A 57,671-nucleotide genomic window follows, 5' to 3' on the forward strand; every position below is an offset into this window, starting at 1 on the left:
GTATTTCGAATTTTGCTGGTGTGGATGCGTTTTGTGTTCATGTCAGTGTTGTTCATTTACGGAGAGTTTGATCCTGGCTCAGGACGAACGCTGGCGGCGTGCTTAACACATGCAAGTCGAACGATGAAGCCTTAGCTTGCTTTGGTGGATTAGTGGCGAACGGGTGAGTAACACGTGAGCAACGTGCCCAGAACTCTGGAATAACTTCAGGAAACCGGAGCTAATACTGGATAGGTGCCGAGGCCGCATGGTCTTTGGTTGGAAAGATTTATCGGTTCTGGATCGGCTCACGGCCTATCAGCTTGTTGGTGGGGTAATGGCCTACCAAGGCGACGACGGGTAGCCGGCCTGAGAGGGTGACCGGCCACACTGGGACTGAGATACGGCCCAGACTCCTACGGGAGGCAGCAGTGGGGAATATTGCACAATGGGCGCAAGCCTGATGCAGCAACGCCGCGTGAGGGATGACGGCCTTCGGGTTGTAAACCTCTTTTAGTAGGGAAGAAGCGCAAGTGACGGTACCTGCAGAAAAAGCACCGGCTAACTACGTGCCAGCAGCCGCGGTAATACGTAGGGTGCAAGCGTTGTCCGGAATTATTGGGCGTAAAGAGCTCGTAGGCGGTTTGTCGCGTCTGCTGTGAAAGCCCGGGGCTCAACCCCGGGTCTGCAGTGGGTACGGGCAGACTTGAGTGCGGTAGGGGAGATTGGAATTCCTGGTGTAGCGGTGGAATGCGCAGATATCAGGAGGAACACCGATGGCGAAGGCAGATCTCTGGGCCGTTACTGACGCTGAGGAGCGAAAGCATGGGGAGCGAACAGGATTAGATACCCTGGTAGTCCATGCCGTAAACGTTGGGCGCTAGATGTGGGGACCATTCCACGGTTTCTGTGTCGTAGCTAACGCATTAAGCGCCCCGCCTGGGGAGTACGGCCGCAAGGCTAAAACTCAAAGGAATTGACGGGGGCCCGCACAAGCGGCGGAGCATGCGGATTAATTCGATGCAACGCGAAGAACCTTACCAAGGCTTGACATATACCGGAAACACTGAGAGATCAGTGCCCTCCTTTGGAGTCGGTATACAGGTGGTGCATGGTTGTCGTCAGCTCGTGTCGTGAGATGTTCGGTTAAGTCCGGCAACGAGCGCAACCCTCGTCCTATGTTGCCAGCGGGTTATGCCGGGGACTCATGGGATACTGCCGTGGTCAACACGGAGGAAGGTGGGGATGACGTCAAATCATCATGCCCCTTATGTCTTGGGCTTCACGCATGCTACAATGGCCGGTACAGTGGGTTGCGATACCGTGAGGTGGAGCGAATCCCAAAAAGCCGGTCTCAGTTCGGATTGGGGTCTGCAACTCGACCCCATGAAGTCGGAGTCGCTAGTAATCGCAGATCAGCAACGCTGCGGTGAATACGTTCCCGGGCCTTGTACACACCGCCCGTCAAGTCATGAAAGTCGGTAACACCCGAAGCCGGTGGCCTAACCACTTTTTGTGGGGGGAGCTGTCGAAGGTGGGATCGGTGATTAGGACTAAGTCGTAACAAGGTAGCCGTACCGGAAGGTGCGGCTGGATCACCTCCTTTCTAAGGAGTATTTTTGAACATCCAGTACAGCGCGAATGTCGTTGTTGGGTGTGGGTGGAACATTAGACATTGTGTGTACGCTGTTGGGTCCTGGAGGACCGGACACGCGAAGGAACGGAGCGCGTAAGCGTGGTTCTTTTGGGTGACGGTTTTCTTTCGGGCCAGTTCCAAACCATGGACATTGTTTTGTGGGGCGGGTTGGGTTCGACTGTATGTTGAGAACTACATAGTGGACGCGAGCATCTTAGAAATGCCCGTCATTACAGCCAGCGTGTCTGGTTGTGGTGGTTGGTGTTTCTTGTAGTTTCTGAAAAGTTCAATTTCTTGATTGGGTTTTTCTTGATTTCTATTCATGTAAGCAAATTTCTAAGAGCAAATGGTGGATGCCTTGGCATCTGGAGCCGATGAAGGACGTAGTAATCTGCGATAAGCCTCGGGGAGTCGATAAACGGGCGTTGATTCGAGGATTTCCGAATGGGGGAACCCGGCCGCATTGTGTGTGGTCACTCCCACCTGAATATATAGGGTGGTGAGGGGGAACGTGGGGAAGTGAAACATCTCAGTACCCACAGGAAGAGAAAACAATAGTGATTCCGTGAGTAGTGGCGAGCGAAAGTGGATGAGGCTAAACCGAGTGTGTGTGATACCGGGTAGGGGTTGCATGTTCGGGGTTGTGGGACTTCTAGGGTCGTTCTATCCGACGGCCGGCGTGAGCGTGTTGTGTAGGTGAACAGGTTTGAATGCCTGACCGTAGGGGGTGCGAGTCCCGTAGCTGAAACATGGCATGCGCGTTGTGGAGTATCCCAAGTAGCGCGGAGCCCGTGAAACTCTGTGTGAATCTGTCGGGACCACCCGATAAGCCTAAATACTTCTGGATGACCGATAGCGGACAAGTACCGTGAGGGAAAGGTGAAAAGTACCCCGGGAGGGGAGTGAAATAGTACCTGAAACCATTTGCTTACAATCCGTCGGAGCCTTTTGGGGTGACGGCGTGCCTTTTGAAGAATGAGCCTGCGAGTTAGTGATGTGTGGCGAGGTTAACCCGTGTGGGGTAGCCGTAGCGAAAGCGAGTCTGAAGAGGGCGTTGAGTCGTATGTTCTAGACCCGAAGCGAAGTGATCTATCCATGGCCAGGTTGAAGCGAGGGTAAAGCCTTGTGGAGGACCGAACCCACCTAGGTTGAAAACTGGGGGGATGAGCTGTGGTTAGGGGTGAAAGGCCAATCAAACTTCGTGATAGCTGGTTCTCTCCGAAATGCATTTAGGTGCAGCGTTGCGTGTTTCTTGCTGGAGGTAGAGCTACTGGATGGCCGATGGGCCCGACAAGGTTACTGACGTCAGCCAAACTCCGAATGCCGGTAAGTGAGAGCGTAGCAGTGAGACGGTGGGGGATAAGCTTCATCGTCGAGAGGGAAACAACCCAGACCACCAATTAAGGTCCCTAAGCGTGTGCTAAGTGGAAAAGGATGTGGAGTTGCATAGACAACCAGGAGGTTGGCTTAGAAGCAGCCATCCTTGAAAGAGTGCGTAATAGCTCACTGGTCAAGTGATTCCGCGCCGACAATGTAGCGGGGCTCAAGCACACCACCGAAATTGTGGAACTCCAATTTAGTTTGGGGTTGGTAGGAGAGCGTCGTGTACTGGGTGAAGCGGTGGCGGGAGCCGATCGTGGACGGTGCACGAGTGAGAATGCAGGCATGAGTAGCGAAAGACGGGTGAGAAACCCGTCCTCCGAATGACTAAGGGTTCCAGGGTCAAGCTAATCTTCCCTGGGTTAGTCGGGTCCTAAGGCGAGGCCGACAGGCGTAGTCGATGGATAACGGGTTGATATTCCCGTACCGATGTTGTGACCGCCCAATGCGAGCCGATAATGCTAAGCACGTGAAGCGTTGTTGCTGCCTTCGGGTGGCTTCAGTGTGGAGGGTGTGAACCGAGTTGGTGAGTGTAGCGTATTAACAGGTGTGACGCAGGAAGGTAGCCGAGCCGGGTGAATGGTTGTATCCGGGCAAGGATGTAGGGCAAGTGATAGGCAAATCCGTCACTTATTAAGCCTGAGATCTGATGCGGAAGTCCTTTTGGACGTAGTTGGTGATCCTATGCTGCCGAGAAAAGCATCGACGTGAGGTTGCAGTGTTGCCCGTACCCATAACCGACACAGGTGGTCAGGTAGAGAATACTAAGGAGATCGAGAGAATCGTGGTGAAGGAACTCGGCAAAATGCCCCCGTAACTTCGGGAGAAGGGGGGCCATCCGCTTATAGCGCTTTACGCGTGAAGGGGTGTGGTGGCCGCAGAGACCAGTGGGACTCGACTGTTTATCAAAAACACAGGTCCGTGCGAAGTCGCAAGACGATGTATACGGACTGACGCCTGCCCGGTGCTGGAAGGTTAAGAGGAAGGGTTAGCTTTGGCGAAGCCTTGAATTTAAGCCCCAGTAAACGGCGGTGGTAACTATAACCATCCTAAGGTAGCGAAATTCCTTGTCGGGTAAGTTCCGACCTGCACGAATGGCGTAACGAATTCCCAGCTGTCTCCACCGCGAACTCGGCGAAATTGCAGTACGAGTAAAGATGCTCGTTACGCGCAGCAGGACGAAAAGACCCCGTGACCTTTACTATAGCTTGGTATTGGTGACTGGTGTGGCTTGTGTAGGATAGGTGGGAGACTGTGAAGCATGGACGCTAGTTCGTGTGGAGTCGTTGTTGAAATACCACTCTGGTCATTCTAGTTATCTAACTTCGGACCGTGATCCGGTTCAGGGACAGTGCCTGGTGGGTAGTTTAACTGGGGCGGTTGCCTCCTAAAGAGTAACGGAGGCGCCCAAAGGTTCCCTCAGCCTGGTTGGTAATCAGGTTTTGAGTGTAAGTGCACAAGGGAGCTTGACTGTGACACTGACAGGTGGAGCAGGGACGAAAGTCGGGACTAGTGATCCGGCAGTGGCTTGTGGAAGCGCTGTCGCTCAACGGATAAAAGGTACCTCGGGGATAACAGGCTGATCTTGCCCAAGAGTCCATATCGACGGCATGGTTTGGCACCTCGATGTCGGCTCGTCGCATCCTGGGGCTGGAGTAGGTCCCAAGGGTTGGGCTGTTCGCCCATTAAAGCGGTACGCGAGCTGGGTTCAGAACGTCGTGAGACAGTTCGGTCTCTATCCGCTGCGCGCGTTGGAAGTTTGAGGAGATCTTTCTTTAGTACGAGAGGACCGAGAAGGACGAACCTCTGGTGTGTCAGTTGTTCTGCCAAGGGCATGGCTGATTTGCTACGTTCGGGATGGATAACCGCTGAAAGCATCTAAGCGGGAAGCCGGCTTCGAGATGAGACTTCCTACCCTTTTGTGGGGGTGAGGTTCCCAGTAGATGACTGGGTTGATAGGCCGGATGTGGAAGCGCGGTAACGTGTGGAGCTGACCGGTACTAATAGACCGAAGATTTGATTACATGTATTCCAGACTGTTGTGGTCTGGGGGTGTTCGCGTCCGTTGTGTGGTTCTCGATATATAGTCGAGCACCATTCCTAGCACTGTGAAGTGTGTCCACTATTTGGTGGGTTCGTTTCACGGGGTGTTGGGTGTGGTGGTTGATAATTCGATAGTGTTTCGGTGGTTATAGCGAGATGGAAACGCCCGGTTACATTCCGAACCCGGAAGCTAAGCGTCTTTGCGCCGATGGTACTGCATGGGGGACTGTGTGGGAGAGTAGGTCACTGCCGGACTTCTTTTATAGAGGGGATATCCTGTTTGGGGTATCCCCTCTTTTCCAAACACAAAACTGCCCTCTTGTCTTGTGAACACGTAGACTAGGGGCCAATAACTCCACAGCGCACCGACGAAGGGAAGAGAAAATGGCTGAAGAACGCGGTGAAGGACGCGGAGACCGAAACCGAGCAGGTGACGGCCAACCAAATCACCAGAACCGAGGACGGTCTGGCAGCCACGATTCCCGCGACGGTGCGCGCGGCGGTAGCTCGCCACGCGATGGCGGCTACCGCAAACGCAACGATTCTTACCGCAGTAGCGACGACCGACGCACATCGTCTGATCGCGGTGGCGAGCGCAAGCAATACGGTCGTGATGGTGAACGCAAGTCCTACGGTCGTGACAATGATCGACGTAGTTCTTACGGCCGCGACGGTGAACGCAAGTCCTACGGTCGTGACAATGATCGACGTAGTTCCTATGGCCGTGATGGCGAACGTAAGTCGTCGTACGGCCGCGACGGTGAACGCAAGTCCTACGGTCGTGACGGTGAACGTAAGTCGTACGGCCGCGATGGCGAGCGCAAGTCCTACGGTCGTGACAATGATCGACGTAGCTCTTATGGTCGTGATGGCGAACGTAAGTCGTATGGTCGTGACGGTGAACGTAAGTCATACGGTCGTGATGACGATCGCCGGAAGTCATATGGCCGAGACGGCGAGCGTCGACCTTATGCCAAGGGCGGCGATCGCAAGGACTTCAAGCGAGATGGGGAACGTCGCCCATACCGCAGCAACGATGATCGTCGTGGATCCTACGGCCGTGATGATGATCGCCGGAGGTCCTACGGTCGAGATGACGAACGTCGCAACTCCTACGGCAGGGACGGCGGCCGACGCGAATTCCGCGGCGGTAACGACCGTCGGGATTCCCGCGGTGGTCGTGAACAGCGGGAAGAAAATAGCGCCCGCCTCGTTCCAGCCCGTCCGCAGGAGCTGCGGGCAGTCCGCGCAGAGCATGAGGACCCGATCATTCCCGAGGGGATCACAGAGCGGGATCTTGATGGCAAAGCGCGGATGGAACTCAAGACGCTTTCCAAGGAGAACGCAGAGTTCGTTGCCAAGCACTTGGCCATGGCATCCATCCTTATCGATAATGACCCGGAGCTTGCGCACCAGCATGCGCTGAGCGCATCCCGTCGGGGCGGGCGTATTGCTATGGTTCGCGAAGCTCTCGCCATCACGGCATATTCCGTCGGTGACTTCGCATTGGCGCTTCGCGAACTTCGTACCTACCGCCGAATCTCTGGCAACGACGATCAGGTACCACTCATGGTGGACTGCGAACGCGGCCTGGGCCGTCCCGACCGGGCACTCGAACTTGGTCGATCAATCGACAAGAAGACGCTCCCGGTGGAGCAGCAAGTGCAACTGGCCATCGCGATGTCCGGCGCACGTCTGGACCAGGGCCAGCCGGAACTTGCGCTTGCAGAGCTAGAGATCCCGCAGCTGGACCGCACTCGTGCCTTCGACTACAGCCCGGGACTCTTCAGTGCATATGCCACGGTCCTTGAAGACCTCGACCAGGGCGAAGAAGCGAAGCTATGGCACAAGGCAGCGAAGCGAGCAGTAGCTGCGCTCGAGGCCGTCTCGCACAATGAATTCGAGACCATCGAGATCTATTCCGAAGACGTCGAACTGGCAGAAGAGTCGGGGGAGGAACCGCAGTCAGAACTCGAGGATGCAGTTTCGACTGACGCCGACGCGGAAGAAGCTGTAGCGGCGACCCTTGAAACGGAGTCGACAGAAGCTTTCCGCGAAGAAGAAGCTCACCGCACGGATGAAGCGCCACTCGCAGAATCTGACGAATCCACGGAAGAAGCTCCGAGCTTCGAGCTCGAGAACTCCGAAATCGACTTGCCTGCTGTCACCGAGTCAATCGAGAAGCAGATTCAGACTGAGTACGAAGAGATTCTCGCGGAAGTTGAAGCTGCTGCCGACGCGGCTGCGGCGGACCAGTCGGAAAATGTAGCCCAAGCGGAGCCCGAAGAACCATTCGAGCTTCGAGTTCTTGCCGAAGACACCCTTGAGCCCATCGACGAGGTCGCTCCTGCAGGCTCCTCGGACGACGCTGCCAGCCCCGCGGCGGAACCTGGCGCGCCAGAGACAGCAGTGTCGGAGGCGAAGGGTACCGTCGAAGATAAGTCAGACAGCGAAGACGAAAAAGACTCTGATTCTGACTCGGATGAGGACTCGCATCCTTCGCTCTTCGAATTCTAAGGAGAACCTGTGGCACTGTTTCGTTCGGGAACGGGGAATGCGCCTGCGCCGCTCGACGGCGCGGATGTAATTCTTGCCGACCTTGATGGCGTCGTCTACAAGGGTAAGGACGCGGTTCCCTATGCCGTTGAGTCGCTCAACGGATATGCAAGCCGGGGAATTCGTGTCGCCTACATTACGAACAATGCATCGAGGACAGATGCCTCTGTGGCCGAGCAATTGCGTGGCTTCGGGCTCGGAACGCAGCCAGAGGATGTGGTGACGAGCCCGCAAGCTGCCGTCCAGATGCTGCGCGACCTCGTCGCTCCCGGGGCACTCGTGCTGGTTGTCGGTGGGGATGGACTGGTCGATGAGCTGCAGAAGGCCGGTTTCCGGATTACTCGATCGGCGGATGACCGTCCGGATGCAGTAGTGCAGGGCTTCGCCCCGAATGTGGGGTGGCAGCACCTGGCGGAGGCATCCTTCGCGCTTGCGCGCGATATTCCTTGGGTTGCCACGAACCAGGACTGGACTATCCCGTTGGAGCGGGGCATTGCACCGGGCAACGGCACGCTCGTCTCGGCGGTTCACACGGCGGTTGCCAAACTGCCGTTGGTCGCCGGGAAGCCAGAAACCCCACTATTTGAAGCGGCTCAGGCCCGGTTCGGCGCGAAGGCCGCGATCATGGTCGGTGATCGTTTGGACACCGACATTAAGGGTGCTCGCGCCGCGGGAATCCGTTCTGCCCTCGTACTCACCGGCATCGACGGACCAAAGCAGCTCATTGCCGCGAGTCCGCTCGAACGACCGGACTACATTCTCGCGGATATGCGCGGCCTCGCCGAACCGTATCCCAATGTGGTTATTGAACATCCTGCGGCAGAAGTGGTGGACGCCCGCGTCGGCGCTGAGCGCTGTGTGCTGAACGGCATTGATCTGCAGATCAAGTCCAAGGGGAAAGACAAACTCAATCTCCTGCGCGCGGCGTGCGCCGCGATCTGGAACTCCGACAAGCTGATTTATGCGTTGCAGATTCCCGAGCAGCTCTATCAGCAGTGGGACGCGCAATCGTGAACGACGAGGAACATGCGGTAGCACCGGAGCGGATGGAGCCGGTACCGCATCCGATCGAGGAACTGCCACTGCAAGAGCGCGCGGCGGCCTATGAGCATGAACTTGAGCAGCTCCGTGGCGTGCTCGACGGTACAGATTCCGAGCTGGACTTCGGGGCCTGACTATGGCGGAGCGACTTGATCGTGAACTGACCAAGCGTGGCCTCGCCCGCAGTCGCACGGCCGCAGCGCGTTTGATCGAATCTGGAACTGTAACGCTGAACGGCGTATCCGTCACGAAACCCTCACAGTCAGTCCAGGCCGACGACCGGCTCGAAGTCGTCGAGCCGGAGCCCTATGTATCTCGTGCGGCGTACAAGCTCATTCGAGCGCTCGGGGAATTCGACATTGACCCGAGCGGGGCAGTGGCGCTCGATTTAGGCGCATCCACCGGTGGGTTCACCCAGGTACTACTCGAACGCGGTGCCAGCGAGGTGATCGCCCTCGATGTCGGTCACGATCAGCTTGATCCGATGCTGCGAAGCGACCCGCGAGTGACCGTCATTGAGGGTGAAAACGCGCGCTATCTGACCGAAAGTCGACTAGACGCTTCGATTCGTGCCAGCCGCATCAACCGGGCCCCGATACCCACCGCGGCGATCTCACTCGTGGTGGGAGACCTCTCGTTCATTTCCTTGCGGTACATCCTTCCGGTCCTCCTCGAAGCAGCACCGAATCTGCGGCATGCAGCCCTGCTTGTTAAGCCGCAGTTTGAGGTTGGTAGAAAGTACGTGCGGGGCGGAATCGTGACCGACTCGGCCGTCGCGACCGAGGCGGTGATTGATATCGTTCGAGAAGCGATTGATCTCGGCTGGCAGGCCAGAGGGTTCGCGTCATCCCCGATTACCGGCACCCACGGCAACCACGAATATCTCTTGTGGCTGTCTCGTTCAGGGACAACTGCGTCACAATGGGAAGATCGCGTTCGAGGGATCATGATGAAAGGGGCGGAATGAAATCTTTGGAGAAAGCACCACCCCGTCGCATCCTGGTGGTCAGCCACTTTGCCCGGCAAGAGGCAATCGACACCAGTGTGAACGTCATTCGGCGTCTCGATAATGCCGGAATTGTCGCTGTCCTGGAAGCGCAAACTGCCTCCGACCTTGACGCGCGATCCGGGGTCAACCTCCCCTCGTCCGTCGAGCGACTCGGGCGAGATTGTGACGTCAGCGACTGTGAACTTGTGGTTGTGCTCGGTGGCGACGGCACCATCCTGCGTGGCGTTGAAGTTGCCCGCCCGGCGGATGTGCCCGTGCTCGGTGTGAACCTAGGCCACGTTGGTTTTCTCGCCGAAAGCGAGAAAGAAGCCCTGCCCGATGTCGTGCGAGGCATCATCTCGCGAAAATATGACGTTGAAGAACGCCTGGCCCTCCACATTGAAGTCGAGGATCCGGCCGGCAATGTGCAGCGCGACTGGGCACTCAACGATGCCGCAATCGAAAAAGGTAATCGTGAGCGGATGCTGGACATCATGATCTGGATCGACGGTGAGCCGCTCTCAAGTTTTGGCTGCGACGGTGTGCTGTTTTCGACCCCCACGGGGTCCACCGCCTACTCGTTCTCTGCCGGTGGGCCGGTCGTGTGGCCACAGGTGGAAGCCATCGTGCTTGTGCCCGTTTCGGCACACGCGCTCTTTGCGAAACCGCTCGTCGTCGGGCCAGATTCTGAGCTTTCCGTGGAAGTGCAGCCGCGGGACGGAGGTTCTGCGGTGCTCTGGCTGGATGGCCGTCGCTCCATCGAACTGACGGCAGGGGCACTCGTGAAAGCGAAGCGCTCCCCACAATCCGTGAAGCTGGCTCGACTGCACCAGTCGCCCTTCACGACTCGACTCGTCAACAAATTCCAACTTCCCGTCGTTGGCTGGCGGGGTAAGGCGCACTAATGCTCGAAGACATCGAGATCCGCGGGCTCGGAGTAATTGACCAGGCTCGACTCCCACTTGGACGAGGATTTACCGCGATCACCGGTGAAACCGGTGCCGGTAAGACCATGGTGGTCACGGCGCTAGGCCTCCTACTTGGAGGACGGTCCTCGGCAAATGCGGTCCGAAAGGATGCCGAACGAGCAAAAGTTGATGGTCACTTGCTCGTCGAAGCGGACGGGGAATATGCCCAGTTCGTGGATGCGGCTGGCGGAGAAGTCGAAACGTTCACGGATGATGATGGCCGCGAGCGAGGGGCCGTGGTGATCTCGCGACAGATCGCCAAGAACGGTCGTTCGCGAGCGTGGCTCGGTGGTCAGTCGGTGCCGGCCAGCACGCTCGTGGAGGGTGGGGAGCTCCTTGTCGCGATCCACGGTCAATCTGAACAACTTCGCTTGACCCAAGAAGGCGCCCAGCGTTCTGCGCTTGACCAGTACGGCGGTGAAGAAACTGCAACTGCGCTGGCGGAGTTCAGCTCACGCTTCGAAGCACTCGCAACGCTGCGTGCGGAACTTTCGGAACTCGGCGCATCCGCTGCCGACCGCGAAGCCGAGCGGGAGCGCCTCCGGGCCCTGATTGATGTGGTTGAAGCGGTCAAGCCGGAACTCGGTGAGGACGAGTTGCTGCTGCGTCGGATTGAACGGCTTAGCAACCGCGAGCAGCTGCGCGCCGACATTGGCGGCGCACACACCCTGCTGGCTGGGGAAGTGCCCGGCGGGTCACTCGGTGAGCGTGTGCGGGATGTGCGCGCGAGTATTGACCGGGGCTTCCGGTCGGATGCATCCCTCGACCTCGCCGCAGAAAACGCCGCGGACTTGGAATACGCGATCGATGAACTCGCTGAAAACCTCGCGAGCTACCTCGCTGACCTCGACACTGACGGTGTGGGCGAACTCGACTCGCTCAATGATCGACTGGCGGCGATTGAGCAGCTCAAACGGGATTACGGCAAAGACCTCGAAGAGATTCTCAAGGACTACGAGCAGGCCGGTATCCGGCTTCTCGAACTCGCCGGAGACGATACCCGCCTACCGCAGCTACGCGAAGAAGTGACTGAGGCAGAGCAAGCTCTGGAAGACGCCGCTTCGAAGCTTACGAGTGTCCGTCAGGCCGCAGCCGAGCGCTTGCAACAGGAAGCCACCGAAGAGCTTCGCGCACTGGCTATGCCGAACGCAACCCTAGTGGTGAGCGTCACCTCGGAAGAGAAAATCCGCAGGCACGGGCGTGACCGGATTGAATTCCTCTTGACCCCGCATCCGGGGAGCGACCCGACACCGCTGCGGACGGGGGCATCCGGTGGTGAACTCAGCCGTGTCATGCTTGCGCTCGAGGTGGTGCTGGCCGGTGCCAACCCGGTGCCCACACTCGTGTTCGACGAAGTGGATGCGGGTGTTGGCGGGGCGGCAGCCCTCGAAATCGGTGCCCGGCTGCAACGACTTGCCCGATCGAGCCAGGTCATTGTGGTTACCCACCTCGCTCAAGTGGCGGCGTTTGCCGACCACCATGTGCGGATTGAAAAGCTCACCGAGGCCGGGGTGACGAGTTCCTCGATCCGCGAACTGGGCGAATCCGAGCGGGTGGAAGAAATGACGCGGCTACTTAGCGGCCTCACCGACTCAGAATCCGGACAGGCACACGCACAGGAATTACTGCGGCGAGCCGCGCAATCGAACGCAACCGTCGCTAGGTGATATAGGATCGAAATCCGTGAATGACGCAACTGCACCAGCCCCATCCGCGCCAACCGAAACTCCGGTCAAGCAAATCTTCGTGACGGGCGGTGTGGTCTCCTCGCTCGGCAAGGGTCTGACTGCGGCCAGCCTCGGCAACCTGCTTACCGCACGCGGTCTGCGTGTTGTTATGCAGAAGCTCGACCCCTACCTCAACGTGGATCCCGGCACGATGAACCCGTTCCAGCACGGTGAAGTATTCGTGACTGAAGACGGCGCTGAAACCGACCTTGACATCGGGCACTACGAGCGGTTCCTTGATGTGAACCTCACCGAAGCGGCCAACGTAACCACCGGGCAGATCTACTCGCGCGTCATCGAAAAGGAACGTGCGGGAGAATACCTCGGTGAAACGGTACAGGTCATCCCGCACATCACCGATGAGATCAAGCGCCGGATGCGCCTCCAGGCCACCGAAGAACCGCGCCCCGATGTGATCATCACCGAGGTCGGTGGCACGATCGGTGACATCGAATCGCAGCCGTTCATTGAATCCGCACGGCAGATTCGTCACGAGCTTGGCCGCAATAACGTGTTCTTCGTGCACGTCTCGCTTGTGCCATTCATGGGAGCTTCGGGGGAGCAGAAGACAAAGCCCACGCAGCATTCCGTTGCTGCGCTTCGCTCCGCGGGTATCCAGCCGGATGCGCTGGTGCTGCGAAGTGATCGTCCCGTCACGGACTCGAACAAAGCGAAGATTGCGCTCATGTGTGACGTTGAGGCAGAAGCCGTCGTCAACACCCCGGACCTTTCTTCGATCTACGAAATCCCGCGCACACTGCACGAACAGGGCCTCGATGAGTACATCATCGAGCAGTTGCGGCTGAATGTTGGCGAATTCGACTTCGCCGACTGGGAACGCCTACTGAACGTGGTCCATGACCCGAAAGAGACTGTCACCATCGCGCTCGTTGGCAAGTACGTGGACCTGCCCGACGCGTATCTTTCGGTGACCGAAGCGATCCGCGCAGGAGCATTCGCGCACGGTTCGCGCGCGCAGATCTGCTGGATTCCTTCGGACGAATGCGAAACCCCGGAGGGTGCCGCCGCCAAGCTGTCGGATGTTGATGGCATCGTCGTACCCGGTGGCTTCGGGATCCGCGGAATCGAGGGCAAACTCGGCGCGTTGCGCTTTGCTCGTGAGAACCGCATTCCAACCCTCGGTATCTGCCTCGGGATGCAGTGCATGGTGATTGAAGCCGCGCGGAACCTCGCCGGTATTGAGGGCGCCTCGTCTTCAGAGTTTGACGAGAACATCGAGCACCCGGTGATCGCAACCATGGCCGAACAGGTCGATATCGTGCAAAGTGGGCAACTCGGTGGCACCATGCGCCTCGGTTCCTACCCCGCGAAACTCGCGGCTGGCTCGGTTGTCGCAACCTCCTATGGCGAGGAGGACGTCACCGAGCGACACCGTCACCGCTACGAAGTGAATAACGCCTACCGCGAGCAGATTGCGGATGCCGGCCTCAGCTTCTCGGGCACCTCACCGGATGGCTCCCTCGTGGAGTTCGTTGAACTGCCCGCCGACGCGCATCCCTTCTACGTTGGCACCCAGGCGCATCCCGAACTCAAGTCACGTCCGAACCGAGCTCATCCGCTGTTCAGTGGCCTGCTCGGTGCGGCACTTGAGCGCCAGGCTGCGAGCCGCCTGGTCGAAGTCGACGAAGAAAATAACGAAGGCTAAGCGATGAGCGTCTCCGAGTCTTCCAGCGCGCCAGAATTCCGGGATGTTCCGGAAACGCATGAAATTCTGGAAAGCACCACGCCGTATCGCGGCTGGGTGTGGAACCTGCGCTCGGAGACGCTCCGCTATGGCGACAACGATATCCAACGCGAATTCGTAGACCACACCGGTGCCGTGCAGATCATCGCGCTCGACGAAAACGACCGGGTGCTGTTCATCCGTCAATACCGCCACCCGGTTCGCGCACGCACTTGGGAAATTCCCGGGGGACTCTTGGATGCACCGGGAGAATCGGCGCTCGCGGCCGCGAAGCGGGAGCTCGCGGAAGAAGCCGATTATGCCGCCGCCAACTGGTCGGTGCTGGTCGATTTCTGGACCACCCCCGGCGGCTCAAGTGAATCCATCCGGGTGTATCTTGCGACCGGGCTCACACCGACCAGCGAAGCCTTTGTCCGAGAGCACGAAGAGGCCGATATTGAGATCGCCTGGGTGACTCTCGACGACGCCGTAGCGGCGATCCTCCGCGGTGACCTGCACAACCCCGCGGTGTGCGTCGGTATTCTCGCGGCCAACGAATCACGTCGGCAGAACTGGCAGACCCTGCGGGATGCTGAAGCAGAGTGGTCGACCCGCCCGGATTTCCCAGCCGTAACTCCAAGGGCACTTGACGGTGGCAAACGCGCCTGATGACGCATCCGTGAGTCGCGAGAAGACGAGCGGGCGCACAGCACTTCAACGGGTCGTTGAACGCTACCTCCGGTATCTCACCATCGAACGCGGCCTGTCGGCGAACTCTTTACAGGCCTATCGGCGCGACCTCGATCGGTACACCGAGTTCCTTACCCAGCAGGGGATAACCGAGCCCGGCGGTATTACGCCTGAGCATTCAAGAGCGTTCATTGCTTGGTTGCGCGCACCGAAACTCGAAGGCGGCCTGGAACTGGCCGCTTCCTCCACCGGACGCGCGGCATCCAGCATCCGAAGCCTGCATCGCTTCATGGAGGATGAGGGAGAGGTTTCGGAAGATGCCACCCGGGACCTTCGCTCTCCAAAGCTGCCGAGCCGACTGCCGAAGGCGCTGACGGTTGACGAAGTTCAGCGTTTGTTAGATGCCGCCAGTGGTGACGATCCGCAACAGCTACGCAATCGGGCGCTACTTGAATTGCTGTACGCCACCGGTGCCCGCATCAGCGAGGCGGTGTCCCTCAACGTGGACGACGTGATTGATCGTGATTTCGTCCGAGTGCTGGGTAAAGGTGGCAAGCAGCGGATTGTGCCGCTCGGTTCCTATGCCCAGGAAGCCTTGGACGCCTATCTCGTGCGCGTACGGCCACGTTTCGCGGCACAGGGGACCGGGAGTCCCAGACTCTTCCTCGGCGTGCGTGGAGGGCCGTTATCTCGCCAATCGGCGGGACTCATACTGCAAGAGATTGCGGATCGTGCGGAGCTCGGGAAATCGGTGTCCCCACACACGCTGCGCCATTCCTTTGCCACGCACCTCATGCAAGGTGGCGCCGACGTGCGGGTGGTGCAGGAACTGCTGGGCCACGCCTCGGTTTCGACCACCCAGATCTATACCAAGGTGACCCAAGATGCACTGCGAGAAATGTACGCCACCGCGCATCCCCGTGCCCGCTGAGACGGTCGATCCACTACCGTTCAGATCCACTACCGCTCAAAGAGGAGCGGCTCCTGGTCATCGATCTGAATTTTCACCGTATAGGCGAAGAGCCCATTCTCGAGGAGAATGAGCTCTGAGCGGGTGCTGAGCGTGGTCGAGATTGTCTCTATTCGCGCGCTTGGATCCGCGGGGTTGATCCCTTGAGGCGTTTCCTTCGGCCGGACCGACAGCGGTGGGACTGAATTCTGATCGGGTTCGACATCCGGAACCGTGCTGTTCGGACCGTCCGGCAGCGGCTCCTCAGTGGGCTCCGGCGAGGGTTCACTGCCCGAGGTGGGGTTCGGTTCCTTAGTGGAAGGGTCCTTGGTGGAAGGGGAATCAGTATTACTCGAGCCACCCGGTGCCTTATCCGGCGTGGTGGTGCCACCGTTGCCATCGTTCTGCGGCGTCGTAGCTTCCGGGGCTTGTTCGGTGGATGAATCCGGTTGCTGCTGGAGTTCTTCGGGTGCCTGCCCCGGACCGTTGGCGGCGTCGCCGCCGTCAGGAGCGGGAGTCTCCGAGGCGTGGTTGAGCGGTTCGGTGATGATCCGCATTTCAAATTCGGCGGATTCGGCGCCGAGTTCCACGTGCATTTTCAGTTCGTAGTGCTCGCCCTCTTTGACCGTGGCGGCAAGCTCACGGTTCAAGGAACGGAAGGTGTTCAGCTCATCCGGCGTGATGTCGCGACCGGCACTAATCAGCAGTGCCGGCCAGGAATCTGGGGAGGTGGTGAGCTGGAGATTCCCGTAGGTCAGCCAGGCTGGCCGGTGAATCTCCTGGATGCGCTCGTATTCGGCGGCGGGGTCAGTTGCGTAGGTGGTCAGATCGAGCCAGTAGGTGGCGGCACCGGTGGGGCCGACCTGGCTGAACGTGGCGGTTACCGCACCTGCGCTTTCAACGTGCCCGACGAGATCCGTCCACTGCTGTGTTGACCGTTCGAGTTTGCTGGTGCTGAGCGACTGCGTCTCGGTGAAACTCAGGTTCACTCGCGACACAGCCTCGATATCTCCGTAGAGCGTATGCAGCAACTCACCGGTTGCGGCTGGTGGTGCATCCTGCTTCAGCGAAATACTGAGCGTGTAGCCGCTGTCGCCATCCGAGACCTTGAGGATGTTGTAATCCGTGGCCACACCCGAGTCGCTGACGGTCTGGCGAATCAGTTCTTCCTGCGCGCTTGCTTTGTTGTTCGCGGTCGAAAAATGCACGATAAGCAGCGCGACCACCAGTACCACTACGACTGCGATCGCGATCGCTCCGCCGAGGCGCAGGCGGCGCCCCAATGAGAGTTCCGCGAAAGACATATCGCCCAGACTACTTGGGGGAGAAGGAATTGGACACTCAATCCCGCAATTCGTCGTATTTTTGGACTCCGATTAAACCCTCAAGTAAGGGTTGAAGTGCCTTCTCGACACCCGCGCGAACGCTCCAAGAATGGCTGGTCCACGGGGATACGATCAGGGCACGCGCGTATAGCTAGGAAAGAGAGAGGCGGTTACCAATGGCCATTACGGAAGCCGACCTGCCCGAACTGCCGGGCCTCGAAGTCCCAAGAGATCTGCTCAAACCCACCAAGAAACCAATGCCGGTACAGGACCCAAACTTTGTGCCTGAGCCGGCGAAGGGGGCTGAACCGGGGGCGCAACGCTCTGCTGAGGCAGTGTCCACCCGGCTCTATAATAAGTTCCCCGTGCCGCAGTCGCTTCCCGGGCACGGCCCCGCACGAGTCATCGCCATGTGCAATCAAAAAGGTGGTGTGGGGAAAACCACGACTTCGATTAACCTTGCCGCGTCACTCGCTGCTTATGGGCGTCGCGTGCTGTGCGTTGACTTTGACCCGCAGGGTGCTCTCTCGGCAGGCCTTGGCGTCTCTACGCACAATGTAGCGACGATCTATGACCTGTTGATCGGGCAGCTCAACGATCCGCGCGAGGCAATTCAAGAAACGGATTTCGAGGGGCTGGATCTCATCCCGGCCAATATCGACCTGTCCGCGGCGGAAGTGCATCTCGTTACCGAAGTTGCCCGGGAGCAGATTCTCGCATCGATCCTGCGCAAGGTCAGCGATGACTATGACGTGATCATCATCGACTGCCAGCCCTCGCTGGGCCTGTTGACGGTGAACGCGCTCACCGCCAGCCACGGAGTGATGATTCCGCTGGAGTGCGAATACTTCGCGCTGCGTGGCGTTGCTCTGCTGATTGAGACGATTGAAAAGGTTCGGTCGCGGCTCAACCCGGCGCTCGAACTCGACGGTATTTTGCCGACCATGTTCGACGGCCGCACCCTGCACGCTCGCGAGGTGCTGGATCGGGTCTTTGAAGTCTTTGGCGACAAGGTCTTCGACACGGTCATCGGTCGCACCGTGAAGTTCCCGGATGCTTCGGTCGCCGGGGTGCCCATTGTCGAGTTCGCCCCGGGTCACCCCGCAGCACAGGCCTATAAGCAACTGGCGCGTGAGCTGGTGGCCCGCGGTGCAGCCGCCTAGGGAAGCGGAACCCGCCGAGGAAGCAGACCAGCGAGTCTCCGGCGACCTTGATCCCGAGGATGGCGATGACTTTCGCGTCGACCTCGACATCTTCCAGGGACCATTCGACTTACTGCTGCAACTCATCACCCGGCGCGAACTCGACATCACCGAGGTCGCGCTTTCGGAGATCACGGACGAATTCATCTCCTACGTCGCGCAAATCGACTCGGGGGAGGACCTGAACCGCGCCACCGAATTCATCGTGGTGGCCGCGACCCTGCTCGATATGAAACTCGTGAGCCTCCTGCCGCAGGGTGACTATGTGGATGCCGAAGACGTGGCCATTCTCGAAGCTCGCGACCTGCTCTTCGCGCGGCTGCTGCAATACCGGGCCTATAAAGAGGCAGGGCTTTGGTTAACTGAACGGTTCGCTCTTGAGGACACCCGCCATCCTCGCGCCGTGCCGCTGGAGCCGAAGTATCGCGAACGCATCCCGGAACTGGTCTGGACAACCTCCCTTGAAGATTTCGCCGCGCTGGCCACCCTGGCGCTCACCCCAAAGGCGATCCCTGCGGTTGGACTGGACCACCTGCATGCACCGCTGGTGTCGATTCGCGAGCAGGCGAGCATCCTGGTAGCAAGGCTCCGTGCGGGTGGGCCGATGACGTTTCGCGAGCTCGTTGCGGATGCCGAGGGGAAGGGTGTCCTCGTCGCGCGCTTCCTTGCGATTCTCGAGTTGTACCGACGCGCGGCCGTGGAGCTGGCGCAAGAATCCCCGCTGGGTGAGCTCACCGTCACCTGGGATGCCGAGGATTGGAATGATGAAGAACTCACCACGCTGGGAGCCGACTATGACCGCTGAATCTGTCGATCTGAAGCGTGCGCTCGAGGCGATCTTGTTCGTGAGTGACGAGCCCGTCCCGCTTGTCTCACTCGCGACGGCAGTATCCGCACCGGTGCGTCAGGTTCGGGATGCTGTGGCCAGTCTGGTAGAGGACTATGATGGAAAGCTTGACGGACCGGTTCGGGGCTTTGAGCTTCGCGAGGTCGGCGGTGGCTGGCGCATGTATGTGCGCGAGAGCTTCGACGAGATCGTGGGGGACTATGTCTCGGTCCGGCAGCCTTCAAGACTTTCGCAGGCGGCACTCGAGACCCTCACGGTGATCGCGTACCGTCAACCGGTCTCGCGATCACAGGTCGCGCAGGTGCGAGCCGTGAACGTGGACTCCGTGGTAAGAACGCTCCTCGCTCGCGGGCTGATCACCGAAGCCGGGCAAGAAGAATTAACGGGCGCCACACTCTATGTGACGACTGAGCTGCTGTTGCAGCATTTAGGGATTAACTCTCTCGAAGAACTGCCGAAGATTTCGCCACTTCTCGAGGACGGACGGGATGGATTTGATGAGTAACGAGCAGCCGAAATCGCGGCGCGGAGGTCCTTCGCGACGCAATTCGCAGGGTGCGTCGCGCTCGCGAAACACTCGCTGGGATGACCAGCGTGACCGTTCGGAATCTCGAGACGACCGCGGCGGCCGTGGGGCTCGCAGCGGTGTGAACGGTGGCAGCCGAGGCGCGGCGGGTCGTGGTGACTCTCAGCGTCGCGATCGGGATGACCGTGGTGGGTACGAACGACGCGGCCAGGGCGAGCGTGGTGGTTACCAACGTCGCGACCGGGATGAGCACAGTGGCTTTGAACGGCGCGATCGGAACGAGCGTCGTGGGTTCGAACGTCGTGAGCGGGATGATCGTGGTGGTTACGAGCGCCGCGACCGGAACGAGCGTGGTGGCTTTGAACGTCGCGATCGGAACGAGCGCGGTGGGTTCGAACGTCGTGACCGAAATGAGCGCGGTGGCGCAGAACGCCAGACAACCGGTCGATCCGGCTACGTTCGTCGCCGTGTGGAGCCGGTCGGGGACAGCTGGAAGGACACCCGGAGTTACGAAGAGCGCCAGCAGGCACGCCAAGAGGCGCTCCAAGCTCGCGAAGAAGCACAGCAGGGTCGGGAGGCACTCAAAAAAGCTGCCCAACAGCGGCCCGAAGGCGGTTACTCGCTCGCTGACTTTGACGACATCCCTTTCAACCCGGACCACCGCCCCGAAGGTGCCGCCCCTGCACCTGAGCGCAGCACCGAGGGCGTCCGCCTACAGAAGGCGCTCGCGAATGCCGGCGTTGCCTCGCGCCGCGTGTGTGAGCAGCTGATCACCCAGGGCCGGGTCGAGGTCAACGGTGCGGTGATTACGGAACTCGGCAGCCGCATCCAGCCCGAAACCGACCGGGTGACCGTCGATGGCACACCGGTGCAATTCGACCAGACCAAGCGATACGTGCTGCTGAATAAGCCCGTGGGCGTGGTGTCGTCCATGCACGACGAACAGGGTCGCCCCGACCTGCGACAGTTCACCCAAGAATTCGATGAGCGCATCTACAACGTCGGTCGACTCGACAACGACAGCTCGGGGCTGCTCATCATGACCAACGATGGCGAACTGGCACATATCCTTTCGCACCCCTCCTACGAGATTTCGAAGACCTACGTGGTGAAGGTCAAAGGCAAGCTCGCCGAGCGCGACCTCAACATGCTGCTCGAAGGTGTGAAGCTCGAAGACGGCTTTATTCAGGCCGATGCCGGCCACGTGATTGCGAAGGGCTCCACGAGCCGGGCCACGCTGGCCGAAGTCACGCTGCACTCCGGGAAAAACCGCATTGTGCGACGGATGTTTGACCACATCGGTTTTCCCGTGGAAGAACTCGTGCGGCGCAGCTTCGGTCCGCTTCGACTCGGGACGCTTCGCGCTGGGGAAATGCGTGAACTCGATGCGACCGAACTCGGCAAACTCCTGCGTCTCGCCCGTAAGGCTGAGGCCGCGCACGAATACAAGACCGGGAAGCGCAAAGAGCGGCCCAAAGCCGAGCCGAAGGCAGAAGCAATGCGCGAAGAAAAGCGCACCGGCCGCAAGCCTTCACCGAAGTCGCCAGCTAAATCACACCGACAAGGAAAGCCCCGTCGATGACCCCAACTCGGACCAATTCGCCAGTACTCGTGGTCGGCACGGGCCTGCTCGGTAGCTCGGTGGGCCTGGGGCTGCGCCGCCTCGGTGTGGATGTGCTGCTCGCCGATGCCTCGCCGGTAGCGTTGGGGCTTGCCGCCGACTACGGTGCTGGCCGTATCGCGCCGGCAGCTTCGCACAAGACTGCGGCGCCAGAAGACACGCCGCGGATTGTCGTGGTCTGTGTTCCGCCGGATGTTGCCGGCGAAGTGGTCGTTGCGCAGCTCGAAAACTGGCCGGATGCGATCGTCACCGATGTGACGAGTGTGAAATCAGCGCCCCTCGAGCACGTTCGTGAAACCGGGGCGGATCTCAGTCGCTATGTCGGCTCGCACCCGATGGCTGGACGTGAGACCGGTGGTCCTCTCGCGGGTCGCGCTGACCTCTTCACCGGGCGCCCCTGGGTGGTGGCCTCGCACGAGGAAACCACGGTGTTTGGGCTGCAGGAAGTTGAAGGGCTCGCCCTCGACCTGGGCTCGAATGTGGTGAGCATGACCGCGGAGGATCACGATGACGCTGTGGCGCTGATCTCACACGTGCCGCAGCTGCTGTCCACCGCAATGGCCGAACGCCTCCTCGACGATGTGAAGGATGCTTCGGCGCTCGCGGGTGGTGGCCTGCGCGATGTCACGCGCATCGCCGCATCCGATCCGACGCTGTGGAGCCAGATTCTGGCCGCGAACGGTCCGCGGGTTGCGCGCATCCTGCGACGGTTAGCCGAAGACGTCGTCGACCTGGCTGGTGCCCTGGAAGACATGGAAAAGCCGGGGGCTCGACGCAAGGTCGCCGAGCACATGCTCGCCGGTAACGAAGGCGTCGCGCGGATTCCCGGCAAGCACGGTTCGCGACGCACCTTCACCAACGTGACTGTCATGATCGATGACCGTCCCGGCCAGCTCGCGCGGCTCTTTGTTGAGATCGGCGAGGCAGGCATCAACGTTGAAGAGCTCGACCTTGAGCACTCGCCGGGGGCCAATATTGGCCTGGCGACCATTGCGGTACTGCCGGAGGTCCGACAGAAGCTGCTCGACGAGCTCGACGCGCGCGGCTGGAAGGTGGCACAGTGAACGCATTTGTGGTCGCAATTGATGGGCCCTCGGGGTCCGGAAAGTCCTCGGTCTCGAAGGCGCTCGCGCAGCGGCTGGACTGGCAGCTGCTTGACACCGGTTCGGTCTACCGTGCCCTCACCTGGTACGCGCTCCAAGAGGGCGTCGACCTCGATGATGCGGATGCGGTGATCGCTGCGGTGCCAGGGTTCCTCAACGTGTGGACCCTCTCGCTCACCCCTGGGGAACGCTGGGTGCGAGTGGCAGAGACTGACGTCACAGAACGCATCCGCGAGACGGCGATTTCCGAGGTGGTCTCGAAAGTCGCCGGAATTCAGTCCGTGCGGGATGCGGTCAATACCCGATTTCGCGAGATTCTTGCGGAATCCCCGGCCGAGGGAATCATTGCCGAAGGCCGCGATATCACCACGGTGGTTGCCCCGGATGCGCCCGTGCGCATCCTGCTCACCGCCGACGAAGCGGTGCGCATCGCGCGCCGCCAGGCCGAAAAAACCGGTGAGGACGCCAAGAGCGTGGCCGCGACCGTCAGCGAACGGGATAAACGAGATTCTCGCGTGACAAACTTCACTGCGGCAGCCGAAGGGGTTGCCGTGATCGACTCAACCGATCTCGGGCTCGAGGCGACCATCCAGGCCGCCCTTGACCTGATCACCTCCAGGAGCGCCCAATGACAGACGCAACGAACACCCCCGGATACGAACCCGAATTCGTTGCCGGTGACGAATCCTATGAAGACGCCTTTGAGACGAAGGCCGAATCCTTCCAAGACACGCTCGACGGTATTGATGACGAAACCGCCGAGTTGCGCGCGGATATGTTGCGCAGGTCGCTCCTCGAATACGACCTTGACGCCGATGACCGCGAGGTGCTCGAAGGGCACTTTGCCGATGACGGCACCTTCCTTATGCCAGCGCTGCCAGTGCTCGCGATTGTGGGCCGTCCGAATGTCGGTAAATCGGCGCTCGTCAACCGCATCCTCGGTCGACGCGAAGCCGTGGTTGAGGATGTTCCCGGGGTGACCCGCGACCGAGTGTCGTACCGCGCCCAGTGGGGCGAACGGCACTTCACCCTCGTCGACACTGGCGGCTGGGAGCCGGATGCCAAGGGGATTGACCGCTCGGTCGCCCAGCAGGCCGAGATCGCAATCGAACTCGCTGACGCGGTGCTGTTCGTGGTGGATGCGATGGTCGGCCCCACCTCGACCGATGAAGCGGTCGTGAAGTTGCTGCGTCGCAGCGACCGGCCGGTGCTGCTGGTCGCGAATAAGATTGACGACCCGGTGCAAGAACCGCACGCCGCCTCGCTGTGGAGCCTCGGCCTTGGCGAGCCGTATCCGGTGTCCGCACTGCACGGCCGAGGCGTGGCGGACATGCTCGACGAAGCCATGCGCATCCTGCCGACCGAGTCGAAAGTCGCTAAGGAAGAAGTGGGTGGACCTCGCCGAGTCGCGATTGTTGGTCGCCCCAACGTGGGGAAGTCCAGCCTGTTGAATAAGGCTGCGGGGGAGACCCGCGTGGTCGTAAACGAGCTCGCGGGCACTACCCGTGACCCGGTAGATGAACTTGTCGATCTCGGCGGTCAGACCTGGCGGTTCATTGACACGGCCGGTATTCGCCGACGCGTGCACCTCCAGCAGGGCGCGGACTTCTACGCTTCGCTGCGGACGGCCACGGCAATCGACCGTGCCGAGGTTGCGGTCGTGGTGTTTGACGCAACCGAACCCATTGGTGTGCAGGATGTGCGCATCGTCGAGATGGTGCTCGAAGCTGGTCGGGCGTTGGTGCTGGCGTTCAATAAGTGGGACGAAATCGACGACGAACGGCGATGGATGCTCGAACGTGAAATCGAGCAGGATCTCGCGCATGTGGACTGGGCACCGCGGGTCAATATGTCCGCGAAGACCGGCCGCCACATCGACAAACTGGTGCCGCGGCTGAACGCCGCACTTGCATCCTGGGATACGCGTATCCCGACCGGTAAGCTCAACGCCTTCCTCACCGAACTGGCGCAGGGCTTCCCGCACCCGCTGCGAGGCGGCAAACAGCCGCGCGTACTGTTCGCGACCCAAGCACAGACCCGTCCGCCGACGTTCGTGCTCTTCACCAGCGGCTTCCTCGAGCCCGGTTACCGTCGCTTCATTACCCGTCGACTGCGCGAGACCTTTGGGTTCGAGGGCAGCCCGATTCGAGTAAACATGCGTGTGCGTGAGCGCAGGTCCAAAAAGAAATAGCCAATTGCGCTTGCGAGCTGTCATGACGCGAAATATGTAAACCCAGTATGGGTAAGCTGGGAAGACGCGTGTTTGCGTGTGCTTTAGCCAGCCTTACCCACTGGAGGGAAACCCCATATGACCGATTTGCACGTTCAGTCGCAGGCGGAATGGTTCGATCGCGTCGAGACGGCGGAGCAGATGATTCCGCTCATCTCGAAGCTCTATCGCGAGCGGAACGTCGTGACTTCGATTCACGGCCGCCGACTGATCAATCGTTCTGCCATTGAAGTGATTAAGGCTCACCGTGCCGCTCGTCGTAATCACGGTCAGGAGCTCGAGCTCGAGCTGACCACGGCCATCCTCAAGGTCCTGAGCGACCTCAGCATTGAGACCGCCTCAGTTGACGTGGCAACCCTCGCTTACCTGTACTCGCAAGAGGCCGAGGGGACCGACCTCACCGAGTTCATCAAGGAACAGCTGAAGGAAGTTGGTCCGGTAGAGGCATCGAACAACTCGGCGGATGTTGTCCTGTACGGTTTCGGCCGCATCGGTCGACTCCTTGCCCGCATCCTCATCGAGCAGGCTTCGACCGGCCCCGGTCTTCGCCTCCGTGCGATCGTCGTCCGTAAGAACGGTGAAGACGACATTGAGAAGCGTGCCTCGCTGCTGCGCCGCGACTCGGTACACGGGCCCTTTAACGGCACGATCAAGGTGGACAAGGAAAACAACACGATCCTTGCCAATGGCACGCTGATCCAGGTCATCTACTCGAACGACCCGGCCACCGTCGACTACACCGCCTACGGCATCGACAACGCGATTGTTGTTGACAACACCGGTCGCTGGCGTGATGAAGCAGGTCTCGGCCAGCACCTGCAGGCCAAGGGAACGAGCCGCGTGCTCCTGACCGCACCGGGCAAGGGCGCGATTCCGAACATCGTGTTCGGTATCAACCACGAAGACATCACCGATGAGCACAAGGTGCTCTCGGCAGCATCCTGCACCACGAACGGCATCACCCCGGTGCTCGCGGCGCTGGACCGCAAGTACGGGGTCAAGCACGGTCACGTCGAGACGGTTCACTCGTTCACGAACGACCAGAACCTCATCGACAACTTCCACAAGGGTGCTCGCCGCGGTCGTGCCGCCACGCTCAACATGGTGCTCACCGAAACCGGTGCCGCAAAGGCCGTCTCGAAGGCACTGCCGCAGTTTGAGGGCAAGCTCACCGGCAACGCGATCCGTGTTCCGACCCCGGATGTCTCGATGGCCGTGCTCAACCTCGAACTCGAGCAGGATGTGACCCGCGAAGACCTCAACGACTACCTTCGCAACGTCTCGCTGCACTCGAACCTGCGCCAGCAGATCGACTACGTTGAGTCGCCCGACATCGTGTCGACTGACTTCGTGGGGAACGACCGCGCCGGTGTGGTCGACGGTCTTGCGACCATCGCCAACGGTAACCGTGTCGTCCTCTACGTTTGGTACGACAACGAGTACGGCTACTCGAAGCAGGTTGTGCGCACGATCGAGCACATCGGTGGGGTGCACCCGCTGGTGGTTCCCGTTCGTCGCGACGTCACTGAGGTCTAGGCCTTAGCGCATCGAATATGGCCAGTGCCCGGTTACCCGTATGGTGATCGGGCACTGGCATTTTGCCGCCATCCACCGGGCGGGAGAGGACTGAATATGGACGCCGGTACGGCAGCCCTGCAACACGCAACCGCGATCAGCAATGAGTGGCGTTCGCACGCCTTTCGAGAGCTGCGAGAGTTCGAGGTACCGACCGGAGCGATCCTGAGCGCAGGCGACCTCGTCGGCGCGGTGCGTTTGGTGGAGGTCTCGCCCGCCAGCGAGTATTCGATCTGGGGTCCACGACACCTCAGCCTCCTTGCACTTCGCGGTGCGGATGCATCGGGGGAGGATCCTGATAGTCCGAACCTTGCGGACCTGGAAGCGCTGCTCGATAACTGGCTCGAGCGGGTGGGGCCCGAGGCGGTGCCCTCGGTTGAGCTGCCGGTTGCGATTCGCGGTGCCGCGCGGGTGTTTGCGCTCCGCGGCTTTCAACCTGTCTCGGCACTCGCGGTACGGAAGATTCAGGCGACTGACGCTGCTGCGGCGGGGCGCCACGGGGTCAAACTGCGTCGCCCCGAACCCGGGGACCGGGATGCGCTCCTCGATTTGCTGCGGGAGCTCCATCGCGCCGATTGGGAAGCGGGTAGTGCTGCCGACCACGAGGAACTCGACGAGCACCTGTTGGTGTACGTGGATCGCATACTCGCCGACCCTTCACAGGTCTGGGTTGCGCACTATTTCGGGATGCTGACTGGCTTTGCGAGTTTCGCCGTGGACACCGCCAGACAGTATTCAGGCTACGCGAGCGAGCGCTACCTACAGTTTGCCTCGGTGACCCGACGCATGCGCGGCGGCGGCATTGGTCACGCCCTCGTGGATGCGCTGCACCGTGATGCCGCGGCGGCCGGGGTCGACGCGATTACGGTGAACTTCGCCGTGATGAATGCCGAGTCGGCCCCGTTCTGGCACCGCCGCGGGTACCGCCCGCTCACGACGATATGGCGGCGACTTGGCGGGCAGCGCGGATGACGTCAAGCATTCGCGTACGGATAACCTGACCGCGGGCCGCAAACTCCCGCTGCAGCCGCACGTACTCGGCCTTCCCTTCGGGCGTCTCAATCGCGATTGCGGGGACCGCGTAGTCGCTGACGTCGTAAGGGGATGCCTGCATGTCCACCCATCGGATCTCCCGCGCGAGCTCGAAGGCGTCCAAGAGCAATTCGCCCGGTACGAGCGGTCCTAGCTTGATGCACCACTTATAGAGGTCCATATTCGCGTGCAGGCAGCCCGCTTGGTCGAGCGCGCACTGCGTTTGTCGAGTCGGTTGCAGCGCATTTCGAGGCCGGGCCTCGGGCGTGAAGAACCGGAACGCGTCGTAGTGGCTGCAGCTGATCTGATGCGACTCGACCACCGCATCCGTACCGCGCTGCCCGAGCCGCAGCGGCACCGGGTGGCGGTGCTCATCCTGTCGGTAGACCATTGCCCATTCGTGGAGGCCAAAGCAGCCAAACCGCGCCGGCCGCTCGAGGACCGCTTCCGAGAGCTCCTCGATGCTGCGCACAAGTTCGGTCTTCTCGCTCAGGTAAGCAGCAGCATCCACCGAGACGTTGCCGGATGCATCCGCCCGGTACCAGCGCTTGTCCTGCCAACTGGCAGCCTCCACCAGCGAGCGATCGATGCCCGGGTGCCAGCGACGCAGGACTGCCGGTTTATAGGAGTAGTAGGTAAAGAGGAAGTCGTCGATGGCGTGCTTGCGGCCTGCTGCCCGGTACTCGCGATAGGTGTGCGTGAGCGCATCCGCCCGCAGCTCATGCTGCTGCTGAAGATCTTGCCAGTCGGTGCGCTGCAACTGCTCAGGCGATGCCGGGCTGTTTGAAGGGGCTATTGGCGGGGCAGGAATCGAGACTGCGTCGGACATGATCCGAGTAGTCTATTGCGTCGTGCGGGGCCGACGGATTTGCGAGCGCGGCCGGATCGAACCATGCTGGGATGCGTGATAGCGACACCACAGAACTGGCAAAAGGACGGCGAAGCCAATGAAGATTGGGACGTCGTTGATATTGATGGCCGGTCCGTGGGCAGAACTACGAAGCGCGGTGCCCCGGATTTTGCACCGGGGGAGTTCCACGTCGTCGTGGGCACCTGCGTGTTCACCCCGCGTCGCGAGGTCCTCGTAACGCGGCGGTCACCGAATAAGTCGCATCCTGGGGAATGGGAGTTCTCCGCGGGCAGCGCGCTCGCGGGGGAGTCGAGCGTGATGGCGGCACGTCGGGAACTTGCGGAAGAGACGGGCCTCGAGTTCCCTGCTGAGGAATTTCGCACGGTGGGTCGACTTATTGAGCCGACCTCGCTCTTCGACATTTATGCGGTGCGGATTCCGGAAATCGCGCAGGTCGTTCCGCAACCTGGCGAGGTGGATGCGTACCGCTGGGTCGAGCTCGGTGCCGTCCTCGAACAACCGCGCGGAGTGTCGTTCACCGGGCCATGGCACCGGCGGCTGAATCAGATTCAGTTCGTGCTTCGAAAGCTTGTGGAAGGCTGCGACGCTTAGGGCGTACCGAAATCGTAGGGTTCGACGGTGATCTCAGGGACGGTGTAGTTATTGCTGTCGAACTCGGGAATATCGACTTTGCCGACGTCATTCCACTTTTCTTGCTGCTCACGCATCTCGAGCTCCCACGGCGTCGGCGGTGGATCGTCGTGCAGGATGTGTTGGTAGGTGAACCAGCTGGTCAGCACGATGGCGATTAGCGAGGCGAGGCCCGCAATCACGCCGATGATGTTCGCCCGCGCGGATTGCCCAGGTACGTTCACGAACCGGGCGAGTAGCCAGGTCATTCGGACGAGCGGTGGCGCCATAATTGCGATGGCAACCGCAGCAAATGCCGAGAGCGTTTCAGGCCGGTTCGCGAGGCCAGCGCCAAAGAGTGGGAAGAGCGCGAAGAGGAGGCCGACCCCCACTCGAACCAGTAGCCAGGTGGAGTGCTTGAGCTCGTACTTGGTGGCGGTGAGGCTCTGTTCACCAACCGGGTAGAGCCGGTTCTTTGCTTCTGAGCGGAACCGTGCCCACAGCAGGAGGAGTTCGGCAGTGATCGTCACGACGGCCACGAATCCGATGATTCCCGCGATGCCGCCCATGTAGGGGCCGCTGTGTTCCATGGTCCCTGGCTGGAGCCGCAACACGAGGATGAGCGAAACCAGCAGCATGAGCGCCGAGGAGATAGCGATCAGGATGAAGCTGAGCCACACCCACCAGACCCGGCTGAACATTCTGCGCAGATAGCCTTTGGGCAGTGCCTTGCGCTTGAACCTCGTGACGGCGAACAACGCCGCGAAGGGGACCACGATGAACACTTCAATGAATTGGCGTTCGGTCCGGGTGGTGGGGCCGGAAGTCGATTCGGGCACGAACGCGGCGACGATCAAGAGGACTGCGAGCATCCACGGCACCACGGCCGCGAGGTATTGCACGCGTGCCCAAATATTGTCGTTGAGCTTCCGCGCGGCTCCGAGCTGTTGCGGGTTGTCCGCGAGCACGCCGAGGAGAATCTTCGATTCTTCGATGTCGTCTTTGGCTTGGAGACTGGAAGCGAGCAGCTGCAGCGCCTCGCTCGTGGGGTAGAGCGCGAGGCCACGCTCGAGCGTTTGGACGGCTTCGGCTTTGAGGTTGATGTCTTTAAGCAGATGGGTGGCGCGGCGGAGTGTTTCTTCGCCTTCTGGGTCGAGCTCGAGCCCTTTGCGGGTGTTTGCGGCGACCTCTTCGCCCCAAGCCTGTTGCTGTTCGGGGGTGGGTTTCCCGTCCCGGTTGGCGGCCCACGCGGTGTTGAGCTGGACGTGCGCGAGGTTGAGATAGGAGGGGCCCCACTCGGGGTACGTGGCTACCTGCAGTTTGGCGAATTGTTTTGCCTCATCGAAGCGTTGTTCTCGTACCGCGTGTTCCAGCAAGACCGTGGTGGCTCGGTAATCGGCCGGCCGAACGGTGAGGGTAGCTTTCGCGGCAGTGACGCCCTCGTCGGCATGGCCGTCAAAGAACTCCCTCGAAGAGAGCAAGCTGAGGAGTTCCGGGTCGTCAGGATAGGTGCTGAGGCCCTTTCGCAGCTCGAGAATTGAGTCGGGTTTTCGGCCGAAGTCGTAGAGCGCATTGGCCCGGTCGACATACTGCTGGGCGGTGATTTCGCTGGTGTCGGTCAACGCAGAACCTTGCGGATGGGGGATGTGGTTAGAGTCGCTTCGACTTGCGCACGTAGTCGACGAGGTCGTCATACCGGCCGTCATTGTTGGCGTAGGTGGCGACGTTGCGGGCGCTATCCATCCACGGGCCGATTGAGGGCTTGACCTCTTTCAGCGCGCGCTGCATGTCCTTCATATTGATCGGTCGTACCTGGCCGGTTTTAAGCGAGTCAGCCATTGCCTTCTCTGCGGCGGTGTCGGTGAGGTGCTGGAGGTCGGCACCCGAGAACCCGTCGGTGAGGCGCACGAGCTTTTCGAGGTCGATTCCTTCGATGGGCCGGTCTCGCAGGTGCAGCTGCAGGATTGCTTCTCGGGCCGGTTCATCCGGTGGCAGTACGAGCACCATGCGGTCGAAGCGACCGGGGCGAAGGAGCGCCGAGTCAACATCCCACGGCATGTTCGTGGCCGCGAGCACGTAGACGCCCTCGTTTTGGTTGTCGACGCCGTCCATCTCCATCAGCAGCTGATTCACCACCGAACGCAGGTGTTGGCTTTGCTGGCTGCTGCGTTTGCCACCGACTGCATCAATCTCGTCGAGAAAGAGCACCGCCGGTGCCTTCTGTCGCGCTTCCATGAAGGTCTTGTGGATGTTCCCTTCACTCTCACCGAGCCACTTGCTGAGGACATCGGCAAGGGTGACCGAGATGAAGCTCGCGCCGAGCTCACCCGCGATGGCGCGCGCGATGAAGGTCTTTCCACATCCCGGAGGGCCGTAGAGCAGCAGGCCACCGCGGAGTGACTTCTTGAAGGCTTTGGCGATTTCGGGGTTCGCCATCGGGTCGAGGAAGCTTTCGTGGATGCGCTGCTTCACCTGGGCGAGGCCACCGACGTCCTTGAGGGTGATTGATTCCTTGGTCACTTCGGTGGGCGCGACGGATTCTTCTTTCCATTCCGCAACCTGTTCATTGAGCTGCTCGATCTGGTTGTCGTTGAGCATCCCGAAGTCCTGTGCGCGCGAGTTCGGGTCGGGGTTGATGATGAACGGCGGCAGAGTCGGATTGTTGATCTCGTACTCGAGCTTTCGCCAGTCGACGTCGTCGGCGGGATTGGAGTCGTTCCCTGACTGAGTTGTCGAGTCTGGGTGACCTGTCGAGTCTGGCTGACTTGTCGAATCTGACCGGCCGGCTGAGTCTGACTGGTCTACTGAGCTTGACTGGTCTGCAGAGCCGGGCTGACTCGGGCCGCCTGCTTGGTGCTGTGCCGGTCCGGTCGGCTGGGGGCGCGAGCCGTCTTGCGAGGTGGGGGATGCTTGCTGCGAGTTCTGCTGCGGCGCACCGGTGAGCTTTGCGAAGAGTTCGTTCGCGGCACCGTGCTGTGGCTGTTGGTTGAGGACCACGAGCACCTGCCCAACGGCGGAGTCCCGTTCGCCCGCGTCTGCGAGCCGCGCGGCGTAGAGCGTGCGCAATTCGACGTCATTCGGGCTCGCATTGACGGCCGTAGCCAGACTATTGAGCAGCGGATCGCTCATAGATGGTTCTCCTCATTCGCAACAGGCAGCACCGACGGCGGCCCGTTTTTCTCCTAGTGGATCGTAACCTGAGCCAGCGACACCGTGGTCGAATCCCTGTCAGTCGCCAGGCGGGTCTAGCCGCGAGGAATCACAAAATCAATCAACTGGCAGGACTCCCGCGCGAGGATGCTCCACTCGCCATCGAACTCGAGGGTTGCGATCGCGCTCGTGGGATATTTCTCGGAAATGCGCTGCCAAGCCGGATTATCGTCCGGCTGACCCAGGGTAAACACGAGATCTTCGACGGTGGGGAAGTGGCCAAGCCACAGGACGGACTGTGCGTCGTTCGGCACCTCGCGCAACAGGCGGAGCGCGCTCGCGGTTGAGGCTTCGTAGATGGCATCGAGAAATTCGATGCTGTTCGCGCTCACGCCCTCCTGCTCTACGCGGGCCCAGGTTTCTCGCGTTCTGGTCGAGGAGGAACTCAGTACTCGATCTATCGAGCGTCCGAATGATGCCAAGTACCGGCCAGCGGCCAGCGCATCCTTTCGCCCGCGCCCGTTGAGTGGTCGTTCATGATCAGGTTCGCCTGTGGACCAGTCGGACTTCGCGTGTCGCATGATGTGCAGAGTTCGGCTCATACCTGCCAGCGTACGAGTCGCAAGCGTAAAGACGCGCCGGACGAAGCGGATTTTGACTGGGGAATTTTTGGGTTAGGATAGTCAGGTTGCTTCGGCAGCACGCCGGTTTACCGGCATCGGGCTGTGGCGCAGTTTGGTAGCGCACTACACTGGGGGTGTAGGGGTCGCAGGTTCAAATCCTGTCAGCCCGACCAGGTGAGGCTTACTGCAAACACCGACCCTATGGGCCGGGTTTGGAGGAGCCGCGAGGGTCAACGAAGTAAGGGAGTCGCCCATGTGGGCGGCTCCCTTCTTCTTCGTTTGGTAGTGCTTGGCCCAGGAGGCCTGGGCGAGGTCATGCAGGCGGCCAGGCGGTGCTCCGATGGTGCTGGCGTGGTAGATCGTCTGGACGGTGAAGAGGTCTCCGAGCGGGTCTTCGAGGTCGTGGTCGATGATCTCGTCGTGGTCGATGAAGATGTGCTTGAAGATGGCCTGGTTGAGGCGTCGGCGGACTTCGTCGCTGGCGTTCATGTACAGCTCGTAGGGGTCTTCGAGCAGGCGCAGGTTCACCTCGATGAACTCGACGGCGTCCTTGAGGGTGTCGACGGTGGTCTGGAGCTGGGCGGTGAGGCGTTCGCGCTTGGTGCCGATCTCGCGCAGCTTGGCGCGGATCTTCTCCTTGGGGATCGTGTCGTGAACGGCGAGCTCCAGGAGGTTGCTCTCCTGTGCGTCCAGGCGGTCGAGCTGCCCTTCGAGCTGTTCCTTCAGGGCGCGTTGTGAGGCTTCCTGCTCGGCGAGAGCGTCGTCGAGGGTCTGACGCATGGCCTGGAGGAAGTCAGGGCTGAACTGGACGGTGCGGTAGTGCTCTTCGACGGCGCGTTCGATGCGGTGGACGTTGGAGTACTTGGCGTCGCAGAAGCCGTCCTGGGTGCCACGGCAGAAGAAGTACAGGTACTCCTCGCCGCTGCGGGAGATGGTGCGGCGCACGATCATGCGGCGGATGGATCTGTCGCGCCGCCAGCAGGCGCCGCACCACAGGGTGCCCTTGAGGTAGTGGTGCACGACGCGGCGGCGCTCGCCTGCCCTGCCGCGTGAGGCCAGGAGGTCTTGCACCTGGTCGAACAGCTCCCGATCGATGAGCGGTTCGTGCCGGCCGAGGTATTCCTCGCCCTTGTACGTGACGATGCCGACGTAGTACGGGTCTTGGAGCATCTGGTGGATCTTCGAGACGGAGATGGGGCCTGCAGGGCGGCGCTGGGTGGGGCGGGTGCGCAGGCCTCGGTCGGTGAGCTCGTTCTGGATGTCCTCCAGAGTCGCCTCGCCGGCGGCGTACATCTCGAAAGCGAGCCGAACGAGGGGCGCACGCTCTTCGTCGATGGCGACAGCGCGGATCTCGCGGCCGTCGATGCGATCGATGGTGTTGATGTAGCCGATGGGCGCTTTGCCGAGCGTTCCGCCCTTTTTGGCCTTCTCACCCATCTTGTAGGCGATGTCGGCACCTTCCTCGGCGGAGCGGAACTCGTTGAACGCGGCGAGGATGCCGTGCATGAGCTGCCCGACCGGAGTCTCGTCGATCGACTCGGTGGCGGAGATGAGGGTGACGCCGCGCTTCTTCAGCTCCGCACCGACGATGGCATCGTCGAAGCGGTTCCTGGCCATGCGCGAGAGCTTGTAGATGATGACGTAGTCGACGTCCCGCTCGGTGCGGATGCGCTCCAGCATCTGCTGGAACGCCAGCCGCTTACTCATTTCCCGAGCGGAGCGGCCAGGCTCGATGTACTCGTCGATGATCGTGATCCCGAGCTGGTCGGCCTTGCGGTAGCAGGCCTTGCGCTGCGCTGGGAGGGAGATACCTTCCGGGTCGTAGTCGGTGTTGACCTGGCTCGGTGTGGAGACGCGGAGGTAGATCACCGCCCGCTTGCCAGTCGGGATGTCGTCCACGGGCTGCCCGATGCCGACGTCGATGGTCTCGAAGCTGAGCTGGTCGGGATGCGGGATGGGTGGGGTCTCGTCGTAGAGCGTCATGGACGCGGCTCCTTCTTCTCGGGCATGAGCGGTGTGGCGGGCAGCAGAGACAGCGGGAACGATGCCTTGAGGAGCTTGTTCATAAGAGCAGCGTTGCAGGCTTGACGTATGACTCCCTGCCGATTCGCTGACGCGAAAATGCGCTCGCTTTGGTGGATATCCGGCAGGACGGTTTGACGGCAGTAATTGACGGCAACGGAACCCAATGTGAGGCAACGTGAACGTGTGCGAAGCGCTGTGATAACAGGGGGCGGCAAGTTCGCCAAAGTGGTACAAATCTGGCTTTTAAGCAGGGTGTCGTGGGTTCGAGCCCCACTGGGCCCTCCAAGAAATTCCGCCGTATCGACCCCCGTTCATCGGCGGTTTTTCTTTGCTTGCGTTTCTTCGCTTTCCATGGCGTAGTAGCCGTTTGACGGCAGTAGTTGACGGCAACGGCCTGCACTCGCCTGCTCACGCGTGCCATTCACTGCCAGAGTTGCGACGGGTGGCGTGAGGGACGCGGCGACTCGTTCGAGCGCTTCCCGCTGGCCGGTGACGTCGCCGTGCTGGTAGAGCTCCTGCGTTGTCGTGATGTTCGAGTGCCCGAGGATGAGCTGGACGTCGCGGACCGGGACGCCGAGGTTTTTCAGGAGTGTCGCGGCGGTGTGGCGCGTGTGGTGCACGGTGATGCGTGGCAGCCCAGCCTGGTCGCGAATCTCGTGGAAGGTGCGCACGAAGTTCTTCGGATCGACTGGCGTCCCCGCTGTGCTGAGGAAAACGAGGTCATTCGGCTCCGGTTGCCGTTCGTCACGCAAGGCGAGGAAACGGCCACGGATGGGCAACAGGAGCGGCAGGTCGCCGAGCGGTGGGTGCGTGCCACGGACGAAGAGGACGCGGCGAAGAAGGTGCAGGAAGAGTTCAACCGCCCGTACGGCTACTTCGGCTCCTGGAAGGACGTGGCATCGGAAGTCGAGGTGGTCGAAGCTGAGCAGACGACGGTGATCCGACCGAACCTGCTTTCAGGGTCCGGGCCGATGCTGCTGTCGCTCAAGGACGCGGGCAAGGCGCTGGGGATTCCCTACTCGGCTGTCTACGAGTTGACGAACCGTGGGGACATTGAGCACACGAAGATCGGCAGTCGGAAGTACATCTCACGCGAGTCTCTGATGGCGTTCATCAAGGAGAACACGCATCGGGGGTACTCCGGCTGAGGCGGCTGGATTGGGCTCCTAGGGGCGTTTTAGGGCGGCTACTGCCGGACTGGGCTTGGCCCGGGGGAGGACGGTATGTTCCTCGTCCCTGCCCTCCCGGAAAGGAGCCCTCCGTTATGCCGAAACGCCTCCACTACCTCCGCCTTGCCGACTATGGCAAGAGCTCTATTGCGGCGAGTACCGCCATCTTCGATAACGACACGAGTATCTCCACTCGGGTCGTTTCTGTTGGTGGGCACACCTCGTCGTGCACCTTCATCTCGGGCTTCTGCATCGACCTGGCGTATCCGATCCGGGTCATCGGGTCGACGTCGCATGCCCGGTCGCTGCACGCCGAGTTCACCATCTTCGAGGGACAGACGCGGGTGGCCTGCTGGTACAGGCCCGTCGTGAAGCGGCTGTTCTGGATGGGTTACCCGCTGGAGCTGCACTCCTGGCTGACTCCGGAGCTGGAGGAGCGGATCGAGCTGAGTCGGCGCTTCGACCCGGGCACGCTGCCGAAGACGGTGGCGCTGGAACCGAACTGCATCGCGATGTCTGCCTGCTGATGAACGCCGAGCCATACCCGTCCTGGGACGAGAAGCTGGACCGGGCGCTGCAATCGTGGCGTGACAGTGCAGCCCATCAGGCTCGCCGTCCGATGTTCGCCGATGACCGTGCGTGTGAAGACTGCCAACGTGATCCCTACATCGTCATCGCCCAGCTCGAAGACGACTCCACAGCGCATCGGTGGCCGCACTGGATGGCGCATACGCTGCGTGAGCACCTGATCGACGTTCGAGGGGAGCTGTTCGAAGGGATCGCCCTCCGCCCCTACGGCGGAGCGACGATTGCTGACTACCTCGACGGCGCCGGGCTCCGACCGCGCCATACGTGGGGTCAGGCGACTCGACAGGCTGTGCAGATCGTGACCGACCAGGCAGTGCTCGTCGACCTGTGGCTGCGCTACCGGATGGCAACGCTGGCACCGTGGCCGAAGCGGGTGCGACAGGCTGCTGGCCGCGAAGCATCCAGATATGCCACGTTGCATCGTGCAACAGGGAGACCGGGGTTAGTTGGAAGGCGAAGACGAGGTGATCGTTGAGACCGGGTGTGGCAATAGCGGCTCCGTCCTGACGTTCCCAACTGAAGCAATCTGACGCGTTGGCTCCAATCCGCCGAATACTCCCGGAATGCAGTCTCTATCGCGTGCGCGGACTACTTCTTCGTTACTTCTGCGAGTTTCTGGTTGCTGACTATGTAGACGTTGCGGCTCCAGTGCCAGTCGGCGATGAGGGCTGAGCCGTCGAACCATTCGCGGTCGCCTTCTGCGAGGTAGACGCCTGCGGCGTTGTCGGGGATGGCGTCGGCGTCGTCGACGCTGGCGATGAGGGCGAACTTGGTGCCGTTGGAGTAGTAGAGGTAGTGCTTCGCGCCGTACATGGTGTCGCAGTCCTCAGTGCTGGTCGCCTCGTTGTCCTGCCCTGCTTTGGTGATCTTGGCAACGCCTGCCGGGTCGCGTGGGATGGCGTCGATGACGGCTTCGCGTTCGAGGTCGGCGAGGAAGCCGAGGTCGGCGTCGCTGTCGAAGCTGCCGCCCGCGCAGGTACCGGTGCTGATCGGATACCCGCCGTGCTGTTCTTTGTAGGTCTTGAGTGCTGCGGCGAGGCGGTCGAGGTCGGCAACGCGCTTGGCGTCGCCGCGAGGCAGATCCTTCTCCTCTTCCTGCTTTTCGGCGGTCTGGGAGGTGGAGTCGTTCTTCGTGGTCGTGGTCTGACCGGTGAGGCTTGGCAGGGTGAGGCGGATGAGGCCGTAGGTGATGCCGACGGTGACGGCGATGATCAGGACGGTGAAGATGATCCGGCTGCGGGTTTCTCGTTGCTGGTGGTAACTGCTCATGCTGCTTTTTCTCCTGCTGCTACTTCGGCGGCAGCGACGCGCTTAGGTTGCTGTTTCGGCTCCACGGCGAGCTTCGGGGTCGGCTTCCACGCCACTTCACGGATACCGGCGAGCCATTTCAGGACGGCCACGAGTGGGCCGGCGGTGTCGATGACACCGGCGAACGGCGTGACAAGGAGCACCAGGGCGTGGTCGCGGAGCTTCTGCAGACGGGTCATGCCGGTGTAGCGGAGGTTGTAGAACAGGCCCAGCTGCGTGCCCGCCATCCAGAGAGCGAGCCCAATCGTCGTGATGATGCCGTAGACGGTCAGCTCGGGCGCGACGACGGTGATGGTGCCCTCCCGGATAGCCTCGGCGGCGAGGATGAGCAGGATGACGACGTTGGAGCCCAGCGCGAGAAGCGAGACTGGGAAGCCGAGGGCGTAGGTCAGCACGCGCAGGCGGATGATCACGTTGATGTGCCAGCGATCCTTGCGGGACAGACGCATCCAGTCCGGCTGCTGGCGGATGTGCGCGAGGGCCTGCATGGCGCCGAACACCCAGCGTTCACGCTGCTTGTAGGCGGCCTTCAGCGTGAACGGTGGCTGCTCGATCATCTCGGTGTGATGCCACCCGAACACGTCCTTCCCGAACTTGAGATAGGCAGCGAGACCGAAGACGAGGTCTTCCGCGATGAGGGCGGAACCGTCGAGGTTGCCGATGTCCCAGCCGATCTGGTTCTCCAGATCCTGACGAACGACGAGATTCGAGCCGTGCAGGTGCATCGGCGGTGGGCTGGTCATCACGGAGTAGCACTCGTGGCAGCCGAAGGGGCGATTCGACTCCATCGCCTTGTTCAGCAGCGTCGTCTCGTTCCAGTCCAGACCATAGGAGATCATGCCCTCCGATATCCCGACCGGATGACGACTCAGCCGATGCACGAGACGCGCGAGGTTGTCGGGCGTGAAGACGGACTCCTCGTCATAGTGGACGACGTAGGAATCGGTCGGGTGGGCGCGGTGCTGCTCGACCATGTACTCCAGCGCGCGAGCCTTGAGACGGGTGTCCTTCGGTGTGCGGTAGTCCGTCGGCAGTAGGTACGGCGTCACTGGGATGACGGCGTTGCGGTAGCGGGTCTGGAGTGCGGCGACCTCGTCGGCGTCCTCGGTGATGATCTCCACCCAAACGACCTTCTGCAGCACCGGATAGCGGGCGACGCCAGCGAGAACGTTGTCGATGCCACGCTGGACGACGGAGAGCGCACCGCCCTTGGTGGTGATCTGGATCAGGAAGCGATGCGTGTTCCCCTTGCGCTTCGCGTGAGCGAGGGACGCGGTGAGCGTCCGGTTGGTGACCTTCTCACGAGAGACATGCTTGTGAGCGCTGGCCTTGATCACCATCCACCAGAAGTAGAGGTAGGTCAGGATCAGGAGCACCATCGCCCCGAACAGGAACCAGCCGACTGGTGAGAGATCCGGAACCAGAGGCACTACGCGACGGCTCCGAAATCACCCCCTCGAAAAGCGAGGGTGCAAGAAATATCTGAGATGGTGTGGTGGAAAGCCAGACGCATTACTGCTCTGGAATATAACACGAATCTATCGCCGCGACAATACTAAAAGTGCCTCTCGTCAGGCATTTATCCGTTGCTCCGCGATATTCCTATTCCGGTAAATTGCGGATTATGAGAGAATAGACGGTAGATCGCAGCATCCCGGTCGAGCCGTCCGGCTCCCGCCTGCGACAGCACGACACCCGCCCGAGCGGCGCGGCACTGTAGCAGCGTCGGAGGTTGCGGGTACCGTGGGACACGGCACTATGAGCACAACTTAAGACGCGCCCTCGGCGCGGAGGAGCACAACCCGATGAAGCAACACAGAGAGCCAACGCGCCCGGCACACAATGTGCCATCGAGGACGGTGAGGTGGTAGTGGCCCTCAAGAAGTCTGACCTGTACAGCTCCCTCTGGAGCAGTGCTGACGAGCTTCGCGGCTCGATGGATGCCAGCCAGTACAAGGACTACGTCCTGACGTTGCTCTTCGTGAAGTACGTCTCGGACAAGGCCAAGGCTGACCCCTACGCCCTGATCGAGGTGCCCCAGGATGGCTCCTTCGACTACCTGATCACCCTCAAGGGCAAGCCGGACGTTGGCGAGAAGGTCAACGTCGCTATCCGTAAGTTGGCGGAGGCGAACAACCTGCAGGGCGTCATCAACAACGCCGACTTCGATGACCCGACCAAGCTCGGGTCTGGCAAGGATCTCCAGGATCGCGTCTCGAACCTGATCGGCATTTTCCAGGACATCGACTTCACCGGCTCTCGGGCCGAGGGCGACGACCTGCTCGGGGATGCCTATGAGTACCTGATGCGGCACTTCGCCACGCAGTCCGGCAAGAGCAAGGGCCAGTTCTACACGCCTGCCGAGGTCTCGCGCGTGATGTCTCAGCTGCTGCAGATCCCGGCTGGAACGCCGAAGTCGACGACGGTCTACGACCCGACCTGTGGCTCGGGCTCGCTGCTCATCAAAGTGGCCGATGCGGCGCCGAACGGCCTGACCATCTACGGCCAAGAGAACGACAACGCCACGTGGGCCCTGGCTCGGATGAACATGATCCTTCACGGCAACGAGACCCACGAGATCGTGCAGGGCAACACGCTGGCCGATCCGAAGTTCCGTGAGGGCGACAGGCTCACCACCTTCGACTATCTGGTAGCCAACCCGCCCTTCTCGCACAAGACTTGGAAGAACGGGTTCGAGAAGGACTACGGCCGCTTCGACGGCTTCGCAACGCCGCCGGATAAGAACGGTGACTACGCCTTCCTGCTCCACATGGTCAAGTCGCTCAAGTCGACCGGACGTGGCGCGGTCATTTTGCCGCACGGCGTGCTCTTTCGCGGGAACTCCGAGGCACAGATCCGCAAAGAACTGATCAAGCGCGGCTACATCAAGGCCATCATCGGACTGCCGGCGAACCTCTTCTACGGCACCGGAATCCCGGCCTGCGTTCTGGTTCTCGACAAGAAGAGCGCCGCTAACCGCACGGGCATCTTCATGATCGACGCTTCCAAGGGCTTCGAGAAAGACGGCCCGAAGAACCGTCTGCGCCCGCGCGATATGCGAAAGATCATCGATGCCTATCTGTCTCAGGCGGACATTGATCGCTTCTCTCGCTTTGTACCGAATAGCGAGATCGAGGACGCGAAAAACGACTACAACCTCAACATCCCTCGCTACATCGACTCGTCCGAGCCGGAGGACATCCAGGATCTCCGCGCCCACCTGCAGGGCGGCATCCCGAACCGCGACCTCGACGATCTGCAGCTCTACTGGGACGCCTTCCCCGGCCTGCGCGAAGAGCTGTTCTCGCCCCTACGCGATGGCTACTCGGAACTGAAGATCAGCAAGGCCTACATCGAGTCGACAGTGCTTGGCTTCGGCCAGTACGCAGTGATCAGCTCTGAAACAACGGATCTCGTCAAGTCGTGGTGGCACGCGAACCGCGCGGCACTCGAAGGGATTGATGGATCGACCCGGCCGAACGATCTGTCATCCGATCTTGGCGAGTCGCTCCTGGAGAGCTTCCGCGCGCATCGACTGCTCGACGAGTACGCCGTCTACGAGCAGCTGATGAGCTACTGGAACGCATCGATGCATGACGATGTCGCCTTGATCGTCGGCGAAGGCTGGGACGCCGCGGCCAAGCCTCGTACTGCCCGCACCTGGAAAGACAAGAGCAACAAGACCAAGTATGAAGACGCTCATCTGACCTTCGGTACCGGCGCCAAGGCCAAGCGCTGGGTCATGGACCTTATTCCGCCGAACTACATCATCGAACGGTTCTTCGCCGATGAACAGGCCCAGCTCGACCAGCTGGCCGCCGATTTCGAAGCTGCGACGCAGGCGGTCGAGGAATACACCGAAGAGCACGCCGTCGAGGAAGGCCTGCTCTGGGAGGCCGTCGAGGACGACAAGATCACCGCGACCACAGTCAAGAACCGGCTCCGTGCAGCCAAGGCCGAGAGAGCCGATCCCGATGAGATCAAGGCGCTGAACCACGTCGCCAGCCTGTTCGCCGCTGGGGCAGCCGCCAAGAAGGCGGTCAAGGAAGCGACGACCAAGCTCGAGGAGCAGGCTCTGGCTCAGTACGGCAAGCTCACCACCGACGACATCAAGCAGCTCGTCATTGACGACAAATGGGGCGCCACCATCGCGACGGGCATAGAGAGCGAGCTTGTGACAGCAGTGCAGAAGTTCACGGCTCGCCTACGTGTGCTCGCCGAACGATACGAGACCACGGTCGGGCATCTCGACGCCGAGATCGAGGCGTCGAGCGCGAAGGTTGTACAACATCTTGCGTCGATGGGGATGTACTCATGACAAACTGGCCCATCGTCTCCGTCGAGGATATCGCGGCCCGTTCCGCAAACGCTATGTCTACTGGCCCTTTCGGGTCGTCGATCGGTTCGCGGTTCTTCCGTCCATCGGGGATCCCAATTGTTAGGGGAAGCAACCTTAGCGCCGACTCTGAGATCCGCTTCAGGGACGAAGGATTGGTCTTTCTGGATCCGACCAAAGCGGCGGAGTTCTCGCGATCTGTTGTCCGGGAGGGGGATCTGATATTCAGCTGCTGGGGGACGATCAACCAAGTTGGGCTGCTCGACGGGACTTCGGCATACCGCGAGTATGTCATCTCAAACAAGCAGATGAAGTTGACTCCTGATCCCAGGATCGTCCTACCAGAGTATCTCTACTATCTGTTCTCAGGATCTGAGATGCAGCAATCGATACTTGGCGGAGCCGTAGGCACTGGAGTTCCAGGATTCAATCTTGCCCGGCTCAAGTCGTTGAAGTTCCCGTTGCCGCCCATAGAAGCACAGCGGAGAATCGCTGATTCGCTATCCTGTGCGGATCGACTAATTACGAATATGAAACGCCGTATCGCAAAGGCTCGCGGGATCAGGCGGGGCCTGATCCAGGAGCTGTTGACTGGCCGTACACGCCTGCCGGGGTTCGCCGGACCATGGCGCCGCAAAGAGTCACTACTGGCGGTTGCAACAAAATTCTCCGGCTATTGGGGGAGCGCGCCCGGAGGCGCAGCCGTGGAAGGCCGTGTCATTCGTGCGGGAGACGTGACGGCGGACCACGTCATAAAGGGGTACGCATTGCGTGGATTAACCACATCAGAGGCCGCTCGCGCTGCCCTGCTCCCCGGCGATGTTGTTATAACAGCCAGTGGAACGATCGGCAACGTGGCGCTTATCAGCGATCCAGGCTTCTACTCTTCAAATTTTATCCGAGCACTTCGGCCGAGGCCGCAGCTCATCACGGGCGTCTACCTCTACTTTGCTCTGCAAACCCGTTCCGCACGGGCCGCCATGGATGCTCACCTCGGCCTGAGCGCCATGCCGAACCTCGGGCGCGGATTTTACACGGACCCCTGGCTCGATCTTCCGCCACTGGACGAGCAACGTGCGATCGGTGCGGTTCTTCAGAGCATCGACGACGAGATCGCCGCTCTGGCGCGTCGCCTCGAGTCTGCTCGGGCTATCAAGCAGGGCATGATGCAGGAACTGCTGACTGGGGGCACGCGTCTCACCGAGGGGGCCGCAGCATGAGCACCGTAGGTCAGATCGAACGCAAGACGCAGAACCGTGTCGTGGCTCTCTTCCGTGATCGGCTCGACTACGACTATGGCGGAAACCGGGAGGATCTCGATAACCGCAACATTGACGAGGCTCTGCTGATCCAGAAACTGAAGGCGCGTGGCTACGACGACGAGTTGATTCGCCGTGCGGTCTCTCAGCTCCTGACCGCCGCCTCTCTGGCGGATGGCCAGAAGCTCTACGACTCGAACCGTAAGTTCTATGAGCTTCTTCGCTACGGCGTCAAGGTGAAGCGAGACATCGGCGAGACCACCGAGACGGTATGGCCGATCAACTGGGACAACCCGCAGGCCAATCATTTCGTCGTGGCTGAGGAAGTCACCATCAAGGGCGAACACACCAAGCGTCCGGATATCGTGCTCTACGTCAATGGCATCGCGCTGGGCGTGATCGAACTGAAGCGCTCGTTGGTCAGCGTCAGCGAGGGCATCCGCCAAAACATCGGCAACCAGAAGCAGCACTTCGTGCGGCCGTTCTTCACGACTGTCCAGTTGCTGTTCGCTGGCAACGACGTCGAGGGGTTGCGCTACGGCGTGATCGATACACCCGAAAAGTACTGGCTCGAGTGGAAGGAGTCCGGCGAAGAGCCGAACCCGCTCGACCGTTCCCTGCTCCAGATGTGCTCCAAGGATCGGCTCCTGGAGATCATTCACGACTTCATCGTCTTTGACTCGGGGGTCAAGAAGACCGCCCGGCACAACCAGTTCTTCGGGGTCAAGGCCGCTCAAGAGCGAGTCCGCAGCCGCGAGGGCGGCATCATCTGGCACACGCAGGGTTCGGGCAAGAGCCTGACGATGGTGTGGCTGGCGAAGTGGATTCGCGAACATCAGACCGATGCCCGCGTCCTGATTATCACGGATCGCACCGAACTCGATGAGCAGATCGAGAAGGTCTTCGGCGGCGTCAACGAGTCGATCTATCGGTCGACTTCGGGCGCTGACTTGATCGGGAAGCTCAACCAGAGCCAGCCTTGGTTACTCTGCTCGCTCGTCCACAAGTTCCGCTCCGGCGACCAGACCGACGACGCGGACGAGACCGACAGCGACGAGTTCATCAAGGAGCTGGGCTCTCGCATCCCGGCTGACTTCAAGGCCAAGGGCAATCTGTTCGTATTCGTCGACGAGGCGCACCGTACTCAGAGCGGCAAGCTGCACAAGGCGATGACTGCCCTGCTACCGGACGCGATGTTCATTGGCTTCACCGGCACGCCGCTGCTCAAAGCCGACAAAATGACGAGCATCGAGACCTTTGGCTCGTTCATCCACACCTACAAGTTCGATGAAGCAGTGCGCGACGGCGTGGTGCTCGACCTGCGCTACACGGCTCGCAACATCGACCAGGACCTGATCGGCCCGGAGCAAGTTGACAAGTGGTTCGATATCAAGACCAAGGGACTGACTGACCTCAGCAAGGCACGCCTCAAGAAGAAGTGGGGCACTATGCAGAAGGTCGTCTCGGCTCGTTCGCGCGCCGCCATGATCGTGCAAGACATCCTGATGGACTTCGAACGTGAGCCTCGCCTGCTGTCTGGACGCGGCAACGCGATGCTGGTGAGCGAGAGCGTCTACCAGGCCTGCAAGTTCTATGAGATGTTCGTCCAAGCGGGCTTCAAGGACAAGGTCGCCATCGTGTCGAGCTACGTCCCAACCGCCACCTCGATCTCGAAAGAAGACGCAGGCGCGGGCGACAACGAAGAGCTGATCAAGTACGACATCTACCGCCAGATGCTGGCGGACTACTTCCACGAGCCGGCAGACCAGGCGGTGCAGCGAATCGAGGAGTTCGAGAAGGACGTCAAGCGTCGCTTCATCGAAGAGCCGGGCCAGATGCGGCTGCTGATCGTAGTCGACAAGCTCCTGACCGGCTTCGACGCCCCGAGCGCCACCTACCTCTACATCGACAAGAAGATGCGAGATCACGGCCTGTTCCAGGCCATCTGCCGCGTCAACCGCCTCGACGGTGACGACAAGACCTACGGCTACGTCATCGACTACCGCGACCTGTTCAAGTCGCTCGATCAAGCCATCTCCGACTACACCTCGGGTGCCCTCGACGGCTACGCCAAAGAAGACATCGAAGGACTGCTCAAGGACCGCACCGAGCAGGATCGACAGGATCTGGATGAGGCCCTCGAGCGAGTTCGTGCCCTCTGCGAACCAGTGGCTCCGCCGAAGGGAACGTTGGAGTACCAGCACTACTTCGTCTCGCTTGAGCCGGGCGATGCGGAGCAGATCAAGATCAACGAACCAAAGCGTGTCGAGCTGTACAAGTCGGTCGCTTCGCTGGTTCGCGCCTACGGCACCTTGGCAAACGACATGGATTCGGCTGGCTACACGGCTGCTGAAGCGGCCTCCATCAAGAGCGAGGTCGCCCACTACGTTGCCGTACGCAATGAAGTCGAACGTGGCGCTGGCGAGAACATAGACATGAAGCAGTTCGAAGCAGGCATGCGTTCGCTACTCGATACCTACATCCTGGCCGAGCCATCAGAGACGGTTGCGACCCTGGACCAGGGCTTGGTGCAGCTGATCGTTGAACGCGGTGCCGGGGCCATCGACACCCTGCCGGAAGGTATCCGAAAGAATCCCGAGGCGGTGGCTGAGACCATCATCAACAACGTCCGCAAGACCATCGTCGACGAGCGGGCGCTGAACCCGAAGTACTACGACCGGATGTCTTTACTGCTAGACGCCATCATCGAACGCCGTCGCGAGGAAGCCGAGGCCTACGCCGACTTCCTCAACGACCTCCTCTCCCTGACCTCTCAGGTCGGAAAGAAGGAGTCGGACACTGCCTACCCTGCTTGGGCATCAACTCCAGCTCGTCGGGCACTGGTCGACTTCAGCTGGCCAAGCGACATCGTCATCGATGTCGAGTACCTGGGCAACGTCATCCAGAACAACAAAGAACACGGCTGGGCAGGCAACCCGATCAAGGAGCGTGCCCTGGTCCGCACGCTTCGCCGCGAGCTACCGGACGGCTTCGAAGCGGAACGTCTGGAGGCACTCGTCAAGCTTCTGAAGGAGCACGATGAGTACCGCTAACGCTTACCTCACTGTCGCCGGCCTCGGGATTGACGTCGTCTATAAGGATATCAAGAACCTGCACATCTCGGTCTACCCGCCGGTCGGGCGAGTTCGCGTTGCCGCTCCAGATACCACCGACGAGGACACCATCCGGCTAGCGATCGTCCAACGTTTGCCATGGATCAAGCGTCAGCGTGAGCAGTTACAGAAGGCAGATCGCCAGACCAAGCGTGAGATGCAATCCGGTGAAACTCACTACGTCTGGGGTCAGCGATACCGGCTCGATGTTTCGCGCACCTCGGGTAACTTCCACGTCGAGACCAAGGGGCAGACACTCTGGGTAGTGACGCCCGCCGGTGCTGACAGTGAGGCCAAGCTCTCCGCTCTGGATCGCTGGTACCGCCGAGAGATCAAGGCCACCCTGCCTACCCTGCTCGCCAAGTGGCAACCGATCGTGGGAGTCGAAGTCGACAAGATCGTAGTGCGACGAATGAAGACCAAGTGGGGCACCTGCATGCCGCACTCCCGCACGATCTGGATTAATCCCGAGCTGGCCAAGAAAAACCCGCGTTGCCTCGAGTACATCGTCGTACACGAGCTGACACACCTGCACGAACGCAGCCACAACCGGCGCTTCACCGAGCTGATGGATCAGTTCTTGCCGGACTGGCGCGCACGCCGCGACGAGTTGAACGGGGCCCCGCTTGCTGACGAGGAGTGGGGTGCGGAGGACACGGCATGAGCCGCGGCGCCCAACCTTCGGACGCTGGAAGTCCATGGAGCCTCATCCCACTCACCCCTGAGTATCTCGAGGTTGAGCACAGTGGCTACGTCTCGGCGCTTGAGGCTGCGCTTGAAGACGATGAGATCCGTAACATCGCGCTGTCCGGCAACTACGGAGTCGGCAAGAGCAGCATTCTGCGTGAGCTCGGGAAGCGACTCGACGACCGCGTTGTCGAGCTTTCGCTGTCGACCCTTGCCCCGATCGAAGCGTCCAAGTTAGACGAGTCGGTGCCGCTGCAGGCCACGACTCCGACGAACCGTATCCAGCAGGAGATCGTCAAGCAGCTGCTTTACCGGGAGGATCCGAGCAAGACTCCTGCGTCCAGATTTCGTCGAATCGAGCGCTTCCGGTGGTGGAGAGAGTTCGGCACGGCTGCACTGATCGGTCTGGCCGTTGCCGTCATTTTCTTGCTGACTGGCTGGAGTGCGCAGATTTCAGCGACCTTCACGGCGCTGAACGACCTCGGCGTCTGGACGCATCTGATCGTTTGGGTCGTGGCAACGACTGCGGTGCTTCTGGTGCGCTGGCTGTTCTACGGGAAGATCCGCATCAAGCAGCTGTCCGCCGGCGCAGCGACTGTCACCCTCGATGACAACTCTGTGTCGTACTTCGACCAGTACCTCGACGAGATCGTCTACTTCTTCGACGTGTCGGATCGTGACGTCGTGATCTTCGAGGACATCGACCGCTTTAACGACTCACACATCTTCGAGACGCTGCGCGCGCTCAATACATTGCTCAACGCCTCGCCTCAGATCGAGAAACCGATCCGCTTCATTTACGCGATCAAGGACAGCATCTTCGACCGAATCGGGTTGGAGGCGGAAGGCCGCAAGCTCGAGACGGGCGTACTGGCAATCGAGGATCCGGCGCAGGCTGAGGCGGTGCGTGCTAACCGCACCAAGTTCTTTGATCTCGTGATTCCGGTGGTGCCGTTCATCACGCATCGCAGTGCACGGAACCTGGCGACTCGGTTGCTGGGCGAGATCGAGCACAAGGTGAAGCCGGAACTGCTCGATCTAGCTGCGCAGTACGTCCCTGATATGCGGCTGCTGAAGAACGTCCGCAACGAGTTCATCGTCTTCCGCGATCGAATCTTCTCAGGCGACGGTGAGCAACTCGACCTGAGCGAGACTGACCTGTTCGCGATGATGCTCTACAAGAGCACGCACCTCACGGACTTCGAGACGATCCGACTCGGCAAGAGCAATCTGGACACCCTCTACAAGCTCAGTCGCGAGCTGGTAACCGAGAACATCAAGCACATCGAGCGCGAACGTCGTGGGCTTAGCCAGAGGCTTGCACGCAAGAGCGGCGCAGAGTCGCGCAGCTCTCACCTTGGGGACTTGCTGGCAGCGCACATCGGACGGACGGCAGCCTCGGCAACATCGTTAGGAAGTCGACGTCGGAACGGTTTGACGTCCTCGGTTGATGGCTCTCCGAAGTCGGACGCGGACCTACGAAGTGTGGAGTTCTGGGCCGCTTTCGTTGCGGCGGATGGTGACCCAGAGCTCCGCCAGCAGATGTCGTCTGGCCACGCACTGACGTTCTCGCGATCCAGCCTTGTCGGCGCGCTTGGTGATCCATTGGATGCTGACAGCTGGAGCGATGCGGATCGGGATGCTCTGAATGCACAGCTCGACGAGAAGATCGAGGACATCAAGTTCCTGCGCGGTGCGGACATGGGTGATCTGATCAAGCGCCCAGAGTTTCTAGTCATGTTCAAGGAACTCGACACGCCTGCGAGCGAAGGTACGCCTGCGACCTACAAGGAGACGGAGCAGTCGCTTGAGTACATCGCCAAGGCACTGCTCAAGCCTGGCTTGGCCTACCAGCTTGTTCGGGCCGGACACATCAACCGCAACTTCACGCTATACACGTCCACCTTCCACGGTGACCGAGTGAGCCCGGCGGCGACGAACTTCATCATCCACCACGTCGAGCGAGACCTGATGGATGCGCACTTTGAACTCGGCCCGAAGGACGTCGATGCCGTCGTGCGGGAGCGTGGCAAGAGCGCACTGAAAGAGCCTGCGCTCTACAACATCGCGATCCTCGACCGGCTCCTTTCAACCGACGTTGATGCAGCCGACATCATGATTCGCTCGCTGGTTGGCCTGGGAGAGAGTCAGACGCAGTTCCTGCCGGCATACCTGACCGCCGGTGAGCAGCGCGCACAACTCGTCCAGCGGTTTGTGACGATGTCGCCAAGAACGCTTATCTACCTCGTGAACCAAGCGGAGCTGGACGAAGCTTCGCAGCTGGAACTAGTGGACGTTGCACTGGCGAATCTGTCATCGTCAGCGCAGCGCACGGAAGCACGGGTCGTTGACTATCTGCGAACGCACTACGCGGAGTTCTCCGTCCTCACGAACGACGGGACGTCCGTCCAGGCAGAGCGAGTTGGATCGCTCTTCGCCGAGGCGAGCATCACGCTGCCTAGCCTGACGCCGCTCTCGGCAAGCGCCCGTCCGTCGTTCGTCTCGCGCAGTTTGTACGACATCACGCATGAGAACCTGACTCTCGCTATTGGCAATGACGAGACGGTTGCCCTCGACGTCATCCGAGCGGCGAACAAGACGGTCTATGACTACGTCCTCGAACATATCGATGCCTATCTGGGCGCGATCGAAGGCTCTTCCGCGACGGTCGATACAGGTGAGCAGTTCATCGCAGTGCTCGAGGAACTACTTGAGCAAGGGACGCCTCGTGTGGCCGACGTGGTTGAGCGCGCTGCGCCAGCGTGCCAGGTTGTCGATCTTGGTGCCATTTCCGAGGGAGCGTGGCCGGCGTTGGCTATGCATCAGCGGTTCCCTGCAACGTTCAACAACGTCAGCCGATACGTTGCTGCGCTTGGAGTCGATGTCCACATCGCTCTACTGCTGGCCGCGGCAGGCACGCTCACCGAGGCTGAGTCGGCCGAAGAGGATGAGAAGACCAGATTGGCGACCACGATTCTTGCGGCGCGGGATCAACTGCCAGCCGCAACGCTGCGTGCGGGCCTTGTTGCGAGCTTGGAGCTGAGTAGCCACCTCGATGTTGGGGAGATTGCTGCCGAGTCGGGCGACTTGCTCGCGCTACTCCTCAAGCACGACATCATCTCGGACACCGCGGAGTCATATGCGCACCTTGCGGCGACTGATTGGCCAACGCGAAGGGCGTTCATCCGCGAGTCGGAGAAGTTCGCGCGCTACATGACGCCGGAGCTGGTGCAGCCGGATCTGGCGGCGCTTCTCGCCGACAATGAGATCAAGGACGCGATCAAGCGGGTGATCGTCGAGCAGTCTGAAGCGTACGCCGAGGTCGCTGGGCAGCGAGGGCTGAATGAACTGGCGCGCCTTGCTGTGAAGTACGGGCACACCATCCCGTCCGTCGTCGTGCAGAAGATGGCGCAGGGTGGCGCTTCTGCGCAGTACGTAGTACCCCTTCTCGAACCGCACCTTGGCGACCTTGCCCGCGCAGACCTCTTCGCGATCTTGCAGGAGCTGGGAGGCGACTATTCGAAACTGACCACAGTGGGACGCACCGCCCTGCATGTCAGGAATACCCCTGCAGACCGAGCTCTCCTTGAGCGGTTGAAGCGACACGGAACCGTCAGCTCGTATGACGCGGATGTCTCGCCGATCAAGGTGAACAGGAAGCATAAGTAGAGCGCCATGACTGACTTCATCACTGGCCGTGTGCGCGCTGTGTTCCGCGACGCCGTCTCGCAGCGCATGGTGCTCCGGGAGATCGATCGCATATGGCAAGCCGAAGGCTTCGCTCCGGGGACAACTACATTTCTTGGCGGCCAGCGTGTCACACTCTGGGCCGAGTACGAGGCATCTGTTGATTGGGCAAGCCTTGAACACATCCGTCGTGTCCTCCGCGTCTACGAGAGTTTCCTCATCGAGTTTGGCGGTGACGACATCACTCCGTTCACTCGCGTGCTCGAAGTCGACGGCTTCTCAGTTGACTCGAGCCGCAAGATCACGATGGTCGGCGGTGCGCTCTCGAGCCTCTCGGGCTTGGATGGCCTGCGTGATGCCTCAGGAATCCGCGATACCTTCCGCCGCATCGAACTGCTACTCGACTCCGACCCGGCTGGGGTGGTCGGCGCGGTCAAGGAGCTGATTGAGGCAACGGCCAAGACCATCCTCGAACATCTCGGAGAGACCGTCGCCAAGGATGCCGATCTGCCCTCGCTACTCAGCCGGACGCAGGACGTGCTTGGGTTGTCAGCCTCAGGTGTGAGCGGCACCGTTGACAGCTCGGGTGCGATCAAGAAGGTGCTCGGTGGGCTCAAGGGGGTTGCCATCGGGATCACCGAGCTGCGCAACGCCGAAGGAAGTGGACACGGTCGTACGCGCGCCTCGAATCTAGCCACCAGACACGCACGCCTTGCCGTGAACGCCGGGCGCACCTGGTGCGAGATCGTCCTCGACACCTACGGCGATCCCGCTGCACCTTGGCGTCGAGCTGGTGCTCCGAAAGCCTGACCCGGACAAGAAGATAGAGAACCACGAATGGCGCTAACCCTGGCCCCGCTCCTGCTCGATGCGGGCATCGATCTCGCTGAGACTCTAGTGATCCGCCACGCCTATGTGCGCGAGCACGAGGACATCGGGCTGCGAGGTATTCACGCTGACTCGACCGACGCGGAGATCCTCGAGTACACGCGCAACCAGTCCGCGAACACGCAGCGTTTCCCGGCAGTGCCGCCACGGCTCTGGGTCGTCTTCATCCGCGAGGGCGGTGACCAGGCTCGCCTCTGGGCTGTCGTCGAGAACCGAGGTGAGGTCTCCAATGATGGAGTGCGCCGGGTCTTCGATGTTGTCGAGTCAGAGCACATGGCCGACCTTCGCAACCGGTTGGTGATCGGCTGGCGATCTCCACGCACTTGGTGGATGCGGGCCAGCACAGCGGCGAGCTACCGGGTGGTCGGTATCGCGGATGCCGAGCCGGTGCCATTCCCGGGCTTCGATCGACTGGTCTTGGAGTACGTGCAGCTTCAGGCGGTGATGCGTGAGCATCGTTACGCCTCATGGGGAACGGCGCTCGCTTCGGTGGTCGGGATCTACCTCATCACTGACACGCGCGACGGCCGGCAGTACGTTGGCAAGGCAGACGGTGCAGAGAGCATCCGGCAGCGATGGAATACATATGCAACCAACGGGCATGGTGGCAACGTCGAGCTGCGCGGACTCGATCCGAGCTCCTTCCGATACTCGCTGCTGCGTGTCTTCGACCCGTCGACACCTACTCAGGAGATCGACGCGGCTGAGAGCCACTTCAAGGTCGCGCTCGATACGCGTCGGCATGGGCTGAACCGGAACTAGGGCCTGTGATGGCAAGCGAGCAGAAGCCGTCGAGGCATCAAGAGATCAGCGAGGAAGCTCAGCAGATGCTGGTGCTGGGCGAATCGGGGCGTTTCGAGTTCAAGCGGGACGTTGACGCAGTTTCAGTGAGGCTGCTTGCCACGCTGGCGAACTGGGTCGCTCTGGATCCCGATCGAGAGGTTGCTCATCTGCTGGTGGGTGTCGATGAGATCGAGGATCCAGCTACGGGCCTTGTCGCCGGAGAGCCATGCGGTCTGGCGAAGGGGCTCGACAAGGCCGTGGCACGCATTCAAGACCTGGCGGGCAAGACTCGCCCAGTGCCGATAGACGCCTTCATCATCGAGGAGAACGTCTCTGGCGAGAAGCCTTTCGTGCGAGTGGAAGTCCGGCCAACGATGCCGCCGCACTTCGATGACGAAGGTCGACGTCAGACCCGCCAAGGCCGTTCTACTCGGGCGCTCACAGACGACGAGCTGTTACGCGTCTACCTTGATCGGGAGGCTGGAAGTTTCGCTGCCAGATTCCGGCAGACCAGCGACGAGCTTCGTTCGGCGGTTGGGGCGATTAGCGGCCAGGTGGACGACGTCGCTGCGGCGATCGAGGAGAACATCGCGGAGCCTATCCGCAGTTTGACGCGGACGGCCGAGTCGGCTGCCGAGGCTGCCAGGTCAGCGGAGGACTCGGCCGACTCGGCCAGCGCATCCGCGATGAACGCCGAATACGAAGTGAGCAACGTCCAGCAGCTGGTCAAGAATCTCCACGACGCCGTCGAAGACATGCGCGACCAGACGCCAGAGAGCCTTGCCTTCCAGCTCACCAAGATTCGTCGCAAAGCGTGGTGGAACTTCACCGTCGACACGTGGCAGCACACCTCGGCCCTGGCCGATCAGCTGGAGCAGAGGCTCCGCGCGCTTCTTAGCAGAGAGATCTCGCTCGACGCGGCCTCTAGCAGCTGGGAGATCGGGTTGTGGGAGGACGTGCTCGAGGTTCGCATGGCACAGCCTCGGCAGCGCGCCACGCAGAAGTGGTGGCGGGCGACGATCAAGACGCTTGAGGAGTACCTCGGTAGCCCGTCATACGGTGCACCAAATCTGCCTGACCTTCGAACCGCGCTCAAGGCAGATCTCGACCATGAGCTTGACGACCCGGAGAGTGAGACCCGGAAGTTTGGAGCGCTCCTGAAGGATTCTTAGTTTCGCCGATATCGGAATCGCGGAGAGGTGCGTTCTATGTCGTGTTCTTTGCGCGGCAACCGGTAAGTGGTCGCAGCTGGCTTCACCAGTTGCGCTGCGGGTTCCGCCGCTTCCATTCCTGCCATTCCTCGTAGCTCAGATCAGGGCGATCGCCCTGAGGAAGCCAGATGCGGCGGAGCGGGTCGGATTCCTCGAGGTGCGCCTCTGACCAGGCGAGGTACTCCGCGAGGACGTCGGCGTACTCGTGCTCGGGGCCTTTGCGCTCGACGGCTTCACGGAGACCGGCAACAGCATCGACCAGCTCGCGGTGGCGGACGAAATCGGTACGGAGCTGCTCAAGCGTCTCTGCCCAGCTGCTGTACCGGGTAGCTCGTTGTCGAAGTTCTTCGGCGCGGCGTTGCTCCTCGGCTCGCTGGATCTCCCACTGACGATGGCGTTCGGCGGCTTCGCGAGCGTCGACGGACATCTGCTCGATCTTCTCGATCGCGCGCAGGAGCTTGTCCACAATGCGCGTCGTGACGGTGTCGTCAAGGGTCAGCACATCGTGGGAGCTCGACCTGATTTCGAGGCGCATACGTTCGGTCGGTACGTGGTCGTACTTGGGGTAGCTCCGCCAGTTGTAGCGCGCTTCGTCCGCGATCTCCTTTTCAGTGGGTACGTGATCGACGCGCTTCTGCTGCATGCGCAGCCGGATCACCGTTGCGGCGTCACCCGCGTCGATCGAGAAGAGATCGGGGCCCGGCGACACACGCGTCCGACGGCCATTCCAAGGATCCTTACGGAAGGTTGAGGGGTTGGCAGCCACTGCCCAGCCTCGACGATTCGCCTCCTGTGCGAGTGCGTGCAGGATGAGGAGGGCTCGTTGGCGTTGCTCCGTTGGCACGTCGAGGCGGGCTTTGTGATCGACGATCTCCCGTACGGCCTGATGAGGGCGTCTGATCTGGACCGGCATTGGGATCGTCTCGTCCTTGACGATGCGCTCCGGCCGCGCCGGTGGCTCGGGATCGCTGGAAGGCTCGTTGTCCGAGCTGTGATCGGACTCGGCCGTTGCTGGCTGTGCCTTCTTCGGCTCGAGCTTCGGCTTCGGGGGCTTCTTGGGCGTCGGTTCTTCCGCATCGGGATGACGGCCGTGCTCGAGATAGAACCTCCCGGCTTCGGTGATCGCGATGCTCCAGTGCCCGCGCCGTTTGTCCAGAGTGACGACGCCGCGGCTTCGGAGGGCGACGGCGCTCGTCTTGAACGTCTCGCTGGGCGGGTTGTCGAGGTCGGCGCCGTCAGCGACCCACTGGAGAACGAGAAGCTGTGCGTCGTTGAGCGTGAGATCCATACCTTCAGTCTGGCTGCGGTGTCTTCGCCCTGGTCGGCTCGCGAAGGACGACCCCTGCCTTGATGATCGCTACTCGCATGGTTTCCTGGTTCACGTCGAGCGTTGCCGCGACCTGTGACAAGGAGAGACCGGACTCATAGAGGCGGGCTGCTTGACTGACCTGGTCTGCCGTCATCGGCTGGCGACGGACGACAACGTTGTTGGCGCGGAGGATGCCAATGATCGTGGACTTGGCGACGTCGTAGTCTTTCGCCAAGACTGTCGTCGTGTCACCTGCCGAGTACCGTGCGACCACTTGCGCGCGGGCTTCGTCGCTCAGGCGCTTCCACTTGCGGCGAGGAGCCGTGACAGCGCGAGAGGTTTGAGCGCCGTCCGGCAAGGTGTCAGTGCCAGTTGTCCCAGCGGCGGCGAGAGAACCCCTGATCCGGCGCAGGTTCTCGGTTTCCACCCCTGTTGGGTATTTACTGGAACAGAGGTCAATAAGGGCGACAAAGTGAATTTGCGGGACATCGTTGCCTCGATGTCCCGCAATTTCGCGTTTCGGTCATCGCAGCTACCTGAACCTACCCGAGGCTCTCATTGAACTGCGAAGCGAAATGCTCGCGCAGTTCGTCAAAACCGTAGTCGAACGCCCGCTTGCCGACGACGCGTTCGCGGTCGACACCCTCTTCTTCGGCGGCAAGTCTTCCGAGGCAGACTCGCCACCCGCTTGCAGCGAGACTCGCAAACGATCGGTCGAGGAGTGTCTGCCGCATTTCCAAGGATGCTCCGGTGGGGTTCTCGATGATCGTCCATTGGATCGTTTCGTCGCCCCAGCGGTGGGCGAGCTTCCGCGGGCCGTCGACGACGAGCACTTCGGTGTCGAACGGGTCGCTGTCGGGGTACTCGCGGCTCATTGACGGGCCGAGCGCGTCGAATGGATGGTCCGGGACGATGGGGGACCACCGCCTGAGCAGCTCAGGCGTTGCTCGCGAGCACGGCATTCCCGCAGTCCTCGGTATTCCCCAGTCAACCACTCGCATCCTCGACGGTTCTTGGATCTCCGTTAACGGCACTGAGGGAACCGTGCGTTTAGCGACATGAGCCTTTTCGCTGTCGAGCTTCGCTGGACAGGATTTCCCAAAGCGATCCGACTATCACCGTGCCGAAAGAGGGGCTTTGTCGTATTGCGCCCGTCACGCCCTAACGCGATCTGATGGTGACTGTCCGGGGCCGATATTGACCAGTTACGCTAACCCCATGCCGAGTGAAGTAATCCTTGAGATAGTTGAAGGCATTGTGGTGCTCTTCGAAGCGCTCGGGGTGGCAGCGATGGCGATCGGCTTTGCTACCGCCACGGTTTTCGCGATTCGCGCGCTTGTGCAGCGACGAGGGGGAGTGCAGGCCTTCCAAATTCTTCGTCGAATGATTGGCTCGTCGATCTTGCTCGGGCTTGAAATCTTGGTGGCAGCGGACCTGATCCGCACCATCTCGGCACCGACCATCGAAGAAGCCCTCACTCTTGGTCTGATCGTGCTCATTCGAACCGTGCTGAGTATTTCAATTCAAATTGAGATCGAGGGAGTCCTCCCATGGAAGCGGGCACTTCTGACCAGTGGCGGCCAAGTGCTCGCCGGAGAGATCACGAAGGAAGCTAAGCCGGCGCCTGGCCGGTAGGTGGCTCGTTGCGAGGGCGGGCCAGGATGGTCCGCACGATCAGCGTCGCGAACACCACGAGGCAGACGATCGCGCCGACCTCGAAGACCGTGGTGATTCCCGCATCCGTCGTATTTTCGCCGATACCCGGGTGAGTGGCCATGACTGCGGCCGCAATCGCGGTGCCGAAGGAGCTCCCGACGGTGCGCAATACCTGGTTGAAGCTCACCGAGCTGCCGAGTTCCGCGACAGCAACGCTCCGGGCGATGAGCGCCGGCATCGCGGCGTAGCCTGCGCCGATGCCGACACCAAACATGAAGATCCCGACGAGGAGGCCCCATAGGTGCGCGTGCGCGAACCACAGCACCACCCCGGCCGCGGCCATGATCCCGGAGCCAATTGGGAGCAGCGCATCCATCGAAACCCGATTCGAAAGCTTGTGTACGACCCGGTTCGCGAGAAAGCTACCGACCGAGAGTGGTGCAATCACGAATCCAGCCCACGCGAGCGGGAGTGCCATCCCGTAATCCGTGTTGAGCGGGGCCTGTGCGACGAGGCTCGCCACTGAGAGCCCAATATACGAGGCAGCGCCGAGCCCGATTGCGGCGAAATTGGCGAGCAACACATCCCCGTTTCGCAGCGTCCGCAGATTGATCAGGGGATGGTCGGAGCGCAGCTCCACGAGGGCCCAAGCGGTAAAGCTCACCACCGAAAGTGCGAGCACGCCGAGCGTCCAGCCGGATGCCCAGCCCCAGTTCGGTCCCTCGCTGATCGCGAGGAGGAGGCTCCCGAGTCCGACGCCCAAGAGAGCAGCACCGGGGAAATCAAAGGCCCGCGAGGGTGCAGTCGGATCGGGGCCATTGGGGACGACGGTCGACACCACCACGGTCGCCGAGACAATGAAGAGCGCGGCGAACCAGAACGCGAACCGAAAGCCAAGGAATTCTGCCAGTAGGCCCGTCAATGGGTAGCCGAGGCCGAGTCCCGTGGCGACCGTCACCGAGAGTGAAGAAATTGTCGGCTGGACGTGTGGGGTCGGTACGTATCGCCGCGCGAGCGCGATGGTCACCGGCACAATGCCGTAAGTGAGGCCTTGCAGGGCGCGGCCGATGAGGAACACGGTGAAGTTGGTCGCGAGTGCCGCCATGATCGAGCCAACCAGAATGACCGCCAGCGCGATCAGCAGTGTTCGTTTCTTATGTGGCCCGTCACTGAGGCGTCCCATCACGGGGGTCGCGACAGCACCCACCAAGAGGTTCACGGTGAGCATCCACTGCGCGGTGGCGACCGACACCTTCATTTCCTGCGCGATCGTGGGCACGAGCAGCATGCCGAGCGA

At 61.0% G+C, this 57,671-nt stretch carries 46 protein-coding genes, 1 tRNA gene, 3 rRNA genes and 2 pseudogenes (1 of these 52 running past the window's edge); 38 read left to right on the forward strand and 14 right to left on the reverse strand.

Annotated features, from left to right (window positions below; translation table 11 throughout):
* The first annotated feature begins 55 nt into the window (after window positions 1-55).
* From F8O05_RS03425 to xerD, 12 genes are all read left to right on the forward strand, one after another.
* Window positions 56-1,585: ribosomal RNA gene (locus tag F8O05_RS03425) — 16S ribosomal RNA — on the forward strand.
* Window positions 1,586-1,941: 356 nt separating this feature from the next.
* Window positions 1,942-5,019, forward strand: a 23S ribosomal RNA gene (locus F8O05_RS03430).
* A 157-nt stretch (window positions 5,020-5,176) separates the two neighbouring features.
* Window positions 5,177-5,293: ribosomal RNA gene (gene rrf, locus F8O05_RS03435) — 5S ribosomal RNA — on the forward strand.
* Together the 16S, 23S and 5S rRNA genes form the textbook arrangement of a ribosomal RNA operon.
* Window positions 5,294-5,422: 129 nt before the next feature.
* Window positions 5,423-7,555 (forward strand): primosomal protein, encoded by a 2,133-nt coding sequence (locus tag F8O05_RS03440; protein ID WP_158051375.1) that lies wholly within the window; start codon window positions 5,423-5,425, stop codon window positions 7,553-7,555.
* Between the two features lie 9 nt (window positions 7,556-7,564).
* Window positions 7,565-8,608 carry an HAD-IIA family hydrolase gene (locus tag F8O05_RS03445; protein WP_158051376.1) on the forward strand — a complete coding sequence of 348 codons (1,044 nt, stop codon included), beginning with the start codon at window positions 7,565-7,567 and terminating at the stop codon, window positions 8,606-8,608.
* Window positions 8,590-8,769 (forward strand): hypothetical protein, encoded by a 180-nt coding sequence (locus tag F8O05_RS14750; protein WP_192497021.1) that lies wholly within the window; start codon window positions 8,590-8,592, stop codon window positions 8,767-8,769. Before F8O05_RS03445 ends, F8O05_RS14750 begins: the two co-directional genes overlap by 19 nt.
* 2 nt (window positions 8,770-8,771) lie before the next feature.
* Window positions 8,772-9,602 carry a TlyA family RNA methyltransferase gene (locus F8O05_RS03450; RefSeq protein ID WP_158051377.1) on the forward strand — a complete coding sequence of 277 codons (831 nt, stop codon included), beginning with the start codon at window positions 8,772-8,774 and terminating at the stop codon, window positions 9,600-9,602.
* Window positions 9,599-10,528: an NAD kinase gene (locus F8O05_RS03455; RefSeq protein WP_158051378.1), complete on the forward strand. Its 930-nt coding sequence runs from the start codon at window positions 9,599-9,601 to the stop codon at window positions 10,526-10,528. Before F8O05_RS03450 ends, F8O05_RS03455 begins: the two co-directional genes overlap by 4 nt.
* On the forward strand, window positions 10,528-12,258 hold the full coding sequence (recN, locus tag F8O05_RS03460) for a DNA repair protein RecN (RefSeq protein WP_158051379.1): 1,731 nt from the start codon (window positions 10,528-10,530) through the stop codon (window positions 12,256-12,258). The genes F8O05_RS03455 and recN overlap by 1 nt, the downstream gene beginning before the upstream one ends.
* Before the next feature lie 16 nt (window positions 12,259-12,274).
* Window positions 12,275-13,984 (forward strand): CTP synthase, encoded by a 1,710-nt coding sequence (locus F8O05_RS03465; RefSeq protein ID WP_158051380.1) that lies wholly within the window; start codon window positions 12,275-12,277, stop codon window positions 13,982-13,984.
* A gap of 3 nt (window positions 13,985-13,987) precedes the next feature.
* Complete coding sequence (locus F8O05_RS03470; RefSeq protein ID WP_158051381.1) at window positions 13,988-14,671, forward strand: NUDIX domain-containing protein; 684 nt, start codon at window positions 13,988-13,990, stop codon at window positions 14,669-14,671.
* Window positions 14,655-15,623, forward strand: coding sequence for a site-specific tyrosine recombinase XerD (xerD, locus tag F8O05_RS03475; RefSeq protein WP_192497022.1), 969 nt, complete (start codon window positions 14,655-14,657; stop codon window positions 15,621-15,623). The genes F8O05_RS03470 and xerD overlap by 17 nt, the downstream gene beginning before the upstream one ends.
* 29 nt (window positions 15,624-15,652) lie before the next feature.
* Here the strand turns inward: xerD and F8O05_RS03480 are convergent, their stop codons facing one another.
* Window positions 15,653-16,945: a hypothetical protein gene (locus F8O05_RS03480; protein WP_158051382.1), complete on the reverse strand. Its 1,293-nt coding sequence runs from the start codon at window positions 16,943-16,945 to the stop codon at window positions 15,653-15,655.
* A 203-nt stretch (window positions 16,946-17,148) separates the two neighbouring features.
* Here F8O05_RS03480 and F8O05_RS03485 point away from each other — a divergent pair, with 203 nt between their 5' ends.
* The 9 genes from F8O05_RS03485 (at window position 17,149) to F8O05_RS03525 (ending at window position 27,042) form a co-directional block, all read left to right on the forward strand.
* Window positions 17,149-18,129, forward strand: a complete 981-nt coding sequence (locus tag F8O05_RS03485) for a ParA family protein (protein WP_225735752.1) — start codon at window positions 17,149-17,151, stop codon at window positions 18,127-18,129.
* Entirely contained in the window at window positions 18,098-18,973 is an 876-nt protein-coding gene (locus F8O05_RS03490; protein ID WP_404811355.1) for a segregation and condensation protein A, read from the forward strand. Before F8O05_RS03485 ends, F8O05_RS03490 begins: the two co-directional genes overlap by 32 nt.
* The gene (gene scpB, locus F8O05_RS03495; protein WP_225735716.1) at window positions 18,963-19,520 is read left to right on the forward strand and encodes an SMC-Scp complex subunit ScpB; all 558 of its coding nucleotides are present in this window, start codon (window positions 18,963-18,965) and stop codon (window positions 19,518-19,520) included. The genes F8O05_RS03490 and scpB overlap by 11 nt, the downstream gene beginning before the upstream one ends.
* Entirely contained in the window at window positions 19,513-21,123 is a 1,611-nt protein-coding gene (locus F8O05_RS15215) for a pseudouridine synthase (RefSeq protein ID WP_158051385.1), read from the forward strand. The genes scpB and F8O05_RS15215 overlap by 8 nt, the downstream gene beginning before the upstream one ends.
* Window positions 21,120-22,226 (forward strand): prephenate dehydrogenase, encoded by a 1,107-nt coding sequence (locus F8O05_RS03505; RefSeq protein WP_158051386.1) that lies wholly within the window; start codon window positions 21,120-21,122, stop codon window positions 22,224-22,226. The genes F8O05_RS15215 and F8O05_RS03505 overlap by 4 nt, the downstream gene beginning before the upstream one ends.
* The gene (gene cmk / locus F8O05_RS03510; protein ID WP_158051387.1) at window positions 22,223-22,897 is read left to right on the forward strand and encodes a (d)CMP kinase; all 675 of its coding nucleotides are present in this window, start codon (window positions 22,223-22,225) and stop codon (window positions 22,895-22,897) included. The genes F8O05_RS03505 and cmk overlap by 4 nt, the downstream gene beginning before the upstream one ends.
* Complete coding sequence (gene der / locus F8O05_RS03515) at window positions 22,894-24,456, forward strand: ribosome biogenesis GTPase Der (protein ID WP_158051388.1); 1,563 nt, start codon at window positions 22,894-22,896, stop codon at window positions 24,454-24,456. Before cmk ends, der begins: the two co-directional genes overlap by 4 nt.
* A 117-nt stretch (window positions 24,457-24,573) precedes the next feature.
* On the forward strand, window positions 24,574-26,031 hold the full coding sequence (locus F8O05_RS03520; protein WP_158051389.1) for a glyceraldehyde-3-phosphate dehydrogenase: 1,458 nt from the start codon (window positions 24,574-24,576) through the stop codon (window positions 26,029-26,031).
* 96 nt (window positions 26,032-26,127) lie between these two features.
* Window positions 26,128-27,042 carry a GNAT family N-acetyltransferase gene (locus tag F8O05_RS03525; RefSeq protein WP_158051390.1) on the forward strand — a complete coding sequence of 305 codons (915 nt, stop codon included), beginning with the start codon at window positions 26,128-26,130 and terminating at the stop codon, window positions 27,040-27,042.
* Here the strand turns inward: F8O05_RS03525 and F8O05_RS03530 are convergent.
* Window positions 27,002-27,931: a 3-methyladenine DNA glycosylase gene (locus tag F8O05_RS03530; RefSeq protein ID WP_158051391.1), complete on the reverse strand. Its 930-nt coding sequence runs from the start codon at window positions 27,929-27,931 to the stop codon at window positions 27,002-27,004. The genes F8O05_RS03525 and F8O05_RS03530 overlap by 41 nt on opposite strands.
* Before the next feature lie 75 nt (window positions 27,932-28,006).
* Between F8O05_RS03530 and F8O05_RS03535 the strand changes: the two genes are divergently transcribed.
* On the forward strand, window positions 28,007-28,564 hold the full coding sequence (locus F8O05_RS03535; protein WP_192497023.1) for an NUDIX hydrolase: 558 nt from the start codon (window positions 28,007-28,009) through the stop codon (window positions 28,562-28,564).
* Here F8O05_RS03535 and F8O05_RS03540 read toward each other — a convergent pair.
* The 4 genes and pseudogenes from F8O05_RS03540 to F8O05_RS15265 form a co-directional block, all read right to left on the reverse strand.
* Window positions 28,561-30,204, reverse strand: coding sequence for a hypothetical protein (locus F8O05_RS03540; RefSeq protein WP_158051393.1), 1,644 nt, complete (start codon window positions 30,202-30,204; stop codon window positions 28,561-28,563). The genes F8O05_RS03535 and F8O05_RS03540 overlap by 4 nt on opposite strands.
* A gap of 28 nt (window positions 30,205-30,232) precedes the next feature.
* Window positions 30,233-31,711 (reverse strand): ATP-binding protein, encoded by a 1,479-nt coding sequence (locus F8O05_RS03545; RefSeq protein WP_158051394.1) that lies wholly within the window; start codon window positions 31,709-31,711, stop codon window positions 30,233-30,235.
* 116 nt (window positions 31,712-31,827) lie between these two features.
* Complete coding sequence (locus tag F8O05_RS14905; RefSeq protein ID WP_225735758.1) at window positions 31,828-32,124, reverse strand: SixA phosphatase family protein; 297 nt, start codon at window positions 32,122-32,124, stop codon at window positions 31,828-31,830.
* Between the two features lie 12 nt (window positions 32,125-32,136).
* Window positions 32,137-32,334: pseudogene (locus tag F8O05_RS15265) on the reverse strand (SixA phosphatase family protein); the annotation flags it as partial.
* Window positions 32,335-32,451: 117 nt separating this feature from the next.
* Between F8O05_RS15265 and F8O05_RS03555 the strand changes: the two are divergent.
* The 3 genes from F8O05_RS03555 (at window position 32,452) to F8O05_RS14920 (ending at window position 33,408) form a co-directional block, all read left to right on the forward strand.
* Window positions 32,452-32,528, forward strand: a tRNA-Pro gene (locus F8O05_RS03555).
* Between the two features lie 178 nt (window positions 32,529-32,706).
* The gene (locus F8O05_RS14915; RefSeq protein ID WP_225735717.1) at window positions 32,707-33,093 is read left to right on the forward strand and encodes a hypothetical protein; all 387 of its coding nucleotides are present in this window, start codon (window positions 32,707-32,709) and stop codon (window positions 33,091-33,093) included.
* A gap of 81 nt (window positions 33,094-33,174) precedes the next feature.
* Window positions 33,175-33,408, forward strand: a complete 234-nt coding sequence (locus F8O05_RS14920) for a hypothetical protein (RefSeq protein ID WP_225735718.1) — start codon at window positions 33,175-33,177, stop codon at window positions 33,406-33,408.
* 54 nt (window positions 33,409-33,462) lie between these two features.
* Here F8O05_RS14920 and F8O05_RS15270 read toward each other — a convergent pair.
* Both F8O05_RS15270 and F8O05_RS03565 read right to left on the reverse strand, forming a co-directional pair.
* Window positions 33,463-34,338 (reverse strand): annotated as a pseudogene (locus F8O05_RS15270) (recombinase family protein); the annotation flags it as partial.
* 353 nt (window positions 34,339-34,691) lie between these two features.
* Window positions 34,692-35,132: a tyrosine-type recombinase/integrase gene (locus F8O05_RS03565; RefSeq protein ID WP_192497024.1), complete on the reverse strand. Its 441-nt coding sequence runs from the start codon at window positions 35,130-35,132 to the stop codon at window positions 34,692-34,694.
* Between F8O05_RS03565 and F8O05_RS03570 the strand changes: the two genes are divergently transcribed.
* The 3 genes from F8O05_RS03570 (at window position 35,115) to F8O05_RS03580 (ending at window position 36,612) form a co-directional block, all read left to right on the forward strand.
* Window positions 35,115-35,528 carry a helix-turn-helix domain-containing protein gene (locus F8O05_RS03570; RefSeq protein ID WP_158051397.1) on the forward strand — a complete coding sequence of 138 codons (414 nt, stop codon included), beginning with the start codon at window positions 35,115-35,117 and terminating at the stop codon, window positions 35,526-35,528. The genes F8O05_RS03565 and F8O05_RS03570 overlap by 18 nt on opposite strands.
* Before the next feature lie 116 nt (window positions 35,529-35,644).
* A complete protein-coding gene (locus F8O05_RS03575) occupies window positions 35,645-36,076 on the forward strand; it encodes a hypothetical protein (protein ID WP_158051398.1) in 432 nt (143 codons plus the stop codon).
* Window positions 36,076-36,612 carry a hypothetical protein gene (locus F8O05_RS03580; protein ID WP_158051399.1) on the forward strand — a complete coding sequence of 179 codons (537 nt, stop codon included), beginning with the start codon at window positions 36,076-36,078 and terminating at the stop codon, window positions 36,610-36,612. The genes F8O05_RS03575 and F8O05_RS03580 overlap by 1 nt, the downstream gene beginning before the upstream one ends.
* 113 nt (window positions 36,613-36,725) lie before the next feature.
* On the opposite strand, the gene F8O05_RS03585 is transcribed toward F8O05_RS03580, so the two are convergent.
* Window positions 36,726-37,406: a hypothetical protein gene (locus tag F8O05_RS03585; RefSeq protein WP_158051400.1), complete on the reverse strand. Its 681-nt coding sequence runs from the start codon at window positions 37,404-37,406 to the stop codon at window positions 36,726-36,728.
* Window positions 37,403-38,875 (reverse strand): glycosyltransferase family 2 protein, encoded by a 1,473-nt coding sequence (locus F8O05_RS03590; protein WP_158051401.1) that lies wholly within the window; start codon window positions 38,873-38,875, stop codon window positions 37,403-37,405. Before F8O05_RS03590 ends, F8O05_RS03585 begins: the two co-directional genes overlap by 4 nt.
* A 434-nt stretch (window positions 38,876-39,309) precedes the next feature.
* On the opposite strand from F8O05_RS03590, the gene F8O05_RS03595 reads away from it, so the two are divergent.
* From F8O05_RS03595 to F8O05_RS03630, 8 genes are read left to right on the forward strand one after another with little or no spacing between them, the layout of a single operon-like run.
* Window positions 39,310-41,763 (forward strand): type I restriction-modification system subunit M, encoded by a 2,454-nt coding sequence (locus F8O05_RS03595; protein ID WP_225735719.1) that lies wholly within the window; start codon window positions 39,310-39,312, stop codon window positions 41,761-41,763.
* Window positions 41,760-43,001, forward strand: a complete 1,242-nt coding sequence (locus F8O05_RS03600; protein WP_158051402.1) for a restriction endonuclease subunit S — start codon at window positions 41,760-41,762, stop codon at window positions 42,999-43,001. Before F8O05_RS03595 ends, F8O05_RS03600 begins: the two co-directional genes overlap by 4 nt.
* Window positions 42,998-46,093: a type I restriction endonuclease subunit R gene (locus F8O05_RS03605; protein ID WP_158051403.1), complete on the forward strand. Its 3,096-nt coding sequence runs from the start codon at window positions 42,998-43,000 to the stop codon at window positions 46,091-46,093. The genes F8O05_RS03600 and F8O05_RS03605 overlap by 4 nt, the downstream gene beginning before the upstream one ends.
* On the forward strand, window positions 46,080-46,817 hold the full coding sequence (locus tag F8O05_RS03610; RefSeq protein ID WP_158051404.1) for a M48 family metallopeptidase: 738 nt from the start codon (window positions 46,080-46,082) through the stop codon (window positions 46,815-46,817). The genes F8O05_RS03605 and F8O05_RS03610 overlap by 14 nt, the downstream gene beginning before the upstream one ends.
* Window positions 46,814-50,509, forward strand: a complete 3,696-nt coding sequence (locus tag F8O05_RS03615; RefSeq protein WP_158051405.1) for a YobI family P-loop NTPase — start codon at window positions 46,814-46,816, stop codon at window positions 50,507-50,509. Before F8O05_RS03610 ends, F8O05_RS03615 begins: the two co-directional genes overlap by 4 nt.
* A 6-nt stretch (window positions 50,510-50,515) precedes the next feature.
* The gene (locus F8O05_RS03620; RefSeq protein WP_158051406.1) at window positions 50,516-51,337 is read left to right on the forward strand and encodes an abortive infection family protein; all 822 of its coding nucleotides are present in this window, start codon (window positions 50,516-50,518) and stop codon (window positions 51,335-51,337) included.
* A gap of 27 nt (window positions 51,338-51,364) precedes the next feature.
* Entirely contained in the window at window positions 51,365-52,177 is an 813-nt protein-coding gene (locus F8O05_RS03625; protein WP_158051407.1) for a GIY-YIG nuclease family protein, read from the forward strand.
* Window positions 52,178-52,185: 8 nt separating this feature from the next.
* Complete coding sequence (locus F8O05_RS03630; protein ID WP_158051408.1) at window positions 52,186-53,370, forward strand: AlbA family DNA-binding domain-containing protein; 1,185 nt, start codon at window positions 52,186-52,188, stop codon at window positions 53,368-53,370.
* Window positions 53,371-53,452: 82 nt separating this feature from the next.
* Here F8O05_RS03630 and F8O05_RS03635 read toward each other — a convergent pair whose 3' ends face one another.
* The 3 genes from F8O05_RS03635 to F8O05_RS14930 all read right to left on the reverse strand — a co-directional run bounded on the left by F8O05_RS03635 (window position 53,453) and on the right by F8O05_RS14930 (window position 55,680).
* On the reverse strand, window positions 53,453-54,697 hold the full coding sequence (locus F8O05_RS03635) for a hypothetical protein (RefSeq protein ID WP_158051409.1): 1,245 nt from the start codon (window positions 54,695-54,697) through the stop codon (window positions 53,453-53,455).
* A gap of 4 nt (window positions 54,698-54,701) precedes the next feature.
* The gene (locus tag F8O05_RS03640) at window positions 54,702-55,145 is read right to left on the reverse strand and encodes a hypothetical protein (RefSeq protein WP_158051410.1); all 444 of its coding nucleotides are present in this window, start codon (window positions 55,143-55,145) and stop codon (window positions 54,702-54,704) included.
* Window positions 55,146-55,260: 115 nt separating this feature from the next.
* Entirely contained in the window at window positions 55,261-55,680 is a 420-nt protein-coding gene (locus F8O05_RS14930; protein ID WP_225735759.1) for an SRPBCC domain-containing protein, read from the reverse strand.
* Between F8O05_RS14930 and F8O05_RS15275 the strand changes: the two genes are divergently transcribed.
* On the forward strand, window positions 55,631-55,780 hold the full coding sequence (locus F8O05_RS15275) for a PEP-utilizing enzyme (RefSeq protein WP_225735720.1): 150 nt from the start codon (window positions 55,631-55,633) through the stop codon (window positions 55,778-55,780). The two genes, F8O05_RS14930 and F8O05_RS15275, sit on opposite strands and share 50 nt — an antisense overlap.
* Window positions 55,781-55,936: 156 nt before the next feature.
* Window positions 55,937-56,353 carry a DUF1622 domain-containing protein gene (locus F8O05_RS03655; RefSeq protein ID WP_158051412.1) on the forward strand — a complete coding sequence of 139 codons (417 nt, stop codon included), beginning with the start codon at window positions 55,937-55,939 and terminating at the stop codon, window positions 56,351-56,353.
* Here F8O05_RS03655 and F8O05_RS03660 read toward each other — a convergent pair.
* Window positions 56,331-57,671: the 3' portion of an MFS transporter gene (locus tag F8O05_RS03660; RefSeq protein ID WP_158051413.1), read on the reverse strand. The gene runs 69 nt beyond the window's last position; 1,341 of the gene's 1,410 nt are visible here — the last part of the coding sequence; the start codon falls outside the window, past its right edge; the stop codon is at window positions 56,331-56,333. The genes F8O05_RS03655 and F8O05_RS03660 overlap by 23 nt on opposite strands.

Source organism: Gulosibacter chungangensis (assembly GCF_008831155.1).
GTDB lineage: Bacteria > Actinomycetota > Actinomycetes > Actinomycetales > Microbacteriaceae > Gulosibacter > Gulosibacter chungangensis.

Excerpts from the sequence above, each read along its gene's own strand:
- F8O05_RS03440 (WP_158051375.1), top strand. The coding sequence starts at position 5,423 with ATGGCTGAAGAACGCGGTGAAGGACGCGGAGACCGAAACCGAGCAGGT.
- F8O05_RS03450 (WP_158051377.1), top strand. The coding sequence starts at position 8,772 with ATGGCGGAGCGACTTGATCGTGAACTGACCAAGCGTGGCCTCGCCCGC.
- F8O05_RS03455 (WP_158051378.1), top strand. The coding sequence starts at position 9,599 with ATGAAATCTTTGGAGAAAGCACCACCCCGTCGCATCCTGGTGGTCAGC.
- recN (WP_158051379.1), top strand. The coding sequence starts at position 10,528 with ATGCTCGAAGACATCGAGATCCGCGGGCTCGGAGTAATTGACCAGGCT.
- F8O05_RS03470 (WP_158051381.1), top strand. The coding sequence starts at position 13,988 with ATGAGCGTCTCCGAGTCTTCCAGCGCGCCAGAATTCCGGGATGTTCCG.
- F8O05_RS03480 (WP_158051382.1), bottom strand. The coding sequence starts at position 16,945 with ATGTCTTTCGCGGAACTCTCATTGGGGCGCCGCCTGCGCCTCGGCGGA.
- scpB (WP_225735716.1), top strand. The coding sequence starts at position 18,963 with ATGACCGCTGAATCTGTCGATCTGAAGCGTGCGCTCGAGGCGATCTTG.
- F8O05_RS15215 (WP_158051385.1), top strand. The coding sequence starts at position 19,513 with ATGAGTAACGAGCAGCCGAAATCGCGGCGCGGAGGTCCTTCGCGACGC.
- F8O05_RS03505 (WP_158051386.1), top strand. The coding sequence starts at position 21,120 with ATGACCCCAACTCGGACCAATTCGCCAGTACTCGTGGTCGGCACGGGC.
- der (WP_158051388.1), top strand. The coding sequence starts at position 22,894 with ATGACAGACGCAACGAACACCCCCGGATACGAACCCGAATTCGTTGCC.
- F8O05_RS03520 (WP_158051389.1), top strand. The coding sequence starts at position 24,574 with ATGACCGATTTGCACGTTCAGTCGCAGGCGGAATGGTTCGATCGCGTC.
- F8O05_RS03525 (WP_158051390.1), top strand. The coding sequence starts at position 26,128 with ATGGACGCCGGTACGGCAGCCCTGCAACACGCAACCGCGATCAGCAAT.
- F8O05_RS03530 (WP_158051391.1), bottom strand. The coding sequence starts at position 27,931 with ATGTCCGACGCAGTCTCGATTCCTGCCCCGCCAATAGCCCCTTCAAAC.
- F8O05_RS03545 (WP_158051394.1), bottom strand. The coding sequence starts at position 31,711 with ATGAGCGATCCGCTGCTCAATAGTCTGGCTACGGCCGTCAATGCGAGC.
- F8O05_RS03575 (WP_158051398.1), top strand. The coding sequence starts at position 35,645 with ATGCCGAAACGCCTCCACTACCTCCGCCTTGCCGACTATGGCAAGAGC.
- F8O05_RS03580 (WP_158051399.1), top strand. The coding sequence starts at position 36,076 with ATGAACGCCGAGCCATACCCGTCCTGGGACGAGAAGCTGGACCGGGCG.
- F8O05_RS03585 (WP_158051400.1), bottom strand. The coding sequence starts at position 37,406 with ATGAGCAGTTACCACCAGCAACGAGAAACCCGCAGCCGGATCATCTTC.
- F8O05_RS03600 (WP_158051402.1), top strand. The coding sequence starts at position 41,760 with ATGACAAACTGGCCCATCGTCTCCGTCGAGGATATCGCGGCCCGTTCC.
- F8O05_RS03605 (WP_158051403.1), top strand. The coding sequence starts at position 42,998 with ATGAGCACCGTAGGTCAGATCGAACGCAAGACGCAGAACCGTGTCGTG.
- F8O05_RS03610 (WP_158051404.1), top strand. The coding sequence starts at position 46,080 with ATGAGTACCGCTAACGCTTACCTCACTGTCGCCGGCCTCGGGATTGAC.
- F8O05_RS03615 (WP_158051405.1), top strand. The coding sequence starts at position 46,814 with ATGAGCCGCGGCGCCCAACCTTCGGACGCTGGAAGTCCATGGAGCCTC.
- F8O05_RS03620 (WP_158051406.1), top strand. The coding sequence starts at position 50,516 with ATGACTGACTTCATCACTGGCCGTGTGCGCGCTGTGTTCCGCGACGCC.
- F8O05_RS03625 (WP_158051407.1), top strand. The coding sequence starts at position 51,365 with ATGGCGCTAACCCTGGCCCCGCTCCTGCTCGATGCGGGCATCGATCTC.
- F8O05_RS03630 (WP_158051408.1), top strand. The coding sequence starts at position 52,186 with ATGGCAAGCGAGCAGAAGCCGTCGAGGCATCAAGAGATCAGCGAGGAA.
- F8O05_RS03635 (WP_158051409.1), bottom strand. The coding sequence starts at position 54,697 with ATGGATCTCACGCTCAACGACGCACAGCTTCTCGTTCTCCAGTGGGTC.
- F8O05_RS15275 (WP_225735720.1), top strand. The coding sequence starts at position 55,631 with ATGGGGGACCACCGCCTGAGCAGCTCAGGCGTTGCTCGCGAGCACGGC.
- F8O05_RS14930 (WP_225735759.1), bottom strand. The coding sequence starts at position 55,680 with ATGCCGTGCTCGCGAGCAACGCCTGAGCTGCTCAGGCGGTGGTCCCCC.
- F8O05_RS03655 (WP_158051412.1), top strand. The coding sequence starts at position 55,937 with ATGCCGAGTGAAGTAATCCTTGAGATAGTTGAAGGCATTGTGGTGCTC.